Origin of the sequence: Brevundimonas sp., assembly GCF_003248455.1 — a bacterium.
Classification (GTDB): Bacteria; Pseudomonadota; Alphaproteobacteria; order Caulobacterales; family Caulobacteraceae; genus Brevundimonas.
This window is the reverse complement of sequence record NZ_QFNM01000028.1, coordinates 1-40939: the sequence shown is the minus strand read 5'-3', so window position 1 is coordinate 40939 and position 40939 is coordinate 1. Positions and strand designations below refer to the sequence as shown.

At 68.8% G+C, this 40939-nt stretch carries 38 protein-coding genes and 1 pseudogene; 20 read left to right on the top strand and 19 right to left on the bottom strand.

The features are described 5' to 3' along the window. The first annotated feature begins 225 nt into the window (after positions 1-225). Positions 226-1888 (top strand): annotated as a pseudogene (gene ettA, locus DI624_RS11645) (energy-dependent translational throttle protein EttA). A gap of 29 nt (positions 1889-1917) precedes the next feature. Beyond that, entirely contained in the window at positions 1918-2844 is a 927-nt protein-coding gene (locus DI624_RS11640; RefSeq protein WP_291538630.1) for a 2-hydroxyacid dehydrogenase, read from the top strand. 2 nt (positions 2845-2846) lie between these two features. Here DI624_RS11640 and DI624_RS11635 read toward each other — a convergent pair whose 3' ends face one another. Then, complete coding sequence (locus DI624_RS11635; RefSeq protein WP_291538627.1) at positions 2847-3260, bottom strand: EF-hand domain-containing protein; 414 nt, start codon at positions 3258-3260, stop codon at positions 2847-2849. A 120-nt stretch (positions 3261-3380) separates the two neighbouring features. Between DI624_RS11635 and DI624_RS11630 the strand changes: the two genes are divergently transcribed. From DI624_RS11630 to metH, 4 genes are all read left to right on the top strand, one after another. Then, positions 3381-4340 carry a metalloregulator ArsR/SmtB family transcription factor gene (locus DI624_RS11630; protein ID WP_291538624.1) on the top strand — a complete coding sequence of 320 codons (960 nt, stop codon included), beginning with the start codon at positions 3381-3383 and terminating at the stop codon, positions 4338-4340. Next, positions 4340-5290 (top strand): methylenetetrahydrofolate reductase [NAD(P)H], encoded by a 951-nt coding sequence (metF, locus tag DI624_RS11625; RefSeq protein WP_291538621.1) that lies wholly within the window; start codon positions 4340-4342, stop codon positions 5288-5290. The genes DI624_RS11630 and metF overlap by 1 nt, the downstream gene beginning before the upstream one ends. Then, positions 5287-6369 carry a homocysteine S-methyltransferase family protein gene (locus DI624_RS11620; RefSeq protein ID WP_291538618.1) on the top strand — a complete coding sequence of 361 codons (1083 nt, stop codon included), beginning with the start codon at positions 5287-5289 and terminating at the stop codon, positions 6367-6369. Before metF ends, DI624_RS11620 begins: the two co-directional genes overlap by 4 nt. Before the next feature lie 151 nt (positions 6370-6520). Further along, the gene (gene metH, locus DI624_RS11615) at positions 6521-9187 is read left to right on the top strand and encodes a methionine synthase (protein WP_291538616.1); all 2667 of its coding nucleotides are present in this window, start codon (positions 6521-6523) and stop codon (positions 9185-9187) included. 15 nt (positions 9188-9202) lie between these two features. Here the strand turns inward: metH and rsmD are convergent, their stop codons facing one another. Then, positions 9203-9775: a 16S rRNA (guanine(966)-N(2))-methyltransferase RsmD gene (gene rsmD / locus DI624_RS11610; RefSeq protein WP_291538612.1), complete on the bottom strand. Its 573-nt coding sequence runs from the start codon at positions 9773-9775 to the stop codon at positions 9203-9205. Between the two features lie 3 nt (positions 9776-9778). After that, a complete protein-coding gene (locus DI624_RS11605; RefSeq protein ID WP_291538609.1) occupies positions 9779-11299 on the bottom strand; it encodes a pseudouridine synthase in 1521 nt (506 codons plus the stop codon). A gap of 12 nt (positions 11300-11311) precedes the next feature. Between DI624_RS11605 and tadA the strand changes: the two genes are divergently transcribed. Together tadA and DI624_RS11595 are read left to right on the top strand one after the other, a co-directional pair. Continuing rightward, complete coding sequence (gene tadA, locus DI624_RS11600; RefSeq protein WP_291538645.1) at positions 11312-11770, top strand: tRNA adenosine(34) deaminase TadA; 459 nt, start codon at positions 11312-11314, stop codon at positions 11768-11770. Between the two features lie 37 nt (positions 11771-11807). Beyond that, on the top strand, positions 11808-12233 hold the full coding sequence (locus DI624_RS11595; RefSeq protein ID WP_291538607.1) for an MliC family protein: 426 nt from the start codon (positions 11808-11810) through the stop codon (positions 12231-12233). Here DI624_RS11595 and DI624_RS11590 read toward each other — a convergent pair. From DI624_RS11590 to DI624_RS11580, 3 genes are read right to left on the bottom strand one after another with little or no spacing between them, the layout of a single operon-like run. Next, positions 12230-12814: a GNAT family protein gene (locus DI624_RS11590; RefSeq protein ID WP_291538643.1), complete on the bottom strand. Its 585-nt coding sequence runs from the start codon at positions 12812-12814 to the stop codon at positions 12230-12232. The genes DI624_RS11595 and DI624_RS11590 overlap by 4 nt on opposite strands. After that, positions 12814-13920 (bottom strand): 3-dehydroquinate synthase, encoded by a 1107-nt coding sequence (gene aroB, locus DI624_RS11585; protein WP_291538605.1) that lies wholly within the window; start codon positions 13918-13920, stop codon positions 12814-12816. The genes DI624_RS11590 and aroB overlap by 1 nt, the downstream gene beginning before the upstream one ends. Next, complete coding sequence (locus DI624_RS11580; RefSeq protein WP_291538603.1) at positions 13917-14483, bottom strand: shikimate kinase; 567 nt, start codon at positions 14481-14483, stop codon at positions 13917-13919. The genes aroB and DI624_RS11580 overlap by 4 nt, the downstream gene beginning before the upstream one ends. A gap of 125 nt (positions 14484-14608) precedes the next feature. On the opposite strand from DI624_RS11580, the gene DI624_RS11575 reads away from it, so the two are divergent. The 6 genes from DI624_RS11575 (at position 14609) to DI624_RS11550 (ending at position 18253) form a co-directional block, all read left to right on the top strand. Then, on the top strand, positions 14609-15511 hold the full coding sequence (locus DI624_RS11575) for a site-specific tyrosine recombinase XerD (protein ID WP_291538601.1): 903 nt from the start codon (positions 14609-14611) through the stop codon (positions 15509-15511). Between the two features lie 17 nt (positions 15512-15528). Further along, positions 15529-15753: a DUF1902 domain-containing protein gene (locus tag DI624_RS11570; RefSeq protein WP_291538598.1), complete on the top strand. Its 225-nt coding sequence runs from the start codon at positions 15529-15531 to the stop codon at positions 15751-15753. A gap of 99 nt (positions 15754-15852) precedes the next feature. Beyond that, positions 15853-16047 carry a type II toxin-antitoxin system HicA family toxin gene (locus tag DI624_RS11565; protein WP_291538596.1) on the top strand — a complete coding sequence of 65 codons (195 nt, stop codon included), beginning with the start codon at positions 15853-15855 and terminating at the stop codon, positions 16045-16047. Positions 16048-16136: 89 nt separating this feature from the next. Next, entirely contained in the window at positions 16137-17084 is a 948-nt protein-coding gene (locus DI624_RS11560) for an acetyl-CoA carboxylase carboxyltransferase subunit alpha (RefSeq protein ID WP_291538594.1), read from the top strand. Between the two features lie 141 nt (positions 17085-17225). Then, positions 17226-17777 (top strand): response regulator, encoded by a 552-nt coding sequence (locus tag DI624_RS11555; protein WP_291538592.1) that lies wholly within the window; start codon positions 17226-17228, stop codon positions 17775-17777. Continuing rightward, the gene (locus DI624_RS11550; RefSeq protein WP_291538590.1) at positions 17774-18253 is read left to right on the top strand and encodes a chemotaxis protein CheE; all 480 of its coding nucleotides are present in this window, start codon (positions 17774-17776) and stop codon (positions 18251-18253) included. Before DI624_RS11555 ends, DI624_RS11550 begins: the two co-directional genes overlap by 4 nt. On the opposite strand, the gene DI624_RS11545 is transcribed toward DI624_RS11550, so the two are convergent. From DI624_RS11545 to DI624_RS11520, 6 genes are all read right to left on the bottom strand, one after another. Further along, positions 18238-20088, bottom strand: a complete 1851-nt coding sequence (locus tag DI624_RS11545; protein ID WP_291538641.1) for an ABC transporter ATP-binding protein/permease — start codon at positions 20086-20088, stop codon at positions 18238-18240. The genes DI624_RS11550 and DI624_RS11545 overlap by 16 nt on opposite strands. Positions 20089-20197: 109 nt before the next feature. Beyond that, the gene (locus tag DI624_RS11540; RefSeq protein WP_291538589.1) at positions 20198-21214 is read right to left on the bottom strand and encodes a low specificity L-threonine aldolase; all 1017 of its coding nucleotides are present in this window, start codon (positions 21212-21214) and stop codon (positions 20198-20200) included. Beyond that, the gene (locus DI624_RS11535) at positions 21214-22164 is read right to left on the bottom strand and encodes a mechanosensitive ion channel family protein (protein WP_291538587.1); all 951 of its coding nucleotides are present in this window, start codon (positions 22162-22164) and stop codon (positions 21214-21216) included. The genes DI624_RS11540 and DI624_RS11535 overlap by 1 nt, the downstream gene beginning before the upstream one ends. 64 nt (positions 22165-22228) lie before the next feature. After that, positions 22229-23917 (bottom strand): cisplatin damage response ATP-dependent DNA ligase, encoded by a 1689-nt coding sequence (locus DI624_RS11530; protein WP_291538585.1) that lies wholly within the window; start codon positions 23915-23917, stop codon positions 22229-22231. A 166-nt stretch (positions 23918-24083) separates the two neighbouring features. Next, entirely contained in the window at positions 24084-25901 is a 1818-nt protein-coding gene (locus tag DI624_RS11525) for an ATP-binding protein (protein ID WP_291538583.1), read from the bottom strand. A gap of 76 nt (positions 25902-25977) precedes the next feature. Further along, entirely contained in the window at positions 25978-26274 is a 297-nt protein-coding gene (locus tag DI624_RS11520; RefSeq protein ID WP_291538581.1) for a BolA family transcriptional regulator, read from the bottom strand. Between the two features lie 45 nt (positions 26275-26319). Between DI624_RS11520 and DI624_RS11515 the strand changes: the two genes are divergently transcribed. After that, on the top strand, positions 26320-26988 hold the full coding sequence (locus tag DI624_RS11515) for a J domain-containing protein (RefSeq protein ID WP_291538579.1): 669 nt from the start codon (positions 26320-26322) through the stop codon (positions 26986-26988). A gap of 3 nt (positions 26989-26991) precedes the next feature. Here the strand turns inward: DI624_RS11515 and DI624_RS11510 are convergent, their stop codons facing one another. Continuing rightward, complete coding sequence (locus DI624_RS11510; protein WP_291538577.1) at positions 26992-28164, bottom strand: N-acetylmuramoyl-L-alanine amidase; 1173 nt, start codon at positions 28162-28164, stop codon at positions 26992-26994. A gap of 507 nt (positions 28165-28671) precedes the next feature. Here DI624_RS11510 and DI624_RS11505 point away from each other — a divergent pair. From DI624_RS11505 to DI624_RS11495, 3 genes are read left to right on the top strand one after another with little or no spacing between them, the layout of a single operon-like run. Continuing rightward, positions 28672-31404, top strand: coding sequence for an Rne/Rng family ribonuclease (locus DI624_RS11505; RefSeq protein ID WP_291538575.1), 2733 nt, complete (start codon positions 28672-28674; stop codon positions 31402-31404). 59 nt (positions 31405-31463) lie between these two features. After that, the gene (locus DI624_RS11500) at positions 31464-32864 is read left to right on the top strand and encodes a M48 family metalloprotease (protein ID WP_291538573.1); all 1401 of its coding nucleotides are present in this window, start codon (positions 31464-31466) and stop codon (positions 32862-32864) included. 23 nt (positions 32865-32887) lie between these two features. Then, complete coding sequence (locus tag DI624_RS11495; RefSeq protein WP_291538571.1) at positions 32888-33676, top strand: thioredoxin domain-containing protein; 789 nt, start codon at positions 32888-32890, stop codon at positions 33674-33676. Between the two features lie 9 nt (positions 33677-33685). Here the strand turns inward: DI624_RS11495 and DI624_RS11490 are convergent, their stop codons facing one another. Together DI624_RS11490 and DI624_RS11485 are read right to left on the bottom strand one after the other, a co-directional pair. Then, entirely contained in the window at positions 33686-35407 is a 1722-nt protein-coding gene (locus DI624_RS11490) for a hypothetical protein (RefSeq protein WP_291538569.1), read from the bottom strand. A gap of 56 nt (positions 35408-35463) precedes the next feature. Continuing rightward, positions 35464-36720: an ectonucleotide pyrophosphatase/phosphodiesterase gene (locus DI624_RS11485; protein WP_291538567.1), complete on the bottom strand. Its 1257-nt coding sequence runs from the start codon at positions 36718-36720 to the stop codon at positions 35464-35466. 99 nt (positions 36721-36819) lie between these two features. On the opposite strand from DI624_RS11485, the gene DI624_RS11480 reads away from it, so the two are divergent. Together DI624_RS11480 and DI624_RS11475 are read left to right on the top strand one after the other, a co-directional pair. Then, positions 36820-37731 (top strand): ABC transporter ATP-binding protein, encoded by a 912-nt coding sequence (locus tag DI624_RS11480; RefSeq protein WP_291538566.1) that lies wholly within the window; start codon positions 36820-36822, stop codon positions 37729-37731. Continuing rightward, a complete protein-coding gene (locus tag DI624_RS11475; protein ID WP_291538563.1) occupies positions 37721-38575 on the top strand; it encodes an ABC transporter permease subunit in 855 nt (284 codons plus the stop codon). Before DI624_RS11480 ends, DI624_RS11475 begins: the two co-directional genes overlap by 11 nt. Here the strand turns inward: DI624_RS11475 and DI624_RS11470 are convergent. From DI624_RS11470 to DI624_RS11455, 4 genes are all read right to left on the bottom strand, one after another. Then, positions 38547-39464 (bottom strand): LysR substrate-binding domain-containing protein, encoded by a 918-nt coding sequence (locus DI624_RS11470; RefSeq protein WP_291538560.1) that lies wholly within the window; start codon positions 39462-39464, stop codon positions 38547-38549. The two genes, DI624_RS11475 and DI624_RS11470, sit on opposite strands and share 29 nt — an antisense overlap. 193 nt (positions 39465-39657) lie before the next feature. Beyond that, entirely contained in the window at positions 39658-40116 is a 459-nt protein-coding gene (locus DI624_RS11465; protein ID WP_291538558.1) for a GNAT family N-acetyltransferase, read from the bottom strand. 89 nt (positions 40117-40205) lie between these two features. Further along, on the bottom strand, positions 40206-40622 hold the full coding sequence (rplQ, locus tag DI624_RS11460) for a 50S ribosomal protein L17 (RefSeq protein WP_291538556.1): 417 nt from the start codon (positions 40620-40622) through the stop codon (positions 40206-40208). A 109-nt stretch (positions 40623-40731) separates the two neighbouring features. Continuing rightward, positions 40732-40939, bottom strand: a 208-nt coding sequence (locus DI624_RS11455) for a DNA-directed RNA polymerase subunit alpha C-terminal domain-containing protein (RefSeq protein ID WP_291538554.1), incomplete at its 5' end; no start/stop codon positions are given.

The following is a 40939-nucleotide window of genomic DNA, read 5'->3' as shown; positions in this document are numbered from 1 at the left end:
GCAGGCCAACCAACCGCGCGGAGCGTCATACCCTTCGTCGAAACGGTACTTACAAACTCACACTCCGGGCGAAGGCCCGGCGCTCCGCCCAGCCCTCCAGAACTTCGCAGCGAAAGCGCGAGGCCGATCGGCCGTGTCCGCCGCCTTATTTGCTCTCGGGCCTCAGGATCGCTACATCCGCGCCATCCTCCCATCCGACGAACCCGAAGGGCGACACCGCACCTCATGGCGCAGCAATATATTTTCCAGATGCAGGGTCTGACCAAGACCTTTCCCGGCGGCAAGAAGATCTTCGAGAACATCTGGCTCAGCTTCTACAACGACGCCAAGATCGGCGTCGTCGGCGTCAACGGTTCGGGCAAGTCCACCCTGCTGAAGATCATGGCCGGCCTGGACACCGAATTCTCCGGCGAGGCCCGCGCCGCCGACGGCGTCAAGCGCGGCTATCTGGAGCAGGAGCCCCAGCTCGATCCCGCCCTGAACGTGCGCCAGAACGTCGAGGCCTGGTGCGAGGAGAAGCAGTGGGTCAACCGCTTCAACGAAGTCGCCGCCGAACTGGGCGAAAACTACACCGACGAACTGATGGAGGAGATGACATCCCTCCAGGAAAAGATCGACGCCGGCGACGTCTGGGACATCGACAGCCGCATCGACCAGGCCATGGGCGCCCTGCGCTGCCCGCCCGACGACTGGGAGGTCGTCAACCTGTCCGGCGGTGAAAAGCGCCGCGTGGCCCTGGCCCGCCTGCTGCTCAGCCGACATGCTGCTGATGGACGAACCGACCAACCACCTGGACGCCGAATCCGTCGCCTGGCTGCAGCACCATCTGGAGAACTTCCCCGGCTGCGTCATCCTCGTCACCCATGATCGCTACTTCCTGGATCAGGTGACGAAATGGACCCTGGAACTGGACCGCGGCCGCGGCCACCCGCACGAGGGCAACTATTCCTCGTGGCTGGAAGCCAAGACCAAGCGCGTCGTGCAGGAGCAGTCGGAATCCGAAGCCCGCCAGCGCGCCCTCACCCGCGAACTGGAATGGGTCCGGTCGGGCGCCAAGGCCCGTCAGGCCAAGTCCAAGGCCCGTCTGGCCGCCTATGAGCGGATGGTCGAGGAACAGGAATCGATGCGCGGCGCCCAGACCCACGCCCACATCCAGATCCCGCCCGGTCCCCGCCTGGGCAATGTCGTGCTGGAGGTCGAAGGCCTGCAAAAGTCGTTCGGCGACAAGGTCCTGTTCGACAATCTGACCTTCAAGCTGCCGCCCAACGGCATCGTCGGCGTCATCGGCCCGAACGGTGCCGGCAAGTCGACCATGTTCAAGCTGATCACCGGCCAGGAACAGCCCGACGGCGGCACGATCCGCGTCGGCGAGACCGTCAAACTCGCCTATGTCGACCAGTCGCGCGACGACCTGAAGCCGGACGAAACCATCTGGCAGGCCATCTCGGGCGGCACCGACGTGATGATGGTCGGCAAGCGCGAGATCAACACCCGCGCCTATGTCGGCAGCTTCAACTTCAAGGGCGGCGACCAGCAGAAGAAGGTCGGCCAGCTGTCCGGCGGCGAGCGCAACCGCGTCCACCTGGCCAAGACCCTGGCCTCGGGCGGCAATCTGATCCTGCTCGACGAACCGACCAACGACCTGGACATCGAGACGCTTCAGAACCTGGAAGAGGCGCTGGAGGAGTTCGCCGGCTGCGCCGTGGTCATCTCCCACGACCGCTGGTTCCTGGACCGCCTGGCCACCCACATCCTGGCCTTCGAGGGCGACGGCCACGTCGAATGGTTCGAAGGCAACTTCGAAGCCTACGAACAGGACAAGATGCGCCGCCTGGGCGCCGACAGCATCATCCCCAAACGCATCCAGCACCAGAAGTTCGGGCGCTGATCGCCTGACCTGACAAGAGGAGCCGCTGCATGACCCAACGCCCCGCCGTTCTCATCATGCAGCGGCATCTCGCCCCGCTCTCGGGGTTTCTTGAGAGCGCCTACGACGTCTATCGCTTTTGGGAAGGCCCGCCGCTGGAGGCCGCACACGACATTCGCGCGCTAGTCGTCGCCGGCGAGGCGCCCCTGGACAAGGCGCTGATCGAACGCCTGCCCAATCTGGACCTGATCGCCTGTTTCACCTCGGGCTACGACGGGATCGACATCGACTGGTGTCGCCAGCGCGGCCTGGCCGTCACCCATGCGCCGGGCGTCAACCACGAGGATGTCGCCGACCATGCCCTGGGCCTGATCCTGGCGGCGCGTCGCCAGATCGCGTCCGGCGACCGCCAAGTGCGCTCGGGCCAATGGACGGCCGAGACGCGCACCCTCACCGCCTCGCTGGCCGGTCAGAAGCTGGGCGTCGTCGGCCTGGGTCATATCGGCAAGGCCGTGGCCAGTCGCGCCGAGGCGTTTCGCATGGCCGTCGGCTGGTGGGGGCCGCGCCCGCACGCGGCCGAATGGCCCCGCGCCGACAGTTTGCTGGACCTGGCCCGCGCCAGCGACATCCTGGTCGTCGCCTGCAAGGCCGACGAGACCAATCGCGGACTGATCTCGCGCGAAGTCCTGGAGGCGCTGGGGTCCGACGGCCTTCTGGTCAATGTCTCGCGCGGCCAGGTGGTCGACGAGGACGCCCTGATCGAGTCGCTGAAATCCGGGGCCCTGGGCCAGGCCGCCCTGGACGTCTTCATGGAGGAACCGACCGACCCGGCGCGCTGGGCCGACGTGCCGAACGTCGTTCTGACGCCCCACACCGCCGGCGCCACGACGGCCGGGGTGCAGGGCATGCTGATGCTGCTGATGCAAAACCTTCAGGCGCATTTCGCGGGCGAACCGCTGAAGACGGCCGTCGGTTGACCTCAGTTCGGACGCTGCGGCCGTTCGTCTTCGGTCACGACGCCGTCGCCGTTCTTGTCCAGCGCCTTGAACTGGGCGCCGGTCCCGACGGTGAACTCGTCGCGCGTGACCCGGCCGTCGCCATCGGCGTCCAGACGGGCCAGCATCCGCCCGCCGCGAGCATTGGCCAGTTCGCTTGCATCGACCACCCCGTCCTTGTTGGCGTCCAGTCGGTCGAACATCTGGGTCATCCGGGCCTGCATCTGGGCCAGGGTCTCGCGGGGCGGCGGCCGCATCCCTCCCATCTGGCCGCCCATCGGCGGTCCAGACATCTGAGGCCCAGACATCTGCGGCATGGGCGGTTCGGGAAAGTCGCTCTGGGCCAGGACGGGGCCGGCGACGGCCAGGGCAACGGCGGTAATCAACAGGGTGCGCATGGGACCACTCCAAAAGGGGCTGCAAAACCTTGAACGCCCGCACGATCCCTTCCCGTCGCACGCCCCTGGAGGAAGCGATTTCGCTTGCCAAATCATATAAGGATATCTTTATATGATTACATGAACCTCTCCGCCGACCAGACCGTCGAAGCCCTGCGCGCCGCCGGCGAGCCGACCCGCCTGCGCATCCTGTCCCTGCTGGCGGCGGAGGAGCTTTCGGTCATGGAGATGTCGCGCATCCTGGACCAGAGCCAGCCCCGCGTGTCCCGCCATCTGAAGCTGATGACCGACGCGGGTCTTATCGAGCGATTCCCGGACGGCGCCCGCGTCTATTACCGGCTGTCGCACGACGCCCAGGCGCGCCGCCTGATCGACACGGTGCTGGACATCCTGGCCGAGGATGCGGGCGAGGCGGATCACCGCCGCCTGGACGAGGTCCGCAAGGACCGCGAGGAAGCCGCCGCCAGCTATTTCGAGCAAGTTGCCCCCCAATGGGACCGCCTGCGCTCTCTCTATGTCAGCGAAAACGCCGTCGAGGCGGCGCTGGAAAAGGCGATCGGCCCCGGCCCGTTCGAGCGGGTCGTCGATCTGGGCACCGGCTCGGGTCGGATGCTGACCCTGTTCGGCAAGAAGGCCAAGATGTCGGTCGGGCTGGACCTCAGCCAGAACATGCTCAACATCGCCCGCACCAATGTCTCCAAGGCGGGCGTCGAACAGGTCGAGCTGCGCCACGGCGACATCTTCGCTACACGCCTACCCGCCGCCAGCGCCGATCTGGTGATCGTGCACCAGGTGCTGCACTATCTGTCCGATCCGGCCGCCGCCGTCGCCGAAGCCGCGCGTCTGGTCAGCCCCGGCGGTCGGCTGGTCATCGTCGACTTCGCCCCGCACGATTTCGAACATATGCGCGAGGCGCACCAGCATCGCCGCCTGGGCTTCGCCGACAGCGAGATCAACGGCTGGCTGCTGGATGGCGGCCTGACCCCGTCCGCTCCCATCGCCCTGCCCCACGACGCCGAGGGCCTGACCGTGACCATCTGGACGGCGGAACGCTGCGTCCAGGACAGAAAGACCGCCTGATGGCCTCTCCCGCCTCTTTGAACCTGGCCGAGGCCCGCGCCCTGCTGCTGTCGCCGCTGGGACCGGTCGCCCGCGCCGGATCGAATCAGGACGCCGTGCGCGTCTCTTTCGAATTCTTTCCGCCCAAGAGCGACGAGGCCGAGGCCAATCTTTGGAAGGCGATCCGCCGGCTGGAGCCGCTGAACCCCGCCTTCGTCTCCGTCACCTATGGCGCGGGCGGTTCGACGCGCGAACGCACGCACCGCACGGTCCAGCGCATCATCGCTGAAACCAGCCTTCGCCCCGCCGCCCATCTGACCTGCGTCGAGGCCAGCCGCGACGAGGTCGACGAAGTCATCGAGGGCTACAAGACCATCGGCGTCGACCACATCGTCGCCCTGCGCGGCGACCCGCCGGGATCGACCGGGATCGGCGGCGCCTATCGGCCCCGCGCCGACGGCTATGCCAACGCCACCGAACTGACCGCCGCCATCGGCCGCGTCGGCGGGTTCGACGTCACGGTCGGCGCCTACCCTGAGAAACACCCCGAAAGCCCCTCCATCGACCACGACATCGCGGTGTTGAAGGCCAAGGTGGACGCCGGGGCGACCCGTGCGGTCAGCCAGTTCTTCTTCGACATCGACGCCTTCCTGCGATTCCGCGACCGGGTGCGGGCGGCGGGCGTGACCATTCCGCTGATCCCCGGGATCATGCCCGTGTCCAACTTCGCCGGCCTGACGCGGATGTGCGGCGCCTGCGGCGCCAGCATTCCCGACTGGTTGAAGGCTCATTTCGACGGCCTGGACGACGATCCCGAGACCCGCAAGCTGCTGGCCGCCTCGGTCGCCGCCGAGACCTGCGCCCGGCTGCAGGAAGAAGGCTTCCAGGACTTCCACTTCTACACCCTAAACCGCGCCGATCTGGTCTATGCCATCTGCCGCGTTCTGGGCGTGCGGGAGACGGCGTCGTGAACCGCGCCCAACGCATCGCCGCCCTGCATCAGGCGGCCAACGAAAGGATTCTGGTTCTCGACGGCAGCTGGGGCGTGATGATCCAGCGTCGCGGCCTGACCGAGGCCGACTTCCGCGCTGACCGTTTCGTCGCGGCCAACGGCTATGACGAGGCGCATCAGATGAAGGGGAACAACGACATCCTCTGCATCACCCGCCCCGACATCATCGCCGACCTGCACGACCAGTATTACGCCGCCGGCGCCGACATCTCCGAGACCAACACCTTCTCGGGCACCACCATCGCCCAGGAGGACTACGCCCTGGATGCTCAAGCCGTCTGGGACATCAATCTGGAAGGCGCGAAACTGGCCCGCGCCGCCGCCGACCGCTGGACGGAGAAGCAGCCGAACAAACCCCGCTTCGCCGCCGGCTCCATCGGCCCGCTGAACAAGATGCTGTCCATGTCGTCCGACGTGAACGACCCCGGCGCCCGCAGCGTGACCTTCGACCAAGTCTATGAGGCCTATCGCCATCAGGTGAAGGCGCTGAACGAAGGCGGCGTCGACCTCTATCTGATCGAGACCATCACCGACACGCTGAACTGCAAGGCCGCTATCAAGGCGATCAAGGATCTGGAGGACGAGGGCATGGACGCCCTGCCCATCTGGATTTCGGGCACGATCACCGACCGCTCGGGGCGCACCCTGTCGGGTCAGACGGCCGAGGCGTTCTGGAACAGCGTGCGCCACGCCAAGCCCTTCGCCGTCGGCTTCAACTGCGCCCTGGGCGCCGACCTGATGCGGCCCTTCATCGCCGAACTGAGCCGCGTCGCCGACACCCTGGTCGCCGCCTATCCCAACGCCGGCCTGCCCAACGCCATGGGCCAGTACGACGAACAGCCCCACGAGACCGCCCACTTCATCGAGGAATGGGCCGCGTCGGGCCTGGTCAACATCGTCGGCGGCTGCTGCGGCACCACGCCGGATCACATCCGGCACGTCGCCGAAGACGTCGCGCCGCTGAAGCCGCGCGCGATCCCGGAACGGCCGGCGGCCCTGCGTCTGTCCGGCCTCGAACCGTTCGAGTTGGTGGCGTGATGCCTGCCCTCTCCCGCTCATCCCGGCGAAAGCCGGGACCCAGTTCTTTGGGCGATAATCGTCGGACGGATATCCTCGCCCTCAATCCCAAGCACCGTGCCTCCCGAAAGCACTGGGTCCCGGCTTTCGCCGGGATGAGCGGAGTTTTTGCGTGAGACCTGTCTTCATAAACGTCGGCGAACGGACCAACGTCACCGGCTCGGCCAAATTCCGCAAGCTGGTGGTCGAGGGCGATTATCCCGCCGCCTTGGACGTCGCCCGCCAGCAGGTCGAGGCCGGCGCCCAGATCATCGACGTCAATATGGACGAGGGTCTGCTGGACGGCGTCGTCGCCATGCGGACCTTCCTGAACCTGATCGCGGCCGAGCCCGACATCGCCCGCGTGCCGGTGATGATCGACTCCTCCAAATGGGAGGTGATCGAGGCCGGGCTGAAGTGCGTCCAGGGCAAGCCCATCGTCAACTCCATCTCGATGAAGGAGGGCGAACAGGCCTTCCGCGATCATGCGATCAAATGCCTGCGCTACGGCGCCGCCGTCGTGGTCATGGCCTTCGACGAGGCAGGCCAGGCTGACACGGCCGCCCGCAAGATCGAGATCTGCACCCGCGCCTACGACATCCTGGTCCACGAGGTCGGCTTCCCGCCCGAGGACATCATCTTCGACCCCAACATCTTCGCGGTGGCGACGGGGATCGAGGAGCACGACAACTACGCCGTCGACTTCATCGAGGCGGTGCGGGTCATCAAGGCCACCCTGCCCTACGCCCGCGTGTCCGGCGGCGTCTCCAACGTCTCGTTCTCCTTCCGCGGCAACGAACCGGTGCGCCGGGCGATCCACAGCGTCTTCCTGTATCACGCCATCGCGGCGGGCATGGACATGGGCATCGTCAACGCCGGCGACCTGCCGGTCTATGACGACATCGACCCGGAGCTGAGGGAGGCCGTCGAGGACGTGATCCTGAACCGGCCCCAGCGGACCAATGTGTCCAACACCGAGCGGCTGGTCGACATGGCGCCCCGCTACAAGGGCGAAAAGGGCCAGGCCCGCGTCGTCGATTTGAAGTGGCGCGACCAGCCGGTCGGCAAGCGGATCGAACACGCCCTGGTCCACGGCATCACCGAATTCATCGAGGCCGACACCGAAGAGGCGCGGCTCTCGGTCGAGCGCCCGCTGCACGTCATCGAAGGCCCGCTGATGGACGGGATGAACGTGGTCGGCGACCTGTTCGGCTCGGGCAAGATGTTCCTGCCCCAGGTCGTGAAGTCCGCCCGCGTCATGAAACAGGCGGTGGCCTGGCTGGAACCCTTCATGGAGGCCGAAAAGGCCGGCAAACCCCGCGAACAGGCGGGCCGGATCCTGATGGCCACGGTCAAGGGCGACGTTCACGACATCGGCAAGAACATCGTCGGCGTCGTGCTTCAGTGCAACAATTACGAGGTCGTCGACCTGGGCGTCATGGTTCCGGCCGACCGCATCCTGGACGAGGCCAAGGCCCACGGCTGCGACATCATCGGCCTGTCCGGCCTGATCACCCCTTCGCTGGACGAAATGGTCTTCGTCGCGTCCGAGATGGAGCGGCGCGGCTTCGACATCCCCCTGCTGATCGGCGGCGCCACCACCAGCCGCACCCATACGGCGGTCAAGATCGAGCCGGCCTATCGACGCGGATCGACCACCTATGTCGTAGACGCCTCGCGCGCCGTCAGCGTGGTCTCGGGCCTGCTGTCGCCGACCGAAAAGGCCCGGAACGAACAGGCCACCCGCGACGAATACATCCGCATCCGCGAGCAGTACGCCCGTGGGCAGGAGGTCAAGGCGCGCGCTTCCCTGCCCCAGGCGCGCGACAATCGTTTCCGGCCCGATCCGGCCCAGAGCCTGCCCGGCAAGCCAGCCTTCATCGGCGTGCGCGCCTTCGACGCCTGGGATTTGCAGGACCTGGCCGACCACATCGACTGGACCCCCTTCTTCGCCAGCTGGGAGCTGATCGGCCGTTATCCCCTGATCCTGGACGACGAGATCGTCGGCGAGGCCGCGCGCGATCTGTTCGCCGACGCCCAGGCCATGCTGAAGCGGATCGTCGCTGAGAAGTGGTTCACGGCCAAGGGCGTGGTCGGCTTCTGGCCCGCTCGCGCCGAGGGCGACGACATCGCCGTCTTCGCCGACGAGGCCCGCACCGAGGAAATCGCCCGCTTCCACACCCTGCGCCAGCAGATCAAGAAGTCGAACGGCAAGCCGAACCTGGCCCTGTCCGATTTCATCGCCGAGGACGGCGACGACTATATCGGCGCCTTCGCCGTCACCGCCGGTCACGGCGAGCTGGAGATCGCCAAACGGTTCAAGGACGCCGGCGACGACTATTCCGCCATCATGGCCACGGCCCTGGCCGACCGTCTGGCCGAGGCCTTCGCCGAACGGCTGCACAAGGAAGTGCGCACGACGCTGTGGGGCTACGCCTCGGGCGAGACGACCAGCGTCGACGCGCTGATCGCCGAACAATACCAGGGCATCCGCCCCGCCCCCGGCTATCCGGCCCAGCCCGACCATACGGAGAAGGCCACCCTGTTCCGCCTGCTGAACGCGGGCGACAATGCGGGCATGGCCCTGACCGAGAGTTTCGCCATGACGCCCCCGGCCTCGGTTTCAGGCCTCTATTTCGGCCACCCCGGCAGCCACTATTTCGGCGTCGGCAAGATCGACCTGGACCAGGTCGAGGACTACGCCCGCCGCAAGGGCTGGGACCTGCACACAGCTGAACGCTGGCTGGCTCCCATCCTCAACTACGACCCCCACGCCCGCCAACGCGAAACGGCGGCCTGAGCCAGGCTAAAATCGTCAGGCGCCGGTCCTGGCCCGCAGGAACAGCACCCGCGCCGCGCCATAATCGCGCGCGTCCAGCCGGTCATAGCCGGGCGTGTCGATATCCGGCTCGTCCGATCCGCGCTCGAACACCGCCAGGGCGCCGGGCTTCAGCCAGCCGCCCTCGGCCAGGCGAGCCAGGGTCTGCTCCCCCAGCCCCTTGGCATACGGCGGGTCCAGGAAGGCGATGTCGAATGCCTCCGCGATGGGGCCGGGCCGCGCGCCCAGGTCGGTCGCGCTGCGCCGATGCACCCGCGTGCGCCCCATCAGCCCATAGGCGTCGGCGTTCTCGCGGATGGCGCCGCGCGCGGCGTCGTCGGTCTCCACGAACAGGCCGAAGACCGCGCCCCGGCTGATCGCCTCGAACCCCAGGGCGCCCGATCCGGCGTAGAGGTCGATGACCCGCAGGCCGTGCAGCGGCCGACCCCACGATGCATGTTCCAGAACATTGAACACGGCCTGGCGCGCCCGGTCGGAGGTCGGGCGCGTGCCCTGCCCCTCCGGCGCGACGATGGCCCGGCCCTTCAGGGCGCCGGCGACGATCCGCATGGATCAGCCGCGCGGCGCGCGGGGCTTGCCCCCGGGTCCGCGCCCGCTGGTTCCCGACGGACCGGCCGGTTTGCCGCCGCCCGATCCTGGGCGCGGCTTGAAGTCGCGGCCGCCCACGGCTCCGCCCGAACGGCCGGCGGGCTTGGCGCCCGAACGCGGCCCGGCGGGCTTGCGCCGGTCGTCGATGAACTGGTCGTCGCGAGGCTTGAACGGGCGTTTGGCCCGGTCGCCGCCCTCCTGTGGATTCGAGGCGCGCTTGGGCCGGTCGCCGTCGGCCGCCGTGCGTTCGCGGGGCTTGAAGGTCTTGGCGTGCTCGAACCGGGGCGCGGCCTTGGCCCAGCCCGCCTTCTTGATCGGACGCTCGCGGCGCTCGACGGCATCCGCCTGGGCGGTCTCGGCGGCGCGGACCCGGCTGGGCTTCCTCGACGGGTCCGACATGGCCGAGCCCGAGCGGCCCTTGACGATGGGCGTGGACACCCGACGGCCGGGGATGGGCGCGGGCGTCTCGACCGTATTGCCGGTGGGCAGGTTGTCGGGCCGGATGTAATCGGCCAGCATCTCGCGGATCACGCGCGGCCCGACCTCCTCGACCGCGCCCACGGGCAGGACGTCCAGGCGGAACGGGCCATAGGCCAGGCGGATCAGCCGGTTGACCGTCAGGCCGACCGACTCCAGCACCTTGCGGACCTCGCGGTTCTTGCCCTCGGTGATCGAGATCGAAATCCACAGGTTCGCCGGGGCCTTGCCGTCCTCGGACTTGCTCTCCTTGGCCTTGTCCAGCGTCGCCTCGATGGGGCCATAGGACACGCCGTCCACGACGACCCCGTCCTTCAGCGCGTCCAGCTGGGCTTGGGTGATCTTCCCCCGCGCCCGCGCCCGGTACTGGCGCACCAGCGAGGTCGAGGGCAGCTCCAGCGCCCGGCTCAGTTCGCCGTCGTTGGTCAGCAGCAGCAACCCCTCGGTCGCCAGGTCCAGTCGCCCGACCGAGATCACGCGCGGCAGGCCGGCCGGCAGGGCGTCGAACACCGTCGGCCGCCCGGTCGGATCGCTGTGGCTGGTCAGCAGGCCCGCGGGCTTGTGATAGCGCCAGACGCGCGTCGCCTGGGTCGAGCCGATCGGCTTGCCGTCCACGGTGATCACGTCGTCGCGCGTCACCAGGGTGGCGGGCGTGTCCAGGATGCGGCCGTTGACCGCCACCTTGCCCAGGCCGATCAGCCGCTCGACCTCGCGGCGCGAGGCGATGCCGGCGCGGGCCATGGTCTTGGCGATTCGCTCGGCGCGCAGCGGGGTCTCCGGCGTCTTGGACTTGCCGCTCTTGTCGGTGCGAGGCTTGTCGGTGCGCGGCCGATCGGCCTTGGCCCCGAAACGCTTGGCGCCGTCGTCGCGAGGACTGCGCGGCTTGTCGCCGAATGATCTCGTCCCGTCGCCGCTCTTGCGGGGACCGGAGGATTTGAAGGGCCGCGGCGACCGTTCGTCTTGACGGGCGCGGGGCTTCTTGTCGTTGTCGTCTGTATGGCGGACCATGATGAGCGGTTCATGCGCATGGCGCTGGACCAAGCGCAAGCGGCGGCGGACGCAGGAGAGGTGCCGGTGGGCGCAATTCTTGTCGATCCGACCTCGGGCAAGGTGGTCGCGACCGGCGCCAACGGCCCGATCGGCGCCCACGACCCCACCGCTCACGCCGAGATCGTGGCCATGCGGCGGGGCGCGACGGCGCTGGAGAACTATCGCCTGACCGGCCTGACCCTCTATGTGACGCTGGAGCCGTGCGCCATGTGCGCCGGCGCCATCAGCCACGCCCGCATCGGCCGCGTCGTCTGGGCTGCGGACGATCCCAAGGGCGGAGCCGTCGTCCACGGCCCGCGCCTGTTCGAACAGCCGACCTGCCACTGGCGCCCGGCGACCGACTCGGGGCTTCTGGCGGAGGAGGCGTCGGCCCTGCTCCGGTCCTTCTTCCGCCAGCGGCGGGGAACGGCGCCAGTCCGCGCACGTTAGATCGCCGCGCCAAGCGGCGCCGTTGGAGGAAATCGCGTTGTTCAAGCCGGGTCTGCCGCAGTCGATCGTGTTCAGCGGCCTCGCCGCACTGGCGCTCCTGACCGCCTGCGGCCCCGACCCGGACAAGGCGCCCCGCACCGGCGACGAGGTCAAGGCGCGCGCCATCGAGGCCCAGACCGCCCGTCAGCGCACCGGCGCCGAGATCCAGGACCGCACCCTGAACCGCGTCGTCCACACGGTCTACCTGTGCGACAACGGGGAACGCCTGTCCGTCGACTTCGACAACCCCCGCCAGATGGCCACCGTCCGCAACTCCTCCGGCGAGGCGGTGGACCTGTATCAGGAGCGCGCCGCCGACGGCATCTGGTACCGGGCCTCCAACATCGAACTGCGCGGCAAGGGCGACCTGGCCACATGGTCCGTCGAGGGCCGCCAGCCCACCCAATGCCGCGCGGTCGACTAGAAGGCCACCAGCCGCCGGTCCAGACCCTCACGCACCTCGGGCCAGTCGTCGTCGATGACGGCGAAGATCGCCGTGTCGCGCGCCCGGCCGGTCCAGGTGATCTTGTGCTTCCTCAGCACGCCTTCGGCCTTTGCGCCCAGCTTCAGGATCGCCGCCTGGCTTTGGGCGTTGACGGCGTCGGTGACGATCTCGACCCGCACCGCGCCGGCGTCGAAGGCGTGGCCCAGCAGCAGCCGTTTGCACGCCGGATTGATCGGACCGCCCCGCGCCTCGGGCCGGTAGAAGGTCGAGCCGATCTCGCAGCGCCGATAGGCCGGGTTGATCTCGTACAGACTGGTCGTGCCGACCACCGCCCCGTCCGACCGTCGACGCACCGCATAGGCGATCCGGGTCCCGGCCCGCATGGCCGCCAGAGCGCTCGCCCACCAGCCGTCGAAATGGTCGCCATAGGCGGGCGCGACCATGATGTCCCAGGCGTCCGGATCGCTGTCCAGCGCGACCCGCACCTCGCCCCTCAAAGCCTCCTCGAACGGCTCCAGCCGCACGAACCGATCCTCCAGCAGAACCATGGCGATCCGCATCACGCGGATGCGCCTTCCTCGATCAGGAAGGCCCGCACCTTGGCCGCATCCACCCCCTTGGCGACGAAGGCCCGGCCGATCCCGCGCGCCAGGATCAGGGTCAGCGCCCCGCCCTCGGCCTTCTTGTCGCCCGCCATCAGGGCCAGCAGCCGGTCCGCCGCGAACGCCCCCGCCTGGTCCAGCCGGATCGGCAGGCCCGCCGCCGCGACCGCCGCCTCGACCCGTTCGACGTCGGCCGCCGAACACAGCCCTTCGCGCGCCGAGTAGCGGAACGCCATGCAGCAGCCGAGGGCCACCGCCTCGCCGTGCGCCAGAGCGTCCTCGTCGAACCCGACCTCGGTCTCCACCGCATGGCCGAAGGTGTGGCCTAGGTTCAACAGGGCGCGCCGGCCCGCCTCCTTCTCGTCCTCCCCGACCACGGCGCTCTTGATTTCGATCGAGCGGATCACCGCCCGTTCCAGCGCCGCCGGATCGCCGCCCGCGCCCGCCGCCCCCTGGCCCGCCAGCCAGTCGAAGAAGGCCGAGTCGCAGATCAGCCCGTGCTTCACCACCTCGGCCCAGCCCGAGCGCACCTGCCGTTCCGGCAGGGTGGCCAGAACGTCGATGTCGGCCAGCACCAGACGCGGCTGATGGAAGGCGCCGACCAGGTTCTTGCCGCGCGGCGTGTCGATGGCCGTCTTGCCGCCCACAGAGGAATCCACCTGGGCCAGCAGGGTCGTCGGAACCTGGACGAAGTCGATCCCGCGCATGTAGAGCGCCGCCGCCAGACCGGCCAGATCGCCGACCACCCCGCCGCCCAGGGCCACGACCACGTCCTTGCGATCCAGCCCGATCTCGAGCAGCCGATCCAGCACCCGCTCCAGTTGGGCGAAGGACTTGGACCTCTCGCCCGCCGGCACGGCCAAGATCTCGCTTCCCACGCCCGCCGCCGCCAGGGATTCGGCCAGGGCCGCGCCGTGGATCGCCGCCACCGTCTCGTCCGTGACGATGACCGTGCGCCCTTTCGCCAGGGGCGCGATCCGCTCGCCCGCCTGGGCCAGCAGGCCGCGCCCGACCACGACGTCATAGGCGGCGAAGGCTCCGCCGCTGACCGAGATTGTCGTCATGTCCGGGTCTCCGCGCGTCGCCGGTTGCGCCAGTGCCGGCGCAGGTTCTTGTGGATGGCGTCGACAGCCTGGCCGTGCGAGCCCTGGCCCACGTCCACCGTCAGGTCCGCCTCGCCATAGAGGGGATAGCGGGTCTCGGCCAAGGCGGTCAGCACCGCCAGGGGATCCTTGTCGCGCAGCAGGGGGCGGGTGTCGCGCCGCGCGACCCGCTCGGCGATCACCGCCAGGTCGGCCCTCAGCCAGATGGTGTCGGCGCGTTCCTTCAGCAACGCCCGTGTCTCCGGGTTCATCATCGCCCCGCCGCCGGTCGCCAGGACGATCGGCGGGCCTTCCAGCAGGCGGCGGATCACCCGCGCCTCGCCCGCCCGGAACTCCTCCTCGCCCAGGGCTGCGAAGATTTCCGACACCGTCATGCCGGCGGCCGCCTCGATCTCCACGTCCCCGTCCGCGAACGGCAGTTTCAGCCGATTGGCCAACCGGCGCCCCACCGACGATTTGCCCACCCCCATCAGGCCGACCAGGGCTATGGTGCGCGTCGGCGCCGGATTCGCGCGCCGCCTCATCCGGCGGCCCTGGCGGAACGGACGGTCGAAGGCATGGCGAAGGCGACGGCGCAGGCAGGCATGATCTCTGAAACCTCTACACCAAGCCTGATCCCGCGCCAGCCGTTCGAGGCGTCGATCCTCCGATGACGCCCCAGATCGAGGCCTTTCTGGAGATGATGGCGGTGGAGCGCGACGCCTCGCCCCACACCCTGGCCGCCTATGGCCGCGACCTGGCAGACGCCGAAGCCTGCCTGGCCGGCGACGGCGGGCTGATGGGGGCGGATGCGCAAGCCATTGAGGCCTGGTTCGCCGACCTGTCGCGTCGGGGCCTGTCCGCCGCCACCGCTGCGCGCCGCCGCTCGTCCGCGCGTCAATTCTATCGTTTCGCCCTGGCCGAGGGTTGGCGAACGGACGATCCGTCGCGCCGCCTCGACGCCCCGAAACAGGGCCGCCCCCTGCCCAAGACCCTGTCTCGTGAAGAGATCGACGCCCTGCTGGCCGCGGCCGCCGCGCGCGATGCGGCGGCGGGCCTGCGTCTGGTCGCCCTTGTCGAGATGGCCTACGCCTCGGGCCTGCGGGTCTCGGAGTTGCTGGGGCTGAAGGTCGAGGCGGTGCGGCGCGATCCCGCCTATCTGATCGTGCGCGGCAAGGGCGGCAAGGAGCGCCTGGCCCCCCTTAACGCCGCAGCGCGAGAGGCGATCAAGGCGTGGCTGGCCGCCCGGGACGCCAGACGACAATCGCAGGCGCCGGACAGCCCCTGGCTGTTCCCCTCGTCCGGCCGCAGCGGCCACTTGACCCCGCGCCGCTTCGCCCAACTGCTGGACGAGGCCGCGATTACGGCCGGCATAGACCCCGCCCGCGTCAGCCCCCACGTCCTGCGCCACGCCTTCGCCACCCATCTGCTGGAAGGCGGCGCCGACCTGCGTGTCGTCCAGACCCTGCTGGGCCACGCCGACATCGCCACCACCCAAATCTACACCCACGTCGCCACCGACCGCCTGTCCCAGATCGTCCACCAAAACCACCCCTTGGCGCGCGACGAGTGACAGCGCATATTCCGGCTATGGCTGAAGATTTCTACGTCAAGGCGATCTGGGATCCCGAGGCCGGGGTCTGGTGCAGCGAATCGAACATTGTTGGGCTGGTGCTGGAAACGGCGACGCTCGGCGAGTTCGAGAATCTCGCTCGCCATTTCGCGCCTGAACTTCTAGCGGAAAATGTGGGCGTTCACGGCGCTATCCCCGTGCGCTTCGAAGCGGCCGGCGGGTTCGACGTTATCGCGGCGTGACCTTGCGGTGTTGTCAGGACCGCACCGTACAACGAGCGGTGCATTCTCTGATTTGTGTCGTGACGTCATCAACATTCCAGAACAACTAGTGATCTGGAAATGCCGCAAGACTTCTACCCCGAACTGACCGCCCTCCTCTTCGCCGCCGGTTGGCGTCGCGTCGTCAACGCCAAAGGCAGCCATGAGAAATGGCGGCATCCCGACCAGCCGCACGCGGTCATCGTGCCACGTTCGAAGAGCCGACACACCGCCAACTCAGTCCTCAAACAGGCCGGTTTGCCAAAGGCCTTCTGAACCCGCCGCTTGCCCGGCGGCCTTGACGTCTCTAGGTTCCCCCGCCTTCCTTTAGGGCGTTTTCGCCCGCTGCAGTCCCGGACGCCTTGATGGCCACGCACTATCTCGACTTCGAAAAGCCGATCGCCGATCTGGAAGCCAAGATCGAGGAACTCTCGGCCCTGTCCGACACCTCGGGCGACTTCGACAGCGAGATCGAGGCCCTGCGCAAGAAGGCCGATCAGCTGCGCAAGAAGACCTACGCCGGTCTGGACCCCTGGATGAAGACCCAGGTCGCGCGTCACCCCCAGCGTCCGCACTTCGTCGACTATGTCGCCGGCCTGTTCACCGACTGGAACGAACTGCACGGCGATCGCCAGTTCGGCGACGACCAGGCGATCCTGGGCGGCCTGGCGCGTTTTCGCGGCCGTCCGGTGGTCGTCATGGGCCACGAGAAGGGTCACGACACCACGACCCGCATCACCCACAACTTCGGCATGGCCCGGCCCGAGGGCTATCGCAAGGCCGTGCGCCTGATGGACATGGCCGAACAGTTCGGCCTGCCGGTGCTCAGCTTCATCGACACGGCCGGCGCCTATCCGGGCCTGGGCGCCGAGGAGCGCGGTCAGGCCGAGGCCATCGCTCGCTCGACCGAGCGCTGCCTGACCCTGGGCGTGCCCTCCATCGCCACCATCACCGGCGAAGGCGGTTCGGGCGGAGCCATCGCCATCGCCGCCGCCAGCCGGGTGCTGATGCTCGAGCATTCGATCTATTCGGTGATCTCGCCCGAGGGCGCCGCCGGCATCCTGTGGCGTGACGGCGCGCGGGCCAGAGACGCGGCCATGGCCATGAAGATCACGGGCACGGACCTGCTGCAGCTGAAGATCGTGGATCGCCTGATCGAGGAGCCCACCGGCGGCGCGCACACCGACCGCGACGCCGCCATCGCCAAGGTGGGCGACGTCCTGGCCGAGGAGTTGCGCGGCTTCGCCGGCCTGTCGCCGCAGCAGATCAGGAAGCAGCGCGCCGACCGCTTCTACGCCATCGGCGCCCTGTAGGGACAAGCGCCCGACGTTAACCCGGAATCCACCCTCGTCTGACAGTCTGGCCGCCTATCCACAGCGGTTACGGGGCGCGGGGCCGGCCATGATCAAGACGGCGGGTTCGACCCGAAGCTTCGCCACGCTAGATTGCGCAGCATGAACGGCGGCGAGAGCCTCCGCGAAAGCGCCGTCTTCAACCTGGGCGGCGCCGTGACGATGATCGTGGACGATTCGCCCTTCTCCCTGACCCTGACGGCCAACGCCCTTGCCGGCTTCGGCATCCGCCCCAGCTTCGCCATCGGCAGCGGCGCCGAGGCCAAACAGCTGCTGGCCGAAAAGACCATCGACCTTCTGGTCGTCGACACCGACATGCCCGACATCGACGGGTTCGAGCTGATCCGCTGGCTGCGCCGGTCCGGGCCCAACCCCAACGCCTTCATTCCCGTCATCATGACCGCCAGCCACATCCGGCGCGGCCGGGTGGCCGAGGCGCGCGACTGCGGCGCCAACTTCGTCGTGACCAAGCCCTTCAGCCCGGCCCTTCTGCTGGAGCGGATTCTGTGGGTCGCGCGCGACACCCGCCCCTTCCTGGAGGTCGGCGACTATCTGGGACCGGATCGCCGGTTCCGCCACACCGAGTACGAGGGCGTCGAACGCCGCGCCGACATGTTGCGCCGCAAGACCGCCGTGGAGAGCGTGGCCCTATGACCGTCATCACCCACACCCAACGGCGCTCGCGCCTGGCCGAGATGGTGGATCGCCCCGGCGGCGTCAGCGTCGGCGCCGCCTTGGCCCAGGCCCAGGCCAATCTGGACGCCCTGCAGGACCAGGCCCGCGCCATCATCGCAGACAATATCGCCGCCCTGCTGGCCAGGCCCGCGCCCGACCTGATCGAGCCGCTGCGGCTGGACGCGGCCTATTCGGCCTCCAGCCAGATCATCGACGCGGCAAGCCCCTTTTCGATGGATGATCTGTGCACGGCGGCCAAGGGGCTGTGCGACCTGCTGGACGCGGCGCCGCGCCAGGGCGGCTTCGACTGGCGCATCGCCACCGTCCACGCCCAGGCCATGAAGGTGCTGCTGTCCCTGCCGCCCGAAGAAGCCCAAGCCCGCAGCGCCATTCTGAGCAATCTGCACGAAGTGCTGAAGCGCAAACTTCCGGCGGAGACTCAATCGGAAGGCTGAGCCGCCTTTCCGGCCCGCGTCTGCTTCTTCCACAGGGCGGCGTATTCCCCGCCTTGGCGCGCCACCAGTTCGTGATGGGCGCCGCGTTCGACGATGCGACCGGCCTTCAGCACCAAGATCTGGTCCGCGTCGGCGACGGTGGACAGACGGTGCGCCACGACCAGGGTGGTGCGGCCCTTTCTGGCCTTTCTCAGCGTCTTCTGGATCGCCGCCTCGGTGCGGCTGTCCAGGGCGCTGGTCGCCTCGTCCAGGATCAGGATGCAGGGATCGGCCAGCAGGGCGCGGGCGATGCCGACCCGCTGACGCTCGCCGCCCGACAGCTTCAACCCCCGCTCCCCGACCTTGGTCTGCATCCCCTCGGGCAGGCCCCGGATGAAGTCGGCCAGCTCCGCCGCTTCGGCCGCCGCCCAGACCTGGGCCTCGTCGGCGTCGGGACGGGCGAAGGCGATGTTGGCGGCCAGGGTGTCGTTGAACAGGGCCACGTCCTGCGGCACCAGGGCGACCGCCGCGCGCAGCGACGCCTGGGTCACGGCGCGCGCGTCGTGGCCGTCGATCAGCACCCGCCCCTCTTGCGGGTCCAGCAGGCGCAGGGCCAGTTTGACGATGGTCGACTTGCCCGCACCCGACGGCCCGACCAGGGCCGTCGTCGTGCCCGGCGCGGCGAAGAAGCTGACGTCTTCCAGGCCGTTGGCCCTGGCGTCGTGACGGAAGCCGACCCGCTCGAACGCCACCGACGCGCCGCGCGCATCGACCGGGCGCGGCAGGGGGACGGCGTGGGGGGCGTCGGCCACCTGGGGCGTCTGGCGCGTCACCTTCAGCATCTCCTCCATGTCGATGAAGGACTGGCGGATTTCCCGATAGGCGAAGCCCAGGATGTTCAGGGGCGCATATAGGGAGATCATGATCAGGACGGCGGCCGTCACGTCGCCCGGCCCCATCCGCCCCGCCGCCGCCTCGAACCCCGCCATCACCGCCATAACGCCCAACCCCAGGTTCATCACCAGGGCCTGCATTCCGTTCAGCATCGCCAGCGAGCTGTTGGCCTTCAGCGAGGCCTGGGCGTAGTCGCCCAGCGCCCGTTCATAGGTCTGAGCGGCGCGGGTTTCGGCGCCGAAGGACTTGACCGTCTCGTAGTTCAGCAGGGCGTCCACCGAGACGCCTGCGGCCTCCGAATCGGCGGCGTTCATGATGCGCCGATGCTCCAGCCGCCAGTTGGACATGGCGAAGGTGGCGATGGTGTAGATCGCCACCACGGCGACGGCGACGGCGGCGAACCGCCAGTCGTATTTCCCGCCCAGCACCGCCGCGGCCAGCAGCAGTTCGACTCCGGTCGGGACCAGGTTGAAGGCCAGGATGCGCAACAGGAAGTCGACCGCCCGCGATCCGCGATCCATCGTCCGCGACAGGGCGCCCGAGCGTTTTGTCTGGTGGAAGTCCAGCGACAGGCTGAGCGCATGGGCGAAGGCCTCGGCCGCCGTGGCGCGCTGGGCGGCGGCGCGGACGGGGGCGAACACCACGTCCGAAATCAGAGGCGAGGCCGCCGACAGAAACCGCACCAAGGTCCAGCCCAAGGCAAAGGCAGCGAACCCCCAGCCGACGGCGACCGCTGTGCCCTGCCCCGCCGCCAGACGGTTCACCGCCGCGCCCAGCACCAGGGGCGCCAGGACGCCCAGCCCTTTGCCCGCCAGGGTCAGCACAATGGCCGAGATCAGCCGCAGCCGAAGATGAGGCGCGCCCGAACGCCCCACCAGCCGCGCCAGGTCCGCCAACGCCTTCAGCGTCGGCGGTCCATCCGAATTGTCCTGTATGCTCCCTGCCTGCTGCGCCTTGACCATCGGGTCGCGCCGGCTGCCGGAGCGCTCGCCGAGCATCGCCATTCCCCGCATATGCAAGACCTTTGCGACGGGCGAAAGGCCGCGCCGCGCTCCCGGCGCGGATTCGGGCTCAATCCAGGGCGACGATCGCCTCGATCAGCTCGTCCACCGCCGCGCTCTGTGTCGCCCACGAGCAGACGAACCGCACCGATCCGTCGTCGAACGCATAGCAGGCCCAGCCCGCCGCGTTCAGGCGGGCGTGCGCCTCGGGCGACATCCGCACGAAGACGGCGTTGGCCTCGACCGGGTGGGCCAGGACGAATGACGCGCGCGTAGCGATGCCGGCCGCCAGCCGCTGCGCCATCAGATTGGCGTGGGCGGCGCCCGCCTCCCAGTCGCCGCTTTCCAGCAGGCCCAGCATCGGCCCGGACAGCAGCCGCGCCTTGGACGCCGTCTGGCCGGCCTGTTTCAGCCGATTGTCCAGCCGCCGCGCCAGGGTCTTGTCGAACAGGACGATGGCCTCGGCGCAGTTGGCGCCGGCCTTGGCGCCGCCGAACACCAGCACGTCCACGCCAAGGCGCGGAATATCCTTCAGGTCGAAGCCCGCCGCCGCCGCATTGGCCAGCCGCGCGCCGTCCATGTGCACGCCATAGCCCAGCGCCTTCACCGGCTCGATCAGGTGGCGCAACTCCTCCTCGGTATAGACCGCGCCGTATTCCGTCGCCTGGGTCAGGGACAGGGCGGCAGGCGGCTGGCGATGGCCGACCTCGGCCTCGCCTAGTTGCGCCTCGAGGGCCAGGGTGTCGATCTTGCCCGAGAAGCCCGGCAGCCCGATCAGGCCGACGCCGTGGCCGAAAAAGCCCGGCGCCCCGGTCTCGTCGGTGCAGATGTGGGCCGAATGGTGGGCCAGCACCGCCTCAAAGGGCTGGGCCAGCATCGACAGGGCGATGGCGTTGGCCGCCGTGCCGCTGAAGACGAACCGCACCTCCGCGTCGGCGTCCAGCCGCTGGCGGATCTGGTCCGCGGCCCGCGCGGTGACGTCGTCGGCGCCGTAGGCCCGGGCGAACCCCTTGTTGGCGCGCACAAGCCCCTCGATGGCGCTGAGCGCCATGCCGGCGGTGTTGTCGGAGCCGAAATCGTAACGCATCAGCGGGTCGTGGCCTTCCGGTCCGCGTGGTCGTCGTCGGCGGTCTTGACCCGCACCACCGGCATGACGTCCTCGTCGCCATAGGGCACGGCGACCTGGTGCGGGAAGGGAATCTCGATCCCGGCGGCGTCCAGCGCCTCCTTGCCGCCCTGCATCAGGTCGGCCTGAGTCTGCCACCAGTCGCCGACCTCGACCCAGGCGTGGAGCGTGACCTGCACCGCGCTGTCCAACAGGCCCGTCACGCCGGACCAGGGTTGCGGATCGTGCAGCACCTTGTCGTGGGCGCCCGCCACGTCGGTCAGAACCCTGCGCGCCTGGTTCAGGTCGTCGCCATAGCCGACGGTGAAGTTGATCTCGATCCGGCGCGTCTTCTGGCCGGTCAGATTGGTCAGGGAATCGCCCAGGACCTTGGAGTTCGGAATGACGATCTTGTGGTTGTTGGCGTTCGACAGTTGGGTGGTGAACAGGTCCAGACGCTGGACCGTGCCCGACATGCCGCCCACGTCCACCACGTCGCCGACCTTGTAGGGTCGCAGGATCAGAAGCATGATCCCGGACGCCACGTTCGTCAGCGTGCCCTGCAAGGCCAGGCCGACCGCCAGCGACGCCGCGCCCAGAACCGCGATGATCGAGGTCGTCTGCACCCCCAGCCGCTGCAGCACCGCGATCATGCCGATGATGATGACGACGATCCGCACCACCTGAACGGCGAAGCTGAGCACCGTCGGGTCGTGGCGGAATCCGCGCACGCGGGACAGGGTTCTGCGCGCGGCCCCGGACGCCCATTTCGCCGCGAACAGGGTCGCGACGAAGATCAGGGCGGCGATGCTGAAATTGATCGCGAAGTCGCCGGCCATGTCGGTCAGCTTGGCGATCATGGCGGCGTCCACGGCGATGGCCTGGCGTCCTGCGGCGACGGCTTCGGCGATGGGGGCTGCGGTATTGGACATGGGCCGGGTCTAACGCCTGGCGCGCCGATTGGAACCCCCGGGGCCCGATTTTCGGGGCCTGTTTTCAGGCCTTGGCGATCCGGCCGCCGCCGCTTTCGATGGCGTCCAGCAGGTCCATCACAGCGTCCAGGGTGTCGGCCTCTCGCGCCGGCTTGTCCCAGCGGATGCGACTGACGCGGGGAAAGCGCATCGCCACCCCCGACTTGTGCCGCGTCGATCGGTTCAGCCCCTCGAAGGCGATCTCCAGCACCAGACCGAAGTCGCGCTCGGCCCGCACCGAACGGACCGGCCCGAAACGGTCCACCGTGTGGTCGCGCACGAACTTGTCCAACTGTTTCAACTCCTCGTCGGTAAAACCGAAATAGGCCTTGCCGACCGGCGTCAGCGTCCCCTCCTCGGTCCAGACGCCGAAGGTGTAGTCGGAATAGAAGCTGGAGCGTTTGCCGTGCCCGCGCTGGGCGTACATCAGGACGGCGTCGATCACATGCGGATCGCGTTTCCACTTGAACCACGGCCCTTTGGGCCGCCCCGCCAGATAGGCGCTGTCCCAGCGTTTCAGCATCAGCCCCTCGGCGGCCGCCCCCACCGGCGGATCGGCCCGAAGCTGGGCCAACCGATCCCAGCCGCCGTATTCGACCAGGGGCGACAGGTGCAGCCGTCGGCCCGCATGGCCGGCCACCAGAGCCTCCAGCCGCGCGCGGCGCTCACGCAGCGGCAGGCCCCTGAGGTCCTCGCCATCCTGGGCCAGCAGGTCATAGGCCACCACCGCCGCCGGAAAGGCCTGCATGGCCTTGGCGTCCACGGTCTTGCGGTTCAGCCGCTGTTGCAGATCGCCGAACGGCGCCGCCGCCCCGTCGCGCCAGACAATCAGTTCGCCGTCGACGGCCCCCTCGAAGGCCAGGGCGTCCATCACGTCGGGAAAGGCGGCCGAAATCTCGTCGCCGGTCCGCGAGTACAGCTTGCGCGCCTCGCCCTCCAGCACGGCCTGGACGCGTATGCCGTCCCACTTCCATTCGGCGGCGTAGTCGGCCGGCGACAGTTTCGGCAGATCGACCGCCTCGTCGACCGCGACCGCCAGCATGACGGGGCGGAACCGACCGGGCGCGTCCGGGCTGGGGCGATCCGCCCGTCCCTCCAGCCAGGCGAACAGATCGGCGTAGGGGGGCTCCACCGCATGCCAGACCTCCTCGATGGCCGAGGCGTCCAGCGCTTCCAGCGCCGTCTCCCCCTCATGGCCGTCCGGCGACGGGGGGGCGGGCGCGGCGTCGGGGCGCATCATCGCCGCCGCCGTCTTGGCCAGCCGCGCCGACAGGCCGACGCGCAGCGCCCCGGTCATCAGTTTCAGCAGCGCCCACCGCCCCTTCGGCTCCAGCGCGTCCAGCCAAGTCTCAAGCAGGCCCCGCACCTCGGCCCGGCTGGCGGTCCTCAGCGCCTCGACCACCTCGCTCAGTTCCGGCTCGCGGTTGGGGCGCCGGTCGGGTGCGGCCGGCCAGATCAGGGCGACCGTCTCGGCCAGGTCGCCGACATAGTCGTAGGACCAGCCGAACAACACGCTGTCCACCCGCCCCTCCACCGCCTTTCGGATCATGGCCGGCTTTGCGGCGTCGAACGTCAGGTCGCCGGTCAGGGCCGCCAGGGCCCATCCCCGGTCAGGGTCCGGCGTCGCCCGCAGATAGTCGCGCACCAGGACCAGTTTGGCGTTGCGCGACGCGGTCAGGGACAGGCGGTCCAGAAGCTCGGCGAAGGCGTGCATTTCCATCCTTGAAGCCTGGTCGTTTCAGCCGAAACCGCGACGCGGCTCCTCCGAAAGCGCGAACAGGCTTTCGCTGTCACGGCGCGCCGGGCGCCGCCTCCCTCCACAACGAAGAAGGCCCTGGAGGTTTCCCTTCGACAGGCGCCGCGGATCGTCGAGCCTGGCGTCAGGCGGCGACCGAGGTCTCGGCCGGGGCGGCCGTCTGGGCCACCGCCTCGCGTCCGCCGCTCGCCCGTCCCATCAGGGCGGCCAGGGCGGCGAAGTCGATGGGCTTGTTCAAATAGGCGTCGGCCCCGGCGTTCAGCCCCGCCTCGTGATCTTCCGACCGCGCCGAGGCCGACAGCACCACGATCGGCGTGTCGGCGTTCAGCCCCCCGCCGTCGCGGATCAGGCGCGTCGCGCTCAGCCCGTCCATCACCGGCATGTTCACGTCCATGATGATGAGGTCGAACGGCTGGTCGGCGGCGATGTCCACTGCGGCCCGGCCGTCTTCCGCCGCGGTGGCGACATGGCTGGCGGAATTCATCCAGGCCTCCAGGATCATGCGGTTGACCGGATGGTCCTCGACCACCAGCACCCGCAGCGATTCGCCGCCCACGATCTCGGCATGGACCTCTTCGGCCACGACCGGCTTGGCCCATTCCACCACCTCGGCCTCGAGATCCAGGGTGAAGCAGGAGCCTTCGCCCAGTTTGGAGGTCACGGTGATGTCGCCGCCCATGATGTTGGCCATGCGCCGCGCGATGGTCAGGCCCAGCCCCGTCCCGCCGAACCGGCGCGTGGAAGAACTGTCGACCTGGGTGAAGGGCATGAACAGCCGCTCCAGATCCGCCGCCGCGATCCCCGCGCCGCTGTCGCACACTGCGAATTCGAACCGCACGCGCTGGTCCGATATCCGGTGCGCCCGCACGATGTAGTGGATGCGCCCCGCCTCGGTGAACTTGACCGCATTGGACAGGAGGTTCTGGACCACCTGGCAGACCCGCAACGGATCGCCGCGCACGACCGTCGGCATCTCGCCTTCGAAGGTGGTGACGAACTCCAGCCCCTTGGCCTCGGCCTGGGCCTCGAACGGGCCGGTGATGCGCTTGTGCAGGCTGTCGACGGCGATGTCGACGGCCTCGAAATTCATCTTGCCCGCCTCGATCTTGGTCATGTCGAGGATGTCGTTCAGCAGCGACAGCAGATTGTCGCCCGAGTTGCGGATGATCGACAGATATTCACGCTGGGTCGTCTCCAGCCGCGTGGCGCTCAGCAGTTGAGCGGCGCCGAGCACCCCGTTCATCGGCGTGCGCAGCTCGTGCGAGATCACGCCCAGAAAATTGGACTTGGCTTCGTTGGCGGCGTTGGCCTTGTCGCGGGCCGCTTCCAGCTCCTCGATCAGGTGCGCCTGGTGCTGCTGGAAGGCGCGGATGCGGTTCTCGCGCAACAGGGTCATCGTGACCAGAACAAACAGGCCCGCCGCCGTGAACGGCACCACCATCAGCATGGACCAGAACTCGTCCGTGCCCCACAGGCTCATCAGGATGACGACCGCCGCCGCTCCATAGGGCGAGGAGATGATCAAGGCCTGGCGCGGCGAACTGCGCAGCTGGGCGAACACCAGCACATAGCCGGATATGATCAGGGCCAGCGCCAGGGGCTGGCCGAAGCTGGTGCCCGAAAACCAGGCCAGCAGCGGCGCCGCCGCCCAGGCGCCGGTCGTCACGGTGGCGACGACGGGGAACAGCATGCCCCAGCCGGCGTCGACTCGGTGGCTCAGCCGATGCTCGACCACCCCGCGGATCGAACCGGCGGCCAGCGTCAGGACGAACCACAGCGCGGCCTTCAGCCAGCCGATGGTGCCCAACAGGCCCAGCGCCCAGGAGGCGATGATCATATAGCGCAGGTATTGCGTCTGCAGGATCGCGGTCAGGGCCTGGGACGCATCCCCGGCGCGCTGATCGACTGGCAGCGCCTTGGCTACGCCGTCCGATTCCACCATGGCCAGAGTCCCCGCCTTCCATTTGGTCGCGTGACGCTAGGACGAAGTTTCTAAGACGATGTGAACGCTGTTTTCCTTACCCGGCCTCCTGAGGGGTCAGGGCCTTGATCGACAGGGCGTGGATCGGCCCGGCCAGTTCCGCTTTCAACAGCGCGTTGACCGCCCGCTGGCGCGCCAGTCGCGACAGCCCCTGGAAAGCGTCGGACACGATCACCAGATTGAAGTGGCTTTCGCCGCCGGGCGTGGCGTCCATTCCGCCGTCGTGGTGGTGGCCGGCGTGACGCCAGCTGTCATCCTCGATCTCCAACCGCCGGGGGGCCAGGCCTTCCGTCAGTTTTTCACGAATAATCGCCGCGACCGGGCCTTCCGACATGATCGATTCCTTGATGCCGTCCAATTCGGCCCTACACTTCGGCTGATGTCCGCCTCCTTTCAATACAAGCCGCGCTTCACCGACATCCGCGTGAAGCCGCCCAAGCCCGAGGAGGAGGCGGCCCAGGCCGACGTCCTGCACCTCAAGCCCGGCGAGAAGCCGTGCCAGTGGCCCGACTGCCGGAAGGCCGCGACCGCCAAGGCGCCCAAGTCGCGCGACCGGCTGAACGACTTCTACGATTTCTGCCAGGCCCACGCCGGCGAATACAACAAGGGCTGGAATTTCTACGCCGGCATGAGCGAGGGCGAGGTCCGCGCCGCCCAGGAGAACGAGGCCATGACCGGCGGCCGTCCGACCTGGGAGATGAAGGCCGGCAAGTTTTCGCGCGAGGCCGCCGCCTTCGCCGCCAAGATGGGTACGGCCAACACGACGGGCGCCGGCTCGTGGCGCGACAGCTTCGGCCTGTTCGGCCGTCGCGGGGACCAGACGCCCCAGTCCCCGACCGAGGACCGGCGCGTCGGCAAGCTGGAACGTGCGGCCCTGGCCGACCTGGGCTTGGACCCCGGCGCCGACAAGATCAGGATAAAGGCCAGCTATCGCGAGATGCTGAAACGCTTCCACCCCGACACCAACGGCGGCGACCGCGGCGCCGAGGCCAAGCTTCAGCGCGTCATCAAGGCCTGGAAGACGCTGAAGAAGGCCGGCCTGGCCTAAGGCTTAGGACTGGTCGGCGGCCACGTCGTTCGATGCGGTCATCAGGGGGACGGCCGGCTCGCGGAAATAGCGGTCGATCCCGTCCGCGACCGTCTTCATCAGGCGGCGGCGCGCGCGTTCGTCGGTCAGCATCCGCTCGTCCTCGGGATTGGTGATGAAGCCCATCTCCAGCAGCACCGCCGGCACGTCGGGCGCCAGCAGCACGGCCAGACCGGCGTCGCGGTGGCTGCGGCGCAGGAGCGGCGTTTCCGAGCCTTCCAGATGAGTCAGCAGCACCCGGGCGAACTGGGCCGAACGGTTCTGGGTCGCGCGCTGGGTCATGTCCAGCAGGATGCGGTCCACCGACGGATCGCGCCCCGGCAGATGCAGTTCGCGGTGCCAGTTGTCGCCGCGCGTGAACTCGCGCACCGCCCGGCCGGCGCCCTGTTCGGACAGGGTATAGACGCTGGCCCCGCGTAGGGCCGGATCGGCGCCGGCGTCGGCGTGCAGCGAGATGAACAGGTCCGCATCCGCCTGGCGCGCAATGGCCACGCGGCGATACAGATCGACATACCGGTCGTCGTCGCGGGTCAGGCGCACGCGATAGCGGCCGGTGCGCTCCAACTCGTTCTTCAGGGCCAAGGCGGCGGCCAGGGTGACGGTCTTTTCGCGCGCGCTGGCCCCGCTGGCGCCGGGGTCGGCGCCGCCATGGCCGGCGTCGATGACGATCAGGGGCTTTTCGGCGCGGCGCGGCGTCGGCGGCGCGGGCGAAGGCGCGCGGGCGGCGGCGACGGCCCCGCCCACCGCCTTCAGGTCGATGACGTAGCGATAGTGGCCGACTCCGTCGCCGGGCGGCAGCAGGAAACGTCGTTCGATCTCGCTGCCGCGCGCCAGCTCCAGCTGGATGCGCGACGATCCGCCCGAGGACGAGACGGCGTAGGACCGGACCAGTCCCGATCCGTCCCCGTTCAGCCCCCGTCCCGGCGCCACGCCGTTCAGGGCCAGAGTGATTCGTCCCCCTCTGCCCGTGTCGACGACGCGGCCCTGCGCGGCCTTTTCCAGATCGATGACCACGCGGGTCCGATCGCCGTCGGCGCCGAAGCGCACGCTGATCACATCGCCCTGGGCGCCCCAGGCCAGACCGCGCGTGCCGAACAGGCCGACGGCGCAGATGACCGCGAAGGCCAGGGCGGTCATCGCCCATTCCTTCGCGCCCCAGCGCATCAGACCTGTCAAAACGCGACCGCTCATTGCGCTGGCGAACCTACTGAAAGCCTACTCGACCGCCAGGATGCCAGAGGCTCGTATTCAGGGGGTTAAGGCGAACGCCTTTTAATTCGCGAGTTGCGTGACTATGCTGTGACCGCTCGCGAACCGATCGCGCCGATTTCGCCCGTGCGAAGCCTGGCGCGCCCTCCTCGCGGCGCTGACTTTCACCAATCCTAGAATCTCCCGGCATCGCCGAGGATTCGAAGAGCGGACCAGGGACGCGGCCTTCCCAAGGGATTGGCGCGCCCGGTTCAGGACCGACGACTTCCATGGGCCTTAACGCCTGCGCACCCCAACGGCTTGATCAAGCCCGCTTCGCCGTTCTCGGCGAGGGGATGTCGCGCGCGCCGGCCCCTAGCTTCATTCGGCGAGCCGCCACGATCCGACCCGGTGTTCCGGGCCGGCCGGCCAGCGCGCGCCAGAGAGAGACCTTCAATGTCAAAGACGATGCTGATCGACGCGGCCCACCCGGAAGAAACCCGGGTCGCCATCGTGGACGGACGCCAGATTGAGGAGTTCGATTTCGAATCCCGAGCGAAGCGCCAGCTTCGCGGCAACATCTACCTGGCCAAAGTCACCCGCGTAGAGCCCAGCCTCCAGGCCGCCTTCGTCGAATACGGCGGCAATCGCCACGGCTTCCTGGCCTTCAACGAAATCCATCCCGACTATTACCAGATCCCCGTCGCCGACCGCGAAGCCATCATGGCCGAGCCGCAGGACGATGACGACGAGGACGATCTGGACCGCGAATCCGTCAGCGACGACGTCGATCCCGACGCCGCGCTGGCCGACGAGGAGCGTCTGAAGCGCCGGCTGATGCGCCGCTACAAGATCCAGGACGTGATCAAGCGCCGCCAAATTCTGCTGGTGCAGGTCGTCAAGGACGAGCGCGGCGCCAAGGGCGCGGCCCTGACCACATGGCTGTCGCTGGCCGGCCGCTACTGCGTGCTGATGCCCAACACGGGCAAGGGCGGCGGCATTTCGCGCAAGATCACCAACACCTCGGACCGTCGCCGCCTGAAGAGCGCCGTCGCGGCCCTAGACGTGCCGAAAGGCATGGGGCTGATCATCCGCACCGCCGGCGCCAAGCGCACCAAGGCCGAGATCAAGCGCGACTATCAATATCTGCTGCGCCTGTGGGAGACGATCCGCGAGACCACCCTGGCCTCTCACGCCCCCTCGGTCATCTACGAGGAAGAGAACCTGGTCCGCCGCGCCGTGCGCGACATGTTCGACAAGGACTTCGACGGCATCCAGGTCGAAGGCGTCGAGGGCTTCAAGGAGGCGCGCGACTTCATGCGCGTGCTGATGCCGGCCCAGGCCAAGAAGGTTCACCTGTATCGCGGCTCGCGTCCCCTGTTCGCCGCCAACGGCATCGAGGAACTGCTGACTCAGATCCACCAGCCGGTCGTGCCGCTGAAGTCGGGCGGCTATCTGGTGATCAACCAGACCGAGGCCCTGGTGGCCATCGACGTCAACTCGGGCCGCGCCACCAAGGAACGCAACGTCGAGCAGACGGCGTTCAAGACCAATATGGAAGCGGCCGTCGAGGCCGCTCGCCAGCTGCGCCTGCGCGACCTGGCCGGCCTGGTCGTGATCGACTTCATCGACATGGACGAGGGCAAGAACAACCGCGCCGTCGAGAAGGTGCTGAAGGACGCCCTGTCCAGCGACCGCGCCCGCATCCAGATGGGCCGCATCTCGCCCTTCGGCCTGATGGAGATCAGCCGCCAGCGTCGCCGCCTGGGCGTGATCGAGGGCGCCACCGAGGCCTGCCCGCATTGCCAGGGCACCGGCCGCATCCGCTCGGCCGAGTCCGCCGCCCTGATGACCCTGCGCGCGGTCGACATCGAGGCCGGCAAGAACGGCGCGGGCGTGGTGGTGCTGAAGGTCTGCACCGCCGTCGGACTGTACATCCTGAACCACAAGCGCGCCTATCTGCAGTCGCTTCTGGAGCGCCGCGGCCTGAACGTCATCGTCCAGATCGACGACAGCTTGGGCCAGGGCGAACACAATATCGAGCGCACCGAGACCAACGAGGACTTCGTCGCGCCCGAGGTCGAACTGCCCGACCTGGACGACGACTTCGACCCCTCCTTCTACGAGGACGAAGAGGACGACGAAGACGAGGAGATCGTCGCCGACGACGAGGACGAGGACGAGGATTCGCTGGAACGCGAGGACACCGACGACGACGAACCGCGCGAACGGTCCGAGCGTCACGACGGGAACGGCCGCGGCCGCAACCGTCGCCGTCGTCGCGGCGGACGTCGCGACGAAGAGGCCGTCGACGCCGTCAGCCTGGACGACGCCTCGGACGACGAGGAAGACGAGAACGGCCGCCGCCGGCGCCGGGGCCGTCGCGGCGGTCGACGGATGCGCGAGGATGGAGAGCGCGACGTCTACGCCTGGGTGCGCGGCCGCACGCCGTCTCTGGACGATCCCTACGTCTGGTTCGATCCGCTGAATCCTGGCCGGAGCGAAGGCCCGGGCGAACGTCCCGAGCGCGCCGAGCGTCCGGCGGCCGAAGCGGACGGCCAACGCCTGGAGGTCGCGATCGAAGACGTCAATGGCGACGGCGCCAACGAGGAAGGCGGACGTTCGCGCCGCCGTCGTCGTCGCGGCCGGGGTCGCGGCGTCGAAGCCGGCGCGGCGCACGAGATCAAGGTCGAGAACCGCGCCACCAACGAAGGCATGCCGCCCGACGGCTCGCCCGAGACGCCGATGGCCGTGATGGTCGAGGCCGCCGAACCGGCCGCGGAGGCCGTTACGGAAACCGCCCCCGAACTGGCGCCCGAGCCTCAGCGTCGTCGGGTGCGCCGCAAGACGGCCGCCAAGATGGAAACGGCTCCGGTCGAGACCGCCCAGACGCCGGCCGCCGAGACGCCGTCCGCCGAGGCCCATTTCGAACCTCACCCCGACACGGCCATCGAGCCGAACGAGGCGACGCTCGAAGGCGCCCCGGCGCAGCTGGACGTCACGCCTCAGGCGGGGCTGGCTATCGAACGCGCCATCGCCGAGGCGAAGGCGGCGCCCCAGCCCGCCGTCCTGGCCGAGCCCTTCGTCGCGCCCAGGCCGGAGATCGACGTGGAGGCCATCATCGCGGAGGATCCGAACCAGATCGTCGCTCCGCCCGAAAAGCCCAAGCGCGGGTGGTGGCGCCGCTGATCGGTCACGATTAGATTGTCAGGATGCAGGCGGGGGTCGGTCGCTATTGGAGTTCAGCCATGAGGTGGCTTCCCCGATCTGCATCCCGCCTTCTGGCGGCGGCGGCCACGGCCCTTACGGCCCTTTGCGTCGCCGGCCAGGCCTCCGCCCAGAGCCTGATCCGCGACACCGAGGTCGAGGGCATCGTGCGGGAATGGGCCGACCCGGTCTTTGCGGCCATGGGGCTGAACCCGTCGGACATCCAGGTTCTGCTGGTCAACGACGACGAACTGAACGCCTTCGCCACGCGCGGGCGGATCATGGGCGTCAACACCGGCCTGATCCTGCGCACCAAGACGCCCAACGAACTGCTGGGGGTGATGGCGCACGAGGCGGGCCACATCAAGAACCGCCACACCTTGCGCGACGGCGCCCAGAACGCCGGCAAACAACCGATGTTCATGACCATGGCCCTGGGCGCCCTGGCCATCGCGGCGGGCGCCCCCGACGCAGGCGTGGCCCTGTTGGGCTCCAGCCAGTATTTCGGTGCGCTGGGCGCGCTGCGGTATATGCAGGGCCAGGAGGGCGAGGCCGATCTGACCGGCGTCCGCGGACTGGAGGCGGCCGGCGAATCCGGGGCGGGCCTGGTGTCGTTCTTCGACAATTTCCGCTCGCAGGAGGTGTTTTCCGACGCCCGGCGCTATCCCTATTTCCGCAGCCACCCCCTGTCGTCCCAGCGTATCGAGACCCTGCGCCGCTATGTGCAGGAACAGCCGCACTACGATCATCGCGACAGTCCCGAACGGATGGCCCAGCACGCCCTGATCCTGGCCAAGATCCACGCCTTCATGGATTCGCCGAACGCGACGCTGCGGGACTATCCGTCCACCGACGACTCCCTGCCCGGCCGCTACGCGCGCGCCATCGCCTGGTATCGCGACGGCCAGACCGACAAGGCCCTGGCGGCGGTCGACGCCCTGATCGCCGGCGACGTCGCCAACCCCTATTTTCAGGAGTTGAAAGGCCAGATCCTGTTCGAGGAGGGTCGTCCGGCCGAGGCGGTCGCCTCTCACCGCGAAGCCGTGCGGCTGAAGCCCGACGCCCCCCTTCTGCGCATCAACCTGGCCCACGCGCTGATCGAAACCAACGACAAGTCCAATCTGGACGAGGCCATCGACCAGTTGCGGCGCGCCGTCGTCGCCGAAAAGGACAACACCATGGCCTGGCGTCTGCTGGCCCAGGCCTATGCCTCCCAGGGCAAGGAGGGCGAGGCGCGTCTGGCCTCGGCCGAATACTATTTCGCCGGCGGCGACGAGAAGCAGGCGACGCAGTTCGCCCTGCGCGCCCGCTCCATGCTGGACCCCGGCTCCATCGAATGGCGCCGGGCGGTCGATATCGTCCTGGCCTCGGGCGCCACGCCCGACGACCTGCGCGACCTTGACCGGCGCGACGCCGCCCGCCGGCCCACGACCCTGAACTGATCCTTGTTAGACTGCGAGCATCCATGACCGACGACGCCCCCGCGCCTGCGCCCGAAGCCCCGGCCGCGCACCAGCCCAGGACCGGCCTGCTGAGCGGCGGCCGCGCCGGCTATGTCGCCCTGGGGCTTTCGGTCGTCGCCCTGGGCCTGGCCGCCGCGCCCTATTTCAACGGCGGCGCGAACGTCCGCGCCTATCTGCTGGAGCACCCCGAGGTGCTTCAGGAGGCCAGCCTGGCGCTGCAGGCCAAGGAGGGCCAGGCGCGCGTGGACGAAACCAACGCCGCCGCCGCCGCCAATGCGGGCCTGCTGGCGCCCGACAGCCGCGACCCCGCCTTCGGACCGGCCGACGCCAAGGTGACGGTGATCGAATTCTTCGACTTCCGCTGCCCCGGCTGCAAGGCCGTGGCCCACGACTATCGCGCCCTGATGGCCGCCCACCCGGAGGTCCGCTTCGTCTTCAAGGACTGGCCCATCCTGGACCGGGGCGACGACGTCACCTCGCAATACGCCGCCCGCGCCGCCCTGGCCGCGCACCAGCAAGGCAAATATCTGGACGTCTACGACGCCCTGATGAACGAGCGCGCGCTGACCCCGGCCTCAATCGACGCCATCCTGGCCGCGAACGGCGTGGACATGACCCGCGCCAAGGCGGCCCTGGCCTCGCCCGAGACCACCCGCCACATCGCCGACATCCACACCACGGCCGCCGCCCTGCGCCTTCAGGGCACGCCCACCTTCTTCGTCAACGGCAAGGCCGCCGCCAGCATCGATCCGGCCGAGATCGGCAAGATGATCGAGGCGGCCAAGAAGTAAGGCCGCGCCCTAAGCCTCCGCCAGGGTCATCCGACCGCCGATCCATTCGACCCCCGCATGGCGCAGGGCCTCATTCGCGGCGGCTTCGTCGCCCATCGCCTGTTCGGCGCGGTAAAGGACGTAGTAGCTGTACGGATCGGCGGGCCAGTCCTTCAGCAGTTCGTCGATCTTGGCCCTGGCTCCGGCCGGGTCGCCATTCGCCAGGAGGGCCGCCGCCAAACTGCGGCGCGTCGGATACCAGATCAACGGCGGATCGCCGCCTTCTGGGTTCATGGCCTGGATTTCGGCGGCTCGGCCATAGGCGGCGATGGCGGCGGGATAGTCGGCTTGGATCATGGCCGCCCGGCCCTCCAGCACCTTTTGAAACAGTTCGGCGAAGCCGGCCTGGCGATCCGCCATCGGCCCCTTGAACGCCTTGTCGGCCAGCAGCGCCGCAATGCCCGCCGCCTCGGCCCGCACCGCGGGCGCATCGCCGCGACGCGCCGCCGCCTCGCCCCGCGCATAGCGCCAGCCCACCCGCATCAGCGGCCGCCCGGCGTCCGGTTCAGCCAGGGCCGCGACCTGATCCGCCGTGCCGAACCGGCCGTATAGCGCATAGGCGTCCGCCGCCATGATCTGGCGATAGATCCAATAGTCGTCCTCGCCAGCCTCGGGCGGCGCCAGCAGCTGCGGATAGGTCGCCATATACCAGTCGGCCAGTTCCAAACCCCGCTCGGCCCCGCCCGCCATCAGGGCGCCGCCCATGCCGAAATGGATGTTGTGGGCGTGCAGTCTCATGCCGCGAATGCCGCCGGGCGGGCCGACCAGTCGGTCGTAGTTCTTGTCCAGCGCCACGGCGTCGACGTTGGACATCATCGCGTCCTTGTAGCGCCCGACGCGATAGAAGGTGTGCGACGGCATGTGCACCAGGTGGCTGGCGCCCGGCGCCAGCCGGGCCAGCCGCTCGCCATAGGCCAGGGCGCGATGCGGGTCGTCCGACCATTCGGTCAGATGGATATACAGGTGGATGGCGCCGGGATCGTCCGGCTTGATCGTCAGGGCGTGCTCCAGGATCATCATGGCGCGCGTCACGGCGGGGTCGGCCGCCTTGCCGTCCTTGTCCCACCACTCGCCCTCGGGCTCAAGCATCCAGGCGTCGGCGGCGATGCTGGCGATGGAGACCTTGTCAGGATTGCGCTTGGCGATCCGATCCATGGCGCGGGCGAAACGCAGGGCGCGGGTCGTCTCCTCGCCGGAATAGCGCTGGATCAGGGCGTCGATCATCTGGCGCTGCACGGGTGTCGCATCGCGGGCCAGCCGACGCGCCTCGCGCGCGACGCGAAGGCCCGTGGCGATGGAGCCGGGGTCGTATCCGCCGCCGTTCAGATTCGGCCCTATGGCCCAGGCCTCGCCCCAGGCGCACATGCCGCACGACGGGTCCAACAGCCGCGCCTTCCGGAAGGCCCGCACCGATTCCGAATGTTCGAACGCCCAGCGCAGTCGAACGCCATAGTCGAACCAGGCCTGGGCCTCCGGCGTCTTGGCGTCGACCGGAAAGCCGTCGCTGCCGAAACCGGGAGCCATGACCATGTCCGCCGTGGGTCGAACCTCGCCCACGGCCCCGACGCGACCGCAGATTTGCGGATTGGCGATCAGGGCCAGGGTCGCCGCCGTCGCGGTGGCGTCGGCGACGGCGACCGGCGCCATCAGACAGGCCGCCGAAAGGGTCGCGACCCAAAGCCCCTTGCGCATCGCCGCCTCCCTGCCCCTGCGGCCGCCATTGTGCGCCGAAATCGCGCGTCCGCCAATCAGGGGGTCGTTATGGGAAGCGTATCCTGTGGCCGACCGTCGCCGGCGGGCGCCGCGACGCCCAGCATTCGCGCCAGGAACGGCTGCACGTCCACGCTGTCCAGATCGGTCAATCGACGCCCGGCGATCACGCCCGGCCCGTGCGCGATGAACACCGCCGCCATCTCCGGCGCCTGATTGTCATAGCCGTGGGCCCCGCCCGGACGGGTGACGGGTCGGTCGCGCGTGGCGGTCAGCCACCCGGTCTGGACCAGGCAGACGATCTGGGCCACGCGCGGATTCGAACCATAGACCAGCCGGGCCGGCAAATCGGCCTTGTTCCAGCAGTCCATGTGCGGATGGCGGCCGACCAGCTTCCGCTGCACCTCGGCCTCGCGTCCCGGCGCCGGATCGGCGGTCAGAACCGCGCCGCCATAGCCGATCCTCAGCGCCGACGGGTCGATGATGTCGTCGATCCAGATCACCCGGTCGGGCGAGGTCGCCGCCATGCCGTGATCCGACACCACGACCAGCAGCGTCCGCTCGTAAAGCCCCCTCGACTTCAGTCCCTCGACCAGGCGCCCGATCGAGGCGTCGACGGAGGCGACGGCCGCGCGCGTTTCCGGCGAATCCGGGCCATGCCGGTGGCCGGCGGTGTCCACGATGTCGAAATACAGCGTCCCCAGCCTGGGCCTCTTGTCCGCCGGCAAGTCCAGCCAGGACAGCACCCGGTCCACGCGCGAATCGCCAGGCATCCCCTGGTCGAACGGGGCCCATTGGCTGGGACGCACGCCATGGATTTCGACCTCGGAGCCCGGCCAGAACATGGTGGCGGTCCGCACCCCGGCCTTTTCGGCGCTGACCCAGATCGGCTCGCCCTGGTCCCAGAAGCCCGTCTCCTTGCTGGCCATGGTGAAGACGCCCAGCTGCGCGTCGGTGAAGCGGTTGCCGACCACGCCGTGATGGTCGGGATGCAGCCCCGTCACCAGCGTATAATGGTTGGGGAAGGTCACGCTGGGAAACGACGGCCGCATCGGCCCGAACGCGCCCCCGGCGACCAGGCCGTCCAGCACCGGCGTCTGGCCTTGGCCCAGGTAGCCGGGCCGGAAACCGTCGATGGAGATCAGGATCACCCGGTCCGGCGCCCCGGCCTGGACCGTCGTCGCCGCCGCGATCGGCGGCGTCTGGGCGGGTGGCGCGCCCGCACAGGACGACAGGGCCATCGCCCCGGCGACGAGCAGGCTGGCGACCAGGCCGGCGAGCGGGAAACGGGACATGGGCGAACTCCGAAACGACACGAAAACCTTGCCTAAACTTAATGCGCGACAGTCGCACGACGGCTTGTCGGAACGGCGTTCTCGCGCCAAGCTTGCGGCATGGACACCGTCATCGAAATCTGCGGCCTCACCAAGACCTATGGGGCGGTGAAGGCCCTCGACGGCCTGACCCTGTCGATCCCGCGCGGCGGGGTCTATGGCGTGCTGGGCCCGAATGGGGCGGGCAAGTCGACCCTGTTCCGCACCCTGCTGGGCCTGATTCGCCCGACCGAAGGCGACGCCACGGTCATGGGCGGCCGGGTCGGCGATCCGACATCGATGCGCCGCATGGGGTCGATGATCGAGACGCCGCGCTTTCCCCCCTTCATGACGGCGCGCCAGGTGCTGGTCTGGCTGGCCCAGGCCCACGGCGGCGTCAGCCGGGCCGAGATCGACAACTGGCTCCAGCGCGTCGGCCTGACCGAGGCGGCGAACCGCCGCGTGCGCGGTTTCTCGGTCGGCATGCTGCAACGGCTGGGCGTCGCCGCCGCCCTGATGACCAAGCCCGACCTGGTCATCCTGGACGAACCCACCAGCGGCATGGACCCGCCCGGCATCCAGGAGATGCGCGCCCTGATCCGCAGCCTGGCCGACAACGACGGCGTGACCGTGATCCTGGCCAGCCACCAGCTTCAGGAGGTCCAGCGCGTCTGCGACCGCGTGGCCATCTTCAACAAGGGCAAGGTCATCACCGAGGGGCGCGTTTCAGACCTGACCGCCTCGGGCCAGCGCCTTCGCCTAGCCGTCACCCCCTTGGCCAGGGCCATGGCCGTGCTGGGCGAACGCGCCACGCTGGACGGCGACGCCCTCCTGGCCGCGACGCCGCGCGCCGATGCCCCCGCCCTGATCAAGGCCTTGGTCGAGGCGGGCGTCGATATCGAAGAGGCCCGCTGGATCGGCGCCGACCTGGAAGACGTCTTCATGAGCGAAACCGGCTGGACCGGCGTGCAGGAGCAGAACCGTGCTGGCTGACGCGATCCGTTCCGAAACCTATCGACTGTCGCGCAACCGCACCGCCCTGTTCTGGAGCGTACTGTTCGTGCCGATCATGGGCGTCCTGCTGGCCACCGTCGGCTTCGTCGTCGCCAAGGCCAACGAGGCCAAGCTGGTCGGCAAGCTGCCGCCCGAACTGATGAAGGGCGGCCCGCTCGACCTGGGCCTGGCCCTGGTCAAGAGCGCCGGCGACTTCGCCAATCCCGCCATCCTGATGTTCGTGCTGATCGGGGCGGCCACCCTCTACGCCGGCGACTATCGCTGGGAGACCTGGCGGCTGATCAGCGCGCGCAACACCCGATCCAACCTGATCGCCGGCAAGGTCGTGGTGGCCGTCCTGGTGATCGTGCTGGCGACCTTGGCCGCCCTGGCGTCCGATGTGATCGCCGGCCTGATCCAGGCGGCGGTGTTCGGCCGCCCGCTCGCCTTCTCCATGACCGGCGGGGCCGCCGCCGATTTCGGTCTTCTGGCCCTGACCGGCTGGGCGCGCATCCTGCAGTTCACCATGCTGGGCCTGCTGGCGGCGGTCATGACGCGGTCCCTGTTGGCGGCCCTGTTCGCCCCCCTGGTGATCGGGATCGGCCAATTTTTCCTGCCGAACATCCTGCTTCCCATGGGCGTGACGCCGGACGGCTGGCTGCTGCCCCTGCTGTCGCCCGGCTTGGCGACCGACCTGCTGAAGGCGGTCATCGAAGGCGGAACGGCGGCCGACCTGCCCGACCATGCGGCGGCGAAGGGACTGCTTGGCCTCGGCCTATGGATCGGACTGCCCTTCGCGGCCGCTGCAGCCTGGTTCAACCGGCAGGATTTGTCGAAGGAATAGGCGGCGGCGGGCTGCGTTCGCCCTCGCGCGCCAGCCAGTCGCGAAAGGCGTCCACGGCCGCATCCCGTCGCCCCTCCGGCCGCAGGAAGGCGAACCAGGATGCTCGCTTCACAAAGCCGAACGGCGCCGCCAGACGTCCTCCCAGGATGTCCGGCGCGACGAAGGCCCAAGGCGCGATGGCCACGCCCAGGCCGGAAGCGGCCGCCTCGACCAGCGAATGATTATGGGCGAACTCCCGCTCGGGCGCGTCCTCGTCCAGCGTCACCCCCGCCAGGTCGGCCCACACCGTCCAGGCCTGGCGAAAGGTGGCCGAGCGCAGGCGCGGCGCAGCGGCGACCGCCTGCAAGGTCGGCAGCGCCGCCATCAGGTCCGGCGCGCCCACCGGCCCTTGGTGCTGACCCAGGAAGCGCGTGCTTTCGGTGCGGGGGTGACGTTGGTCCGGCTCCACGATGCGGATGGCGCCGTCGAACCGATCCCGGCGAAAATCGACCGGCAGATAGGATTCCGACAGCCGCACCCGGATTTCGGGATGGACCTGCGAGAACGCCGGCAGGCGCGGAATCAGCCATTTCAGGGCGAAGGTTCCCAGGCAGGAGATTTCGATCTCGCGCACCGTCTCCCCCCGCGCCTGGGCCACCGAATCGGCGATGGCGCCGAACGCGGGCGTCAGGCCGTCCACCAGCCGCCGACCGGCCTCGGTCAAGGTCAGGGCGTGACGCGGTCCGCTGACCAGCCGCACGCCCAATGTTTCCTGAAGCGCCGCGATCTGGCGGCTGACGGCCCCGTGCGTCACGCACAATTCGGCCGCCGCGCGCGTCATGCTGGCGTGGCGCGCGAACGCCTCGAAGGTTCTCAAGGCGTTCAAAGGCGGCGGCGCACGGCCCGTCATGTGACCTTCCCTCACATAGCCATCACCGCTTAATCGATTTCGCAGCCGGCGCCTATCGGCTTGAACCTTGGCGATGCCGCACCCGAACCCGCCGCCCCGACCGCCCCGCCTTTCTCGCCAGGATCAGATCGCCTATGGCCTGTGCATTCTGCTCATCTGGCTCATGGCCCTGGCGGCCGTGCTGGACGGCTAGCTAGAGCCGCTTTTCCATGAAGACGTCGGCGCGCGCATAGGGCGTCGGCCGCGCAGGCAGATGGACGAAGCCGAACCGTTCGTACAGACCGATGGCGGTCCTCAATCCGCTGTTGGTCTCCAGATAGAGGCGCTGGACGCCCGCTTCCCGCGCCGCCGCCTCGCAGGCCTCCAGCAGGCGCCGCGCCAGTCCCTGACCGCGCGCCGCCGGCGTCACCGTCATCTTGCACACCTCGGCCCCGTCCGCGATGGGAACCAGGGCGCAGCAGCCGACGGCTTCGCCGTTCTGCTCGACGATGAAGATGCGCCCGCCCCTGTCCAGAAAGCTGCCCTGGGGATCGTCGATGGCCGACCGATCCTTGGCCTCGATCTCGAAGCCGCCCTCGGCCAGCCAGGCGGCGTTCAGCCGCGCCCAGGCGGCGGCGTGTTCGGGGCGATAATCGACGATGACGGCGCTCATGACCGGCACATGCCCCATCCGCCCGCAAAGCAAAAGGGCGGCCGGATCGCTCCGACCGCCCTTTCGGCGTCTGGTCTTTCGACCAGGTCTTAGTCTTCGTCGCCTTCGTAGGCCAGGACCGAGCCGGAGTCCTTGCCCTTGGCTTCGACGTCGCGATCGACGAACTCGATCACGGCCATCGGGGCGTTGTCGCCGTGGCGGAAGCCGGCCTTCATGATGCGAATATAGCCGCCGTTGCGCTCGCTGTAGCGCGGGCCCAGCGTTTCGAACAGCTTGCCGACTTGCGGCACGTCGCGGACCTGGCTGATGGCCTGACGACGCGCGTGCAGATCGCCCTTCTTGGCCAGAGTGACCAGCTTCTCGACGAAGGGACGCAGTTCCTTGGCCTTGGGCAGGGTCGTGGTGATTTGCTCGTGCTTGATCAGCGAGGCGGCCATGTTGGCGAACATGGCGGTGCGGTGGCTGGTCGTGCGACCGAGTTTACGATGGGCGGCGCCGTGGCGCATCTGGGTCTCTCCTACTCCGGGCCCGGTATCTCCTGATCGGAGACCTAGACCCGTAATCTTCTAACCGCCCCGGCATTCTCCCCGAAAGGAGACGGGCGGAGGGTTGAACTTAGATCTGGTCGTCGAACTTCTTGGCCAGGTCTTCGATGTTTTCGGGCGGCCAGTTCGGCACGTCCATGCCGAGGCTCAGGCCCATCGTCGCGAGAACTTCCTTGATCTCGTTCAGCGACTTGCGGCCGAAGTTCGGGGTGCGAAGCATTTCGCCCTCGGTCTTCTGGATCAGGTCGCCGATGTAGACGATGTTGTCGTTCTTCAGG

Excerpts from the sequence above, each read along its gene's own strand:
- DI624_RS11640 (WP_291538630.1), top strand. The coding sequence starts at position 1,918 with ATGACCCAACGCCCCGCCGTTCTCATCATGCAGCGGCATCTCGCCCCG.
- DI624_RS11635 (WP_291538627.1), bottom strand. The coding sequence starts at position 3,260 with ATGCGCACCCTGTTGATTACCGCCGTTGCCCTGGCCGTCGCCGGCCCC.
- DI624_RS11630 (WP_291538624.1), top strand. The coding sequence starts at position 3,381 with ATGAACCTCTCCGCCGACCAGACCGTCGAAGCCCTGCGCGCCGCCGGC.
- metF (WP_291538621.1), top strand. The coding sequence starts at position 4,340 with ATGGCCTCTCCCGCCTCTTTGAACCTGGCCGAGGCCCGCGCCCTGCTG.
- rsmD (WP_291538612.1), bottom strand. The coding sequence starts at position 9,775 with ATGCGGATCGTCGCCGGCGCCCTGAAGGGCCGGGCCATCGTCGCGCCG.
- DI624_RS11605 (WP_291538609.1), bottom strand. The coding sequence starts at position 11,299 with ATGGTCCGCCATACAGACGACAACGACAAGAAGCCCCGCGCCCGTCAA.
- tadA (WP_291538645.1), top strand. The coding sequence starts at position 11,312 with ATGCGCATGGCGCTGGACCAAGCGCAAGCGGCGGCGGACGCAGGAGAG.
- DI624_RS11590 (WP_291538643.1), bottom strand. The coding sequence starts at position 12,814 with ATGCGGATCGCCATGGTTCTGCTGGAGGATCGGTTCGTGCGGCTGGAG.
- aroB (WP_291538605.1), bottom strand. The coding sequence starts at position 13,920 with ATGACGACAATCTCGGTCAGCGGCGGAGCCTTCGCCGCCTATGACGTC.
- DI624_RS11580 (WP_291538603.1), bottom strand. The coding sequence starts at position 14,483 with ATGAGGCGGCGCGCGAATCCGGCGCCGACGCGCACCATAGCCCTGGTC.
- DI624_RS11575 (WP_291538601.1), top strand. The coding sequence starts at position 14,609 with ATGACGCCCCAGATCGAGGCCTTTCTGGAGATGATGGCGGTGGAGCGC.
- DI624_RS11570 (WP_291538598.1), top strand. The coding sequence starts at position 15,529 with ATGGCTGAAGATTTCTACGTCAAGGCGATCTGGGATCCCGAGGCCGGG.
- DI624_RS11565 (WP_291538596.1), top strand. The coding sequence starts at position 15,853 with ATGCCGCAAGACTTCTACCCCGAACTGACCGCCCTCCTCTTCGCCGCC.
- DI624_RS11560 (WP_291538594.1), top strand. The coding sequence starts at position 16,137 with ATGGCCACGCACTATCTCGACTTCGAAAAGCCGATCGCCGATCTGGAA.
- DI624_RS11555 (WP_291538592.1), top strand. The coding sequence starts at position 17,226 with ATGAACGGCGGCGAGAGCCTCCGCGAAAGCGCCGTCTTCAACCTGGGC.
- DI624_RS11550 (WP_291538590.1), top strand. The coding sequence starts at position 17,774 with ATGACCGTCATCACCCACACCCAACGGCGCTCGCGCCTGGCCGAGATG.
- DI624_RS11545 (WP_291538641.1), bottom strand. The coding sequence starts at position 20,088 with ATGGTCAAGGCGCAGCAGGCAGGGAGCATACAGGACAATTCGGATGGA.
- DI624_RS11540 (WP_291538589.1), bottom strand. The coding sequence starts at position 21,214 with ATGCGTTACGATTTCGGCTCCGACAACACCGCCGGCATGGCGCTCAGC.
- DI624_RS11535 (WP_291538587.1), bottom strand. The coding sequence starts at position 22,164 with ATGTCCAATACCGCAGCCCCCATCGCCGAAGCCGTCGCCGCAGGACGC.
- DI624_RS11530 (WP_291538585.1), bottom strand. The coding sequence starts at position 23,917 with ATGCACGCCTTCGCCGAGCTTCTGGACCGCCTGTCCCTGACCGCGTCG.
- DI624_RS11525 (WP_291538583.1), bottom strand. The coding sequence starts at position 25,901 with ATGGTGGAATCGGACGGCGTAGCCAAGGCGCTGCCAGTCGATCAGCGC.
- DI624_RS11520 (WP_291538581.1), bottom strand. The coding sequence starts at position 26,274 with ATGTCGGAAGGCCCGGTCGCGGCGATTATTCGTGAAAAACTGACGGAA.
- DI624_RS11515 (WP_291538579.1), top strand. The coding sequence starts at position 26,320 with ATGTCCGCCTCCTTTCAATACAAGCCGCGCTTCACCGACATCCGCGTG.
- DI624_RS11510 (WP_291538577.1), bottom strand. The coding sequence starts at position 28,164 with ATGACCGCCCTGGCCTTCGCGGTCATCTGCGCCGTCGGCCTGTTCGGC.
- DI624_RS11505 (WP_291538575.1), top strand. The coding sequence starts at position 28,672 with ATGTCAAAGACGATGCTGATCGACGCGGCCCACCCGGAAGAAACCCGG.
- DI624_RS11500 (WP_291538573.1), top strand. The coding sequence starts at position 31,464 with ATGAGGTGGCTTCCCCGATCTGCATCCCGCCTTCTGGCGGCGGCGGCC.
- DI624_RS11495 (WP_291538571.1), top strand. The coding sequence starts at position 32,888 with ATGACCGACGACGCCCCCGCGCCTGCGCCCGAAGCCCCGGCCGCGCAC.
- DI624_RS11490 (WP_291538569.1), bottom strand. The coding sequence starts at position 35,407 with ATGCGCAAGGGGCTTTGGGTCGCGACCCTTTCGGCGGCCTGTCTGATG.
- DI624_RS11485 (WP_291538567.1), bottom strand. The coding sequence starts at position 36,720 with ATGTCCCGTTTCCCGCTCGCCGGCCTGGTCGCCAGCCTGCTCGTCGCC.
- DI624_RS11480 (WP_291538566.1), top strand. The coding sequence starts at position 36,820 with ATGGACACCGTCATCGAAATCTGCGGCCTCACCAAGACCTATGGGGCG.
- DI624_RS11470 (WP_291538560.1), bottom strand. The coding sequence starts at position 39,464 with ATGACGGGCCGTGCGCCGCCGCCTTTGAACGCCTTGAGAACCTTCGAG.
- DI624_RS11465 (WP_291538558.1), bottom strand. The coding sequence starts at position 40,116 with ATGAGCGCCGTCATCGTCGATTATCGCCCCGAACACGCCGCCGCCTGG.
- rplQ (WP_291538556.1), bottom strand. The coding sequence starts at position 40,622 with ATGCGCCACGGCGCCGCCCATCGTAAACTCGGTCGCACGACCAGCCAC.